At 72.8% G+C, this 56,395-nt stretch carries 52 protein-coding genes (2 of these 52 cut by a window edge); 14 read left to right on the forward strand and 38 right to left on the reverse strand.

Annotation, left to right across the window (positions count from 1 at the left end; genetic code table 11):
- From ACFY7C_RS32260 to infC, 10 genes are all read right to left on the reverse strand, one after another.
- Positions 1–368: the 5' end (the start) of a transcriptional regulator gene (locus ACFY7C_RS32260; RefSeq protein WP_389658134.1), read on the reverse strand. Its footprint begins 1,009 nt before the window's first position; the window shows 368 of its 1,377 coding nt (coding positions 1–368); its start codon is at positions 366–368; the stop codon falls past the left edge of the window.
- A 360-nt stretch (positions 369–728) separates the two neighbouring features.
- Positions 729–1,748 carry a PP2C family protein-serine/threonine phosphatase gene (locus tag ACFY7C_RS32265; protein WP_389657534.1) on the reverse strand — a complete coding sequence of 340 codons (1,020 nt, stop codon included), beginning with the start codon at positions 1,746–1,748 and terminating at the stop codon, positions 729–731.
- Between the two features lie 275 nt (positions 1,749–2,023).
- Positions 2,024–3,058, reverse strand: coding sequence for a hypothetical protein (locus ACFY7C_RS32270; RefSeq protein WP_389657537.1), 1,035 nt, complete (start codon positions 3,056–3,058; stop codon positions 2,024–2,026).
- A 135-nt stretch (positions 3,059–3,193) separates the two neighbouring features.
- Positions 3,194–5,722: a phenylalanine--tRNA ligase subunit beta gene (gene pheT / locus ACFY7C_RS32275; RefSeq protein ID WP_389657540.1), complete on the reverse strand. Its 2,529-nt coding sequence runs from the start codon at positions 5,720–5,722 to the stop codon at positions 3,194–3,196.
- Positions 5,722–6,849: a phenylalanine--tRNA ligase subunit alpha gene (pheS, locus tag ACFY7C_RS32280; protein WP_389657543.1), complete on the reverse strand. Its 1,128-nt coding sequence runs from the start codon at positions 6,847–6,849 to the stop codon at positions 5,722–5,724. Before pheS ends, pheT begins: the two co-directional genes overlap by 1 nt.
- Before the next feature lie 180 nt (positions 6,850–7,029).
- Positions 7,030–8,265, reverse strand: coding sequence for an ATP-binding protein (locus ACFY7C_RS32285; protein ID WP_389658137.1), 1,236 nt, complete (start codon positions 8,263–8,265; stop codon positions 7,030–7,032).
- Positions 8,266–8,344: 79 nt separating this feature from the next.
- The gene (locus tag ACFY7C_RS32290; protein WP_389657546.1) at positions 8,345–9,184 is read right to left on the reverse strand and encodes a TrmH family RNA methyltransferase; all 840 of its coding nucleotides are present in this window, start codon (positions 9,182–9,184) and stop codon (positions 8,345–8,347) included.
- A 161-nt stretch (positions 9,185–9,345) separates the two neighbouring features.
- The gene (gene rplT, locus ACFY7C_RS32295) at positions 9,346–9,732 is read right to left on the reverse strand and encodes a 50S ribosomal protein L20 (RefSeq protein WP_019884941.1); all 387 of its coding nucleotides are present in this window, start codon (positions 9,730–9,732) and stop codon (positions 9,346–9,348) included.
- 106 nt (positions 9,733–9,838) lie between these two features.
- Positions 9,839–10,033, reverse strand: a complete 195-nt coding sequence (rpmI, locus tag ACFY7C_RS32300; protein WP_041128339.1) for a 50S ribosomal protein L35 — start codon at positions 10,031–10,033, stop codon at positions 9,839–9,841.
- A gap of 126 nt (positions 10,034–10,159) precedes the next feature.
- A complete protein-coding gene (infC, locus tag ACFY7C_RS32305) occupies positions 10,160–10,876 on the reverse strand; it encodes a translation initiation factor IF-3 (protein ID WP_389658140.1) in 717 nt (238 codons plus the stop codon).
- A gap of 310 nt (positions 10,877–11,186) precedes the next feature.
- Between infC and ACFY7C_RS32310 the strand changes: the two genes are divergently transcribed.
- Positions 11,187–11,573: a DUF1844 domain-containing protein gene (locus ACFY7C_RS32310; RefSeq protein WP_389657549.1), complete on the forward strand. Its 387-nt coding sequence runs from the start codon at positions 11,187–11,189 to the stop codon at positions 11,571–11,573.
- A gap of 147 nt (positions 11,574–11,720) precedes the next feature.
- Here ACFY7C_RS32310 and ACFY7C_RS32315 read toward each other — a convergent pair whose 3' ends face one another.
- Genes ACFY7C_RS32315 through ACFY7C_RS32325 form a run of 3 tightly spaced genes read right to left on the reverse strand, consistent with a single transcriptional unit; the run spans position 11,721 to position 14,914 of the window.
- Positions 11,721–12,455, reverse strand: coding sequence for an SseB family protein (locus ACFY7C_RS32315; RefSeq protein ID WP_389657552.1), 735 nt, complete (start codon positions 12,453–12,455; stop codon positions 11,721–11,723).
- 24 nt (positions 12,456–12,479) lie between these two features.
- Positions 12,480–13,655: a type VII secretion-associated serine protease mycosin gene (gene mycP / locus ACFY7C_RS32320; protein ID WP_389658143.1), complete on the reverse strand. Its 1,176-nt coding sequence runs from the start codon at positions 13,653–13,655 to the stop codon at positions 12,480–12,482.
- Positions 13,655–14,914, reverse strand: a complete 1,260-nt coding sequence (locus ACFY7C_RS32325; RefSeq protein WP_389657555.1) for a hypothetical protein — start codon at positions 14,912–14,914, stop codon at positions 13,655–13,657. Before ACFY7C_RS32325 ends, mycP begins: the two co-directional genes overlap by 1 nt.
- 132 nt (positions 14,915–15,046) lie before the next feature.
- On the opposite strand from ACFY7C_RS32325, the gene ACFY7C_RS32330 reads away from it, so the two are divergent.
- A complete protein-coding gene (locus tag ACFY7C_RS32330; protein WP_389657558.1) occupies positions 15,047–16,249 on the forward strand; it encodes an amino acid deaminase/aldolase in 1,203 nt (400 codons plus the stop codon).
- 103 nt (positions 16,250–16,352) lie between these two features.
- Here ACFY7C_RS32330 and ACFY7C_RS32335 read toward each other — a convergent pair whose 3' ends face one another.
- Genes ACFY7C_RS32335 through ACFY7C_RS32345 form a run of 3 tightly spaced genes read right to left on the reverse strand, consistent with a single transcriptional unit; the run spans position 16,353 to position 19,911 of the window.
- Complete coding sequence (locus ACFY7C_RS32335; protein WP_389657561.1) at positions 16,353–17,150, reverse strand: 3-oxoacyl-ACP reductase; 798 nt, start codon at positions 17,148–17,150, stop codon at positions 16,353–16,355.
- A 5-nt stretch (positions 17,151–17,155) separates the two neighbouring features.
- Positions 17,156–18,538 carry an aldehyde dehydrogenase family protein gene (locus ACFY7C_RS32340; protein ID WP_389657564.1) on the reverse strand — a complete coding sequence of 461 codons (1,383 nt, stop codon included), beginning with the start codon at positions 18,536–18,538 and terminating at the stop codon, positions 17,156–17,158.
- An 8-nt stretch (positions 18,539–18,546) separates the two neighbouring features.
- Positions 18,547–19,911 carry a glutamine synthetase family protein gene (locus ACFY7C_RS32345; protein WP_389657567.1) on the reverse strand — a complete coding sequence of 455 codons (1,365 nt, stop codon included), beginning with the start codon at positions 19,909–19,911 and terminating at the stop codon, positions 18,547–18,549.
- A 78-nt stretch (positions 19,912–19,989) separates the two neighbouring features.
- Here ACFY7C_RS32345 and ACFY7C_RS32350 point away from each other — a divergent pair, with 78 nt between their 5' ends.
- The 3 genes from ACFY7C_RS32350 to ACFY7C_RS32360 all read left to right on the forward strand — a co-directional run bounded on the left by ACFY7C_RS32350 (position 19,990) and on the right by ACFY7C_RS32360 (position 22,990).
- Positions 19,990–20,718, forward strand: a complete 729-nt coding sequence (locus ACFY7C_RS32350; RefSeq protein WP_389657570.1) for a FadR/GntR family transcriptional regulator — start codon at positions 19,990–19,992, stop codon at positions 20,716–20,718.
- A gap of 115 nt (positions 20,719–20,833) precedes the next feature.
- Complete coding sequence (eat, locus tag ACFY7C_RS32355) at positions 20,834–22,282, forward strand: ethanolamine permease (protein WP_389657573.1); 1,449 nt, start codon at positions 20,834–20,836, stop codon at positions 22,280–22,282.
- Between the two features lie 27 nt (positions 22,283–22,309).
- On the forward strand, positions 22,310–22,990 hold the full coding sequence (locus ACFY7C_RS32360) for a gamma-glutamyl-gamma-aminobutyrate hydrolase family protein (protein ID WP_389657576.1): 681 nt from the start codon (positions 22,310–22,312) through the stop codon (positions 22,988–22,990).
- Here ACFY7C_RS32360 and ACFY7C_RS32365 read toward each other — a convergent pair.
- Entirely contained in the window at positions 22,980–24,401 is a 1,422-nt protein-coding gene (locus ACFY7C_RS32365; RefSeq protein WP_389657579.1) for a purine-cytosine permease family protein, read from the reverse strand. The two genes, ACFY7C_RS32360 and ACFY7C_RS32365, sit on opposite strands and share 11 nt — an antisense overlap.
- Before the next feature lie 70 nt (positions 24,402–24,471).
- Here ACFY7C_RS32365 and ACFY7C_RS32370 point away from each other — a divergent pair, with 70 nt between their 5' ends.
- On the forward strand, positions 24,472–25,131 hold the full coding sequence (locus ACFY7C_RS32370) for a TetR/AcrR family transcriptional regulator (RefSeq protein ID WP_389657582.1): 660 nt from the start codon (positions 24,472–24,474) through the stop codon (positions 25,129–25,131).
- Between the two features lie 48 nt (positions 25,132–25,179).
- The gene (locus tag ACFY7C_RS32375) at positions 25,180–26,811 is read left to right on the forward strand and encodes an amidohydrolase (RefSeq protein WP_389657585.1); all 1,632 of its coding nucleotides are present in this window, start codon (positions 25,180–25,182) and stop codon (positions 26,809–26,811) included.
- A 62-nt stretch (positions 26,812–26,873) separates the two neighbouring features.
- Here the strand turns inward: ACFY7C_RS32375 and ACFY7C_RS32380 are convergent, their stop codons facing one another.
- Entirely contained in the window at positions 26,874–27,800 is a 927-nt protein-coding gene (locus ACFY7C_RS32380) for a LysR family transcriptional regulator (RefSeq protein WP_389657588.1), read from the reverse strand.
- Between the two features lie 70 nt (positions 27,801–27,870).
- Between ACFY7C_RS32380 and ACFY7C_RS32385 the strand changes: the two genes are divergently transcribed.
- Complete coding sequence (locus ACFY7C_RS32385; RefSeq protein WP_389657591.1) at positions 27,871–29,025, forward strand: TDT family transporter; 1,155 nt, start codon at positions 27,871–27,873, stop codon at positions 29,023–29,025.
- Here the strand turns inward: ACFY7C_RS32385 and ACFY7C_RS32390 are convergent.
- The 4 genes from ACFY7C_RS32390 to ACFY7C_RS32405 form a co-directional block, all read right to left on the reverse strand.
- Positions 28,976–29,689: a helical backbone metal receptor gene (locus tag ACFY7C_RS32390; protein ID WP_389657595.1), complete on the reverse strand. Its 714-nt coding sequence runs from the start codon at positions 29,687–29,689 to the stop codon at positions 28,976–28,978. The two genes, ACFY7C_RS32385 and ACFY7C_RS32390, sit on opposite strands and share 50 nt — an antisense overlap.
- 23 nt (positions 29,690–29,712) lie before the next feature.
- On the reverse strand, positions 29,713–30,264 hold the full coding sequence (locus ACFY7C_RS32395) for a helix-turn-helix domain-containing protein (protein WP_389657598.1): 552 nt from the start codon (positions 30,262–30,264) through the stop codon (positions 29,713–29,715).
- Positions 30,265–30,421: 157 nt separating this feature from the next.
- Positions 30,422–32,230 (reverse strand): ABC transporter permease/substrate binding protein, encoded by a 1,809-nt coding sequence (locus ACFY7C_RS32400; protein ID WP_389657601.1) that lies wholly within the window; start codon positions 32,228–32,230, stop codon positions 30,422–30,424.
- Complete coding sequence (locus tag ACFY7C_RS32405; protein WP_389657604.1) at positions 32,223–33,458, reverse strand: glycine betaine/L-proline ABC transporter ATP-binding protein; 1,236 nt, start codon at positions 33,456–33,458, stop codon at positions 32,223–32,225. Before ACFY7C_RS32405 ends, ACFY7C_RS32400 begins: the two co-directional genes overlap by 8 nt.
- Before the next feature lie 445 nt (positions 33,459–33,903).
- On the opposite strand from ACFY7C_RS32405, the gene ACFY7C_RS32410 reads away from it, so the two are divergent.
- Together ACFY7C_RS32410 and ACFY7C_RS32415 are read left to right on the forward strand one after the other, a co-directional pair.
- The gene (locus tag ACFY7C_RS32410; protein ID WP_389658146.1) at positions 33,904–34,809 is read left to right on the forward strand and encodes a 5'-3' exonuclease H3TH domain-containing protein; all 906 of its coding nucleotides are present in this window, start codon (positions 33,904–33,906) and stop codon (positions 34,807–34,809) included.
- A 91-nt stretch (positions 34,810–34,900) separates the two neighbouring features.
- The gene (locus ACFY7C_RS32415; protein WP_389657607.1) at positions 34,901–35,737 is read left to right on the forward strand and encodes a siderophore-interacting protein; all 837 of its coding nucleotides are present in this window, start codon (positions 34,901–34,903) and stop codon (positions 35,735–35,737) included.
- 755 nt (positions 35,738–36,492) lie between these two features.
- Here the strand turns inward: ACFY7C_RS32415 and ACFY7C_RS32420 are convergent.
- On the reverse strand, positions 36,493–37,134 hold the full coding sequence (locus tag ACFY7C_RS32420; RefSeq protein WP_389657609.1) for a MerR family transcriptional regulator: 642 nt from the start codon (positions 37,132–37,134) through the stop codon (positions 36,493–36,495).
- Positions 37,135–37,266: 132 nt separating this feature from the next.
- On the opposite strand from ACFY7C_RS32420, the gene ACFY7C_RS32425 reads away from it, so the two are divergent.
- The 3 genes from ACFY7C_RS32425 to ACFY7C_RS32435 are packed head-to-tail and all read left to right on the forward strand — an operon-like array spanning position 37,267 to position 39,636.
- Positions 37,267–38,259 carry a hypothetical protein gene (locus tag ACFY7C_RS32425; RefSeq protein WP_389657612.1) on the forward strand — a complete coding sequence of 331 codons (993 nt, stop codon included), beginning with the start codon at positions 37,267–37,269 and terminating at the stop codon, positions 38,257–38,259.
- Positions 38,256–38,711 carry an ABA4-like family protein gene (locus tag ACFY7C_RS32430; RefSeq protein WP_389657615.1) on the forward strand — a complete coding sequence of 152 codons (456 nt, stop codon included), beginning with the start codon at positions 38,256–38,258 and terminating at the stop codon, positions 38,709–38,711. Before ACFY7C_RS32425 ends, ACFY7C_RS32430 begins: the two co-directional genes overlap by 4 nt.
- 4 nt (positions 38,712–38,715) lie before the next feature.
- Positions 38,716–39,636 carry an ADP-ribosylglycohydrolase family protein gene (locus ACFY7C_RS32435; RefSeq protein ID WP_389657618.1) on the forward strand — a complete coding sequence of 307 codons (921 nt, stop codon included), beginning with the start codon at positions 38,716–38,718 and terminating at the stop codon, positions 39,634–39,636.
- Between the two features lie 192 nt (positions 39,637–39,828).
- Here the strand turns inward: ACFY7C_RS32435 and ACFY7C_RS32440 are convergent, their stop codons facing one another.
- The 13 genes from ACFY7C_RS32440 to ACFY7C_RS32500 all read right to left on the reverse strand — a co-directional run bounded on the left by ACFY7C_RS32440 (position 39,829) and on the right by ACFY7C_RS32500 (position 53,617).
- Complete coding sequence (locus tag ACFY7C_RS32440; protein WP_389657621.1) at positions 39,829–41,199, reverse strand: cytochrome P450; 1,371 nt, start codon at positions 41,197–41,199, stop codon at positions 39,829–39,831.
- A gap of 136 nt (positions 41,200–41,335) precedes the next feature.
- Entirely contained in the window at positions 41,336–44,164 is a 2,829-nt protein-coding gene (locus tag ACFY7C_RS32445) for a DEAD/DEAH box helicase (protein ID WP_389657624.1), read from the reverse strand.
- A gap of 44 nt (positions 44,165–44,208) precedes the next feature.
- A complete protein-coding gene (locus ACFY7C_RS32450) occupies positions 44,209–45,138 on the reverse strand; it encodes a diacylglycerol kinase (RefSeq protein WP_389657627.1) in 930 nt (309 codons plus the stop codon).
- Between the two features lie 41 nt (positions 45,139–45,179).
- Entirely contained in the window at positions 45,180–46,085 is a 906-nt protein-coding gene (tatC, locus tag ACFY7C_RS32455) for a twin-arginine translocase subunit TatC (RefSeq protein WP_389658149.1), read from the reverse strand.
- 104 nt (positions 46,086–46,189) lie between these two features.
- Entirely contained in the window at positions 46,190–46,480 is a 291-nt protein-coding gene (tatA, locus tag ACFY7C_RS32460; protein ID WP_389657630.1) for a Sec-independent protein translocase subunit TatA, read from the reverse strand.
- Between the two features lie 187 nt (positions 46,481–46,667).
- Positions 46,668–46,865 carry a hypothetical protein gene (locus tag ACFY7C_RS32465; protein ID WP_389657633.1) on the reverse strand — a complete coding sequence of 66 codons (198 nt, stop codon included), beginning with the start codon at positions 46,863–46,865 and terminating at the stop codon, positions 46,668–46,670.
- A 34-nt stretch (positions 46,866–46,899) separates the two neighbouring features.
- Positions 46,900–47,145 carry a hypothetical protein gene (locus ACFY7C_RS32470; protein WP_382486476.1) on the reverse strand — a complete coding sequence of 82 codons (246 nt, stop codon included), beginning with the start codon at positions 47,143–47,145 and terminating at the stop codon, positions 46,900–46,902.
- 142 nt (positions 47,146–47,287) lie between these two features.
- Positions 47,288–48,238, reverse strand: coding sequence for a helix-turn-helix transcriptional regulator (locus ACFY7C_RS32475; RefSeq protein ID WP_389657636.1), 951 nt, complete (start codon positions 48,236–48,238; stop codon positions 47,288–47,290).
- 17 nt (positions 48,239–48,255) lie between these two features.
- Positions 48,256–49,215 (reverse strand): helix-turn-helix transcriptional regulator, encoded by a 960-nt coding sequence (locus ACFY7C_RS32480; RefSeq protein ID WP_389657639.1) that lies wholly within the window; start codon positions 49,213–49,215, stop codon positions 48,256–48,258.
- Positions 49,216–49,390: 175 nt separating this feature from the next.
- Positions 49,391–49,774, reverse strand: a complete 384-nt coding sequence (locus ACFY7C_RS32485; protein ID WP_389657641.1) for an FKBP-type peptidyl-prolyl cis-trans isomerase — start codon at positions 49,772–49,774, stop codon at positions 49,391–49,393.
- Positions 49,775–49,837: 63 nt separating this feature from the next.
- Positions 49,838–50,776: an FKBP-type peptidyl-prolyl cis-trans isomerase gene (locus ACFY7C_RS32490; RefSeq protein ID WP_389657644.1), complete on the reverse strand. Its 939-nt coding sequence runs from the start codon at positions 50,774–50,776 to the stop codon at positions 49,838–49,840.
- A 138-nt stretch (positions 50,777–50,914) separates the two neighbouring features.
- Positions 50,915–52,276, reverse strand: a complete 1,362-nt coding sequence (pafA, locus tag ACFY7C_RS32495; RefSeq protein ID WP_389657647.1) for a Pup--protein ligase — start codon at positions 52,274–52,276, stop codon at positions 50,915–50,917.
- A 9-nt stretch (positions 52,277–52,285) separates the two neighbouring features.
- The gene (locus tag ACFY7C_RS32500; RefSeq protein ID WP_389657650.1) at positions 52,286–53,617 is read right to left on the reverse strand and encodes an MFS transporter; all 1,332 of its coding nucleotides are present in this window, start codon (positions 53,615–53,617) and stop codon (positions 52,286–52,288) included.
- A gap of 134 nt (positions 53,618–53,751) precedes the next feature.
- Here ACFY7C_RS32500 and ACFY7C_RS32505 point away from each other — a divergent pair, with 134 nt between their 5' ends.
- Positions 53,752–54,771, forward strand: coding sequence for a LacI family DNA-binding transcriptional regulator (locus ACFY7C_RS32505; RefSeq protein ID WP_389657653.1), 1,020 nt, complete (start codon positions 53,752–53,754; stop codon positions 54,769–54,771).
- A gap of 84 nt (positions 54,772–54,855) precedes the next feature.
- Here the strand turns inward: ACFY7C_RS32505 and prcA are convergent, their stop codons facing one another.
- Positions 54,856–55,611: a proteasome subunit alpha gene (prcA, locus tag ACFY7C_RS32510; protein WP_389657656.1), complete on the reverse strand. Its 756-nt coding sequence runs from the start codon at positions 55,609–55,611 to the stop codon at positions 54,856–54,858.
- 53 nt (positions 55,612–55,664) lie between these two features.
- A protein-coding gene (gene prcB, locus ACFY7C_RS32515; protein WP_389657658.1) for a proteasome subunit beta crosses the window boundary here: on the reverse strand, positions 55,665–56,395 show its 3' portion. Its footprint extends 109 nt past the window's final position; 731 of the gene's 840 nt are visible here — the last part of the coding sequence; its start codon lies beyond the right edge, outside the window; the stop codon is at positions 55,665–55,667.

The raw sequence follows: 56,395 nt of genomic DNA on the forward strand, positions 1-56,395 counted from the left end.
CGATGCTGCTCGTCGGAGCGCCACAGGGCGGTGGCCCGGTCGACGAAGCCGGAAAGTGGTGTGCCGGGCGCGAGGAGGCCGGCGGCCGTGCCGTCGGGCACGCCGAGGCCGATGTCGTCGAGGGTGACGGCGCGGCGCAGCCGGTCGGCGAGGACCTCGCAGATCAGGTCGGGGACCTGGCCGCGCGGCCGCTGCCCCTTCAACCAGCGGGCGACTGCGGTGTGTTCGTAGCGCAGGGTGAGACCACGGGCCCGGCCCGCCTGGTTCACCCGGGAGGCGAGGCCGGCGTGCGAGATGCCCGCCTCGTCGAGGAGTGCGTCCAGCAGGGCGTTGGGCGAGGTCCTCGGTGAGGGCCTGGGCGGCGGCATGGGGTCGAGCGAGGGAGTGGGGCTCGGCGAGGGCGAGGGTCTGGGCGAGGTCGTACGGGGGCTCTGGGCCGGCAAGTCGGGGTGCATGGGACCGCTCCGGTGCTTCGGTGCGCTCAGCGTAGTGAAGGACGGTTTCGCACGGGGTGTGAACGAAGTGCTCGTTCTTCCCTTCCGCGCGCGGTGCCGAAGTCGTGCCGGTACGGGTTGACTTGGCATCCTCGCCGAAGGGCGAGGACCGGGCCGCCGGCTCCCCCTCTGACAGTGCGGCCGCCCGGTCCCGCGCCGCCCGCGCTGTTGATCTGCCCGACACTCCGTGGCAGCGCGGGCGGCGTCGGTCCCCTGCCCTCCCCGTCACGGAGCCTAGTGCGGGGAGGGCGCGGGACGGGTACGGCGCAGCCCGGGTTCGGCGGGCTGCGCCGGCACCCGCACCCGGTCGTTGCGGACGACGACCAGGGCCACGTCGTCGGCGAGCCGGCCGCCGGTGTGGCGCAGCAGCGCGGTGTGGACGCGACGGACCAGCGCGGCCGGCGCCTCGCGGGGCGAGGCGGCGAGGACCGCGTCCAGCGGGAAGAAGCGGCCGCGGTGGTCCCGGGCCTCCTCGGCGCCGTCGGTGTAGAGCACCAGCGTCTCGCCGGGCAGCAGCCGGGTCGCGCGGTGCGGTACGAGGTCGGCCGGCAGCGGGAAGGCGCCGAGCGGCGGCAGCGGGTCGCCGACGGACACGGGCTCGACACGGCGTCGGTCGAGGCGGTACGGGCCGGGGTGGCCGCAGGCGAGGACGTCGACCTGGCCGTCGGCGCGGATCTCCAGGAGCAGCAGGGTCACGAACTCCTCGGCCGCGGGGTGCTCGGGCGCACGCCCGCCCCTGGCCGGGTGCTCCTCGCGGGCCCGCTCGCACAGATGCCGCCCGAGCGCACGGTCCAGGCGCCGCAGCACGCCCGCGAGTTCGGGCTCGTCATGGGCCGCCTCGCGGAAACTGCCGAGGACGGCGACCACGGCGCCGAGCGCGGCGAGCCCGTGCCCCCGTACGTCCCCGATGACGATCCGTACCCCGTAGGGGGTGGCCGCCGCCTCGTACAGGTCGCCGCCGATCGCGGCCCCCCGGGACGCCGACAGCTGCCCCGCGGCGACGGCGAGCCCGTCGAGCCGCGCGGGCGGCGGTCGCAGCACCACCTGCTGCGCGGCCTCGGCCACGGCCCGCACCCGCGCCAACTCCCGTGCGAGCCCGTGCCGGACCCCGAGAACGAGCCCCGCCCCGACGGTCAGGAACACGACGCTGGTGGCGATCCGCATCGGCAGCCCGGGCTCCCTGGCCAGCGGACACCACAACCGCCACGCGACGGCCACGAGCCCCCACACCGCGGGAGCCACCAACGGAGCCATCCGCCGCATCCGGGAGCCTTCGGCAACCACTGACCTGTCACGGAACATCCACGGCCCTTCCCGAGGCCCGCCAGCGCCCGAAGACCCTGCGGCACACAGGCCCGCCCCTGTGACCGCGTCGATTCTCGCGGGACGGGAGGACACGGGGGAACATCCACCGGGGATCTCACCCGAAGGAGTGAGCAACCTCGTGGTCCTGTTTCGAAGCCCTCGTCCCCAAGTCCGATGCGTTCGCCCGCTCACCTCGCGATGGGCCGCAGCGACGTCGGCTCAGGTCACAGGCCGCAAGACACGTCGCTCCAGGCCTTCCGCATGTGCGCCCGAGCCGCTGTCGGAGCCTCCACACGTTCGAACACATGCGGAGCCGAGCGATAGAGACAGTCGATGCCGTAGCGATGCAGCAGCGCGATGTCCGAGTCCTGCGGACGGACCGGGAAGAGAGCACTGAGCCGATCCGCGGGATGCGGACTGTGCGGCGCGTAGTCGAGGAGCTGGCCGAGCGCGGCCCGCACATGGCCGTGGTCACCGCTGCTCTTCGCCTCGACGATCTCCGTTCCGTCCGGGCCTGTGACGTGGAGATCGGTCGGCCCGGACGGTGTACGCATGCGCTGGACGTCCACCCCGGTCAGGGTGGCGCGGTATTCGGCCACGAGGAGCGCCTCGGCTCGCGACACCCGTATCTCGCGCTCGTCACGCTGGTAGGCGGTGCCGGACGTGTGCACGTTCTCGACAGGGATGATGCGCGTGCTCGCGGCGATGGCCGTGGCGACCTCCTCATCGCGGGCGAGTTCGCGCCGGGACTCGGTCACCGTCGCGATGCCGAGGCCCTGCAGGATCTCCTCGGCCTTCTCGCCGTCAAGGATCCGCAGCCCCATGAAGTTGTCACCGGCGTTGAAGCTCGGCAGGTCCCAGATCTCCTCGTACGGAATGTCCGTCGGGCGGAACGAGAGGAGACTGTAGACGTTGTGCCAGCTTCCCTTCTGTGAGTCCGGCTTCCACATGGTGTCGGCGAAAGCGGCGTTCCTGAAGGTGACGCCGACCTCTCCTATGCCCCGCACGAGTTTCTTTCCGGTGAAGAGCACTACGTCGCCGGTGCCCAGGCGCTCCATGTTCGCGTCCTGTGCCGCGGTCGCTCCCCAGAACCGGGCCGAGCCGGTCGGATGAAGTTTCGACAGGGCTGCCCGCTGGCCGGGAGTGAGCGCGGCGGCGTGATGCCCTGAGGCGAAGGGAACCTCCTGCTCCAGGGTTTCCCGCCAGTGAAGTCTCGCCACCGGGTTTCCGAATGAAGGTTGGATCGCTACGAGCGGCACGTTGTTCCTCCCCCTTGCTTCCGACTCCGGGTGAGTTCCTTACGGATCGTCACACGGTCTGCCCTCTCACAGAGTAGAGGGGCCCCGCCCCGGGTTGTTGACCCGGGGCGGGGCCCCTCGTGTGTGCTGCGGCCGTCAGGCGCCGCGGAGGACGGCGCCCGTGTGTTCCGCGGCCAGGGCGACCGCGGCGTCGCGGGCCGCGGTGGCCTCGTCGACGGTCAGGGTGCGGTCGGGGGCGCGGAAGCGGAGGGCGTAGGCGAGGGACTTCTTGCCCTCGCCGATCTGGTCGCCGGTGTAGACGTCGAACAGACGGATGGACTCCAGGAGTTCACCCGCGCCGCCGGCCAGGTAATGCTCCACCGCGGCCGAGGGCACGTCCTGGTCGACGACCAGGGCGACGTCCTGGGTGGCGACCGGGAAGGCGGAGATGCGCGGGGCCTTGAGCGGGCCCTCGCCCGCGCGCTCCAGGACGTCCAGGTCCAGCTCCATGGCGCAGGTGCGGGCCGGCAGGCCGAGGGCCTTCACGACGCGCGGGTGGAGCTCGCCGCCGTGACCGGCGAGGACCTTCTCCCCGTCGATCACGACGTGGAAGGAGGCGCAGCGGCCCGGGTGCCACGGGGCGTGCTGGTCGGCGTCGATCAGCAGTTCCACACCGGCCTCGGCGGCCACGACGCGCGCCGCCTGGATCGCGTCGGCCCAGTCGGACGGACGGCCCTTGCCCCACCAGCCGGCCTGCTCGCGGGCCCCGGCGAGGACGACGGCGGCGCGGCGCGGCTGCGCGGGCAGCGCGGCGTTGACGCCGGCGATCTCCTCGTCGGTGGGGCGGCGGTCGACGGGCAGGCGGACGGCGACGCCCGGCTGCTCGCCCGGCCGGAAGACCAGGCCGGTCTCGAAGAGGGCCAGGTCGTGGCTGCCGCGCCCGTCGTTGCGGCGCAGCGCGCCGAGCAGGCCCGGCAGCAGCGTCGTACGGAGGGCGGGCTCCTCGTCGGAGAGCGGGTTGACCAGCTTCACGACCCGGCGGCGGGCGTCGTCCGCGTCCAGGCCGAGCTGGTCGAAGACCTGCTCGCCGATGAAGGGGTAGTTCAGCGCCTCGACGTAGCCGGCGCCGGCCAGGGCGCGGCCCACCCGGCGGTGGGTGCGCTGGCGCTCGGTGAGGCCGCGGCCCGCCGGGGGCTTGGGCAGCGTGGAGGGCAGGTTCTCGTAGCCCTCGAGCCGGATGACCTCCTCGGCCAGGTCGTTCGGCACGTAGAGGTCGGGGCGCCACGACGGAACGGTGACGACGAGCTCGTCCTGCCCGTAGACGTCGCAGCCGATCTCCTGGAGGCGGCGGACGACGGTCTCGCGGCCGTAGTCGACACCCGCGACCTTGTCGGGGTGGTTCGCCGGCATGGTGATCGTGTGCGGCGCGGACGGGGCCACGACCTCCGTGACACCGGCCTCGGCGGTGCCGCCGGCGAGCAGCACGAGCAGGTCGACCGTCCGCTGCGCGGCAGCGGCGGCGGCCTGCGGGTCGACGCCGCGCTCGAAGCGCTTGGACGCCTCCGAGGACAGCTTGTGGCGGCGGGCCGTGCGCGCGATCGAGATCGCGTCGAAGTGCGCGGCCTCGATGACGACCTCGGTGGTGCCGACGAGGGCGCCGGTCTCCGGGTCGGTCGCCGGGTCGGCGATCTCCGTGTCGGCGCCGCCCATGACACCCGCGATGCCGATGGGGCCGCGGTTGTCGGTGATGACCAGGTCCCCGGAGTCGAGGACGCGCTTGGTGCCGTCGAGCGTGGTGATCTTCTCGCCCTCGGCGGCTCGGCGGACGCCGATGGGGCCGTCGACCCGGCTGCGGTCGTAGGCGTGCAGCGGCTGGCCGAGCTCGATCATCACGTAGTTCGTGACGTCCACGGCGAGCGAGATCGGACGCATGCCGGCCTTCTGGAGGCGGCGGCGCAGCCAGATCGGCGAGCGGGCCTCGGGGTCGAGGCCGACGACCGTGCGCGCGACGAAGCGGTCGCAGCCGATCGGGTCGGCGATCTGGACCGGGTAGCCGTACGCGTTGGGCGCGGGCACGTCGAGGAGCGCCGGGTCGCGCAGCGGCAGGCCGTAGGCGATGGCGGTCTCGCGGGCGACGCCGCGCATCGACAGGCAGTAGCCGCGGTCCGGGGTGACGGCGATGTCGAGGACCTCGTCGTACAGCTCCAGCAGCACGGTGGCGTCGGTGCCGACCTCGTGCTCCGGCGGCAGCACGATGATGCCGTTCGAGCCGTCGTCGCCCATGCCGAGCTCGTCGCCCGAGCAGATCATGCCGCGGGAGACCCGGCCGTACGTCTTGCGCTCGGCGATCCGGAAGTCGCCGGGCAGCACGGCGCCGGGCAGGGCCACGACGACCTTGTCGCCCTCGGCGAAGTTCCGGGCGCCGCAGATGATCTCCTGGGGCTCGCCGGTGCCGTTGGCCTGGCCGACGTCGACGGTGCAGAAGCGGATCGGCTTCTTGAACTCCGTCAGCTCCTCGATGGTGAGGACCTTGCCGACCACCAGCGGGCCGGTGAGGCCCGCGCCGAGCAGCTCGACGGTCTCGACCTCGAGCCCTGCCGAAATGAGCTTGGCCTGCACGTCACGGCCGGTCTCCGTCGCCGGCAGGTCGACGTACTCCCGCAGCCAGGAAAGCGGGACCCGCATCAGATCTCCATCCCGAACGGCCGGGTAAACCGGACGTCACCCTCGACCATGTCTCGCATGTCTTCGACGTTGTGGCGGAACATCAGCATCCGCTCGATGCCGAACCCGAAGGCGAATCCGCTGTACTTCTCGGGGTCCACACCGCAGGCGACGAGCACCTTCGGGTTGACCATGCCGCAGCCGCCGAGCTCGATCCAGCCCTCGCTGCCGCAGGTGCGGCAGGGACGCTCCGGGTTGCCGACGGACTCGCCGCGGCAGACGTAGCAGAGCATGTCCATCTCGGCGGACGGCTCGGTGAACGGGAAGAAGTTCGGACGGAGCCGGGTCTTCATGTCCGGGCCGAAGAGCGCCTGGACCATGTGGTCCAGGGTGCCCTTGAGGTCGGCCATGGTCAGGCCCTCGTCGACGGCCAGCAGCTCGATCTGGTGGAAGACCGGGGTGTGCGTGGCGTCGAGCTCGTCGGTGCGGTAGACGCGGCCGGGGCACACCACGTAGACCGGGGGCTCCCGGTCGATGAGGGTGCGGGCCTGGACCGGCGAGGTGTGGGTGCGGAGCACGACGCCGGACTCGTCGCCCGTGGTGCCCTCAGGGCCCTGGACGAAGAAGGTGTCCTGCATCTGGCGCGCCGGGTGGTCCGGTACGAAGTTCAGGGCGTCGAAGTTGAACCACTCGGCCTCGACCTCGGGGCCCTCGGCGACCTCGTAGCCCATCGAGACGAAGACGTCGGCGACGCGCTCCATCAGGGTGGTCAGCGGGTGGCGCGCACCGGCCGGGACACGGTCGTACGGCAGGGTGACGTCGACGGCCTCCTCGACGAGGACGCGCGCGTCGCGCTCGGCCTCCAGTTCGGCCTGGCGGGCGGCCAGCGCCTTGGAGACGACACCGCGGGCCTGGCCCACGAGCTTGCCGGCCGCGGCCTTGGCCTGCGGGGGCAGGGCGCCGATCTCGCGGTTGGCGAGCGCCAGCGGCGAGGTGCCGCCGGTGTGCGCGGTCTTCGCGTGGGTGAGCGCGTCGAGGTCGCCTGCGGCGGCGAAGGCGGCGAGCGCCTCGTCCCGCATGCGCTCGATCTCTTCCGGTTTCAAGGCCTCGACCTCGACCGGGTCGTACGACTTATTGGGTGCCGACATCTCTTCCCGTGTCTTCCTTTGGCTGGCTGGGCGGCCCCGCTCGACGTCAAGGGCGCAAACGTGCCAAAGGACGAGTCTAACGGGGTGAGGGGACGCGAATGAGCCCGTGGGCGGCCTCGGCGGCTCCTGATCTCGTACGGTCTCGCCTGGTGAGACCCGGGAGGGGGTCCGGAGGGGACCTCAGAGGAGGTGGGCCGGGGTGCCGACGGGCAGGATAAATCGGAACTCGGCTCCGCCACGGGGGCCGCGTCCGACGGTGATCGTGCCGCCGTGGGCCTCGACGACGCCCTTGACGATGTAGAGGCCGAGCCCGGTGCCGCCGCGCTTGCTGCCCCGCCAGAAGCGGGTGAAGACGCGGCCCATCGACTCCTCGGGGATACCGGGGCCTTCGTCGCTCACGGTGACCTCCGTCCCCTTCTCTCCGTCGGTGGTGGCCGTGGTGGGTGCCACCTCGATGGTGACGGTTCCCTCGCCGTGGCGCACCGCATTTTCCAGCAGGTTGCCGAGGATCTGGTCGATCTTGTCGGGATCGGCCCACAGCTCGGGCAGGTCGGGGTGGACCCGGACGAAGAAACGGTCCGGGGACTGGCCGCCGGTGGTGTGGGCGTGCACGTGGCGGCCGACGGCGGCGGCGATGTCGACGGGCTGGCGGCGCACCTCCAGTCGCCCGGAGTCGATCCGGGAGATGTCGAGGAGCTCGGCGATGAGCCTCTTGATGCGGCCCGCGTCGGCGTCGACGGTCTCCAGCATCAGCCGCTTCTGGTCGTCGGTGAACCGCTCCCACTTGTCGAGGAGGGTGGCCGTGAAGCCCTTGACCGAGGTGAGCGGCGAGCGCAGTTCGTGCGCGACGGTGGCGATCAGCTCGGCGTGGCTGCGCTCGGTGCGCCGGCGGGCCTCGGTGCCGCGCAGGGAGACGACGACCCGCCGGACGGGCCCGGCGGGGCGGGTGCGGACGTAGCGGGCGGAGACGAGCACCTCGCGCCCGCCGGGCAGCAGCAGGTTGCGCTCGGGCTGTCCGCGCCGGGTGGCGAGACCGCCGTACGGGTCGGTGAGCGCCCACCATCGGCGGCCCTTGAGGTCTTCGAGCGGCAGCGCCCGGTCGAGCGGCCGGCCGAGGGCGGCGTCGCAGGGTACGGCGGTGATGCGGCTGGCGGCGGCGTTGAAACAGATGATCCGGCCGTTCTCGTCGGCGACGACGAGCCCGTCGGGCAGGTCGTCGGGATCGACGCCGAGCCCGGAGGCCGGGTCGACGTCCGGGGCGGCGGCCGGATCGACAGCCGGGGTGATGTCCTGGCGCTCACCGGAGAGCGGGGCGGACTCGTCGCCGTGCGGCCGGTCCGGGGGCGCCGGTGGTGATGCGGGCGCGTCGGGCGGGATGCTCCGTGCCTGTGCGGAACTGCCCGTGCCGACCGTCATCCCCGTCATCCCACCCCTCCGTGTACCGCAGTGGGCCCCGAGTCCGTCACCCTACTAGGCGAGGGGGCCCGGTGGGGCCTCAGGAGGCGGTTGGGGGGCGCTGGGCGCGCGCGGAGGCGTACAGGCACACGGCGGCCGCGGTCGCCAGGTTGAGGCTCTCGGCCTTGCCGTGGATCGGGACGCGGACCACGGCGTCGGCGAGGGCCCGGGTCTCCTCGGGCAGCCCCCAGGCCTCGTTGCCGAAGACCCAGGCGGTGGGGCCGCCCATGGTGCCGGCGTCCAGCTCGTCGTCGAGGTCGTCCTCGCCCGCGCCGTCGGCGGCCAGGATCCGTACGCCGACGCCCTTGAGGCCGGCCACGGCCTGCTCGACCGGGACGCCGACGGCGACCGGGAGGTGGAAGAGGGAACCGACGGAGGCGCGCACCGACTTCGGGTTGTACAGGTCCACGGAGGCGTCGGTGAGGATCACGGCGTCGGCTCCGGCCGCGTCGGCGCAGCGGAGCACGGTGCCGGCGTTGCCGGGGTCGCGGACGTGCGCGAGGACGGCGACCAGCTTGGGCCGGGCGGCGAGGATCTCCTCGAAGGGCGAGTCCAGGAAGCGGCAGACGCCGACGAGGCCCTGCGGGGTGACCGTCTGGGAGACCTCGGCGAGGACGGCGTCGGAGGCGAGGTGGACGCGGGCGCCGGCGGCGCGGGCGGCGTCGACGATCGTGGCGTACCGCTCGGCGGCCTCGACGGTGGTGAAGAGCTCGACCAGGGTCGGTTCACCGCTGCTGCCGCGGTGCTCGACGGCCTCGCGGACGGCCTGCGGGCCCTCGGCGATGAAGAGGCGGTCCTTGCCCCGGAAATTGCGCTTGGCGAGCCGCCGGGCGGCGACGACGCGCGGCGAACGCGGGGAGATCAGCTCGGGGGTGGACATGTGCCTGCGGCTCTCTGACTCGGCTCGGGTCGGCTCGGGAACGGCGGCGGACGGCGCGGAGGGAACAGCGCGGAATCGGCGCGGAGGAAACGGCGGTCAACGCGCCGGACCCGCAGGCGCGGGGCCTGCGGGTCCGGGCAGAAGTACTGCGGCCTGGAAGATCAGGCGGCGGCCTTCGGGGCGTTGACGTCGGCCGGGAGGGCCTTCTGCGCGACCTCGACCAGCGCGGCGAACGCGTTGGCGTCGTTGACGGCCAGCTCGGCGAGGATCTTGCGGTCCACCTCGATGTTGGCGGCCTTCAGACCCTGGATGAGGCGGTTGTACGTCATGCCGTTCAGGCGGGCAGCGGCGTTGATGCGCTGGATCCACAGCTGACGGAAGTCGCCCTTGCGCTTCTTGCGGTCGTTGTAGTTGTAGACCAGCGAGTGGGTGACCTGCTCCTTGGCCTTGCGGTACAGGCGCGAACGCTGACCGCGGTAGCCGGAGGCCTGCTCGAGGATCGCCCGGCGCTTCTTGTGGGCGTTGACTGCCCGCTTGACGCGTGCCACTTCTTAACTCCTTGTAGCGGGGCCGTGGTGGTGCTCACACGACCCGGAAATCGGATGGGTCCCGGTCTGTGCCGGATGCCCTCGTCGCCGAGGGCGGGAGATCAGATCAGATGCCCAGCATCTTCTTGATCTTGGCGGAGTCACCCGGGGCCATCTCGGCGTTGCCGGTGAGGCGACGCGTCAGCTTGGACGACTTGTGCTCGAGCAGGTGGCGCTTGCCGGCGCGCTCGCGCAGGATCTTGCCGGAGCCGGTGACCTTGAAGCGCTTCTTGGCACCGGAGTGCGTCTTGTTCTTCGGCATAGCGCCGTTATCTCCTCGTCAGTGGCGCTCCCCCGGTGCGGACACCGGACGACTGGGAGCGTCAATTCTTCGTTTGGTGGTCCCGGGCGGGAACCCTGGGGCTGCCGGGAGGACAGCCCCGCGGGATCACGCCTCGGTGTTCTCGGCCGACGCGTCGGCCGGAGCCTGCTCGGCCGGAGCCTGCTCGACCGGGGCCTCCTCGGCGGCGGGCGCCTCGGACGAACCGCCCTGACGCTCGGCCTTGCGTGCGGCCTGGGCCTCACGCGCCTCGGCCATGGCCTCGGTCTTCTTCTTGTGCGGACCCAGAACCATGATCATGTTCCGGCCGTCCTGCTTCGGGTTGGACTCGATGAAGCCAAGCTCCTGAACGTCCTCCGCGAGGCGCTGCAGCAGTCGGTAACCGAGCTCAGGCCGGGACTGCTCACGACCACGGAACATGATCGTGATCTTGACCTTGTCACCCTGCTTGAGGAACCGGACGACGTGACCCTTCTTGGTGTCATAGTCGTGCGGGTCGATCTTCGGCCGGAGCTTCATCTCCTTGATGACCGTGTGCGCCTGGTTCTTGCGCGCCTCACGGGCCTTCATGGCCGACTCGTACTTGAACTTCCCGTAGTCCATGAGCTTGCACACGGGCGGACGGGCGTTCGCCGCGACCTCAACCAGATCGAGGTCGTACTCCTGCGCGAGCTCCAGGGCCTTGGCAAGCGGGACAATGCCCACCTGCTCGCCGCTGGGGCCGACAAGACGCACCTCAGGAACGCGAATCCGCTCGTTGATGCGGGGCTCGGCGCTGATGGATCCTCCTCGGTAGCACCACGCGACCGCCTGGCGGACGGACACGTACACGGTAGAACTGTCGAGACCAACCGAGCGGGCGCACGAAAAATGCCCCGACGGGACACAGGCGGGGCTCCACGGAAAACCGGAGCACCGCCGCGGTCAACCGCGGGGCGCACATCGGGCGGCCCCATCGTCCGTACGGAACGATGGTCACCACCTGACCGGTGACCCGCCGCCCGCGAGGGCGGCAAGGTGGGAAGTCGGAGCCTCCACTTGTGGGCCGGGCACGCACGTGTCCGGCCGGTCGTTACACAAGGTTAGCAGGACCCGCCGGTCGGCGCGAACCGTACGTCCGCTTATCGTGTGGGACATGAGCGAGACGCCCCAGCACGAGTCCACGGACTCCTCCGCTTCTTCGGAAGCTCCCGACTTCGCGGCCATGACCCGCGACATCGCCGAGGTCCCGGCGGTCGAGGTGATCGTCACGGTCGCCGTCAACCTGATGAGCGCCGCCGCGGTGAAGCTCGGTCTCACCGAGGAGGGCGACGAGCACAAGGACCTCGACGAGGCCCGCAAGCTGATCCACGCCTTGGCGGGCCTGCTCGACGGCGGCGCGACGGAGATCTCCTCCTTCCACGCGGCGCCGCTGCGGGACGGCCTGAAGTCCCTCCAGCTCGCCTTCCGCGAGGCCTCCCTCGTCCCGGACGAGCCGGGCCAGGGCCCTGGCGAGAAGTACACGGGTCCGGTGTACGGCTAGCCAAGCGGGGGTACGGGGGTCGTCCCCCGGAAGACCGCAGTCACGGGTCCGGTGTACGGCTAGCCAAGCGGGGGTACGGGGGTCGTCCCCCGGAAGACCGCAGTCACGGGTCCGGTGTACGGCCAGCAGCAGAGGTCGCCCGTACGACTAGTTCTTTACGTAGAAGGGCTCGCCGGGAGGCGTGGCCGAGGCCGGCAGCAGTGCCAGGTCGAGGCCGCGCACCAGGCGGGCCCTCAGTGTTTCGTCGGCGGCGAGCCGCTGGGCCACGCGCTGGGCGGCCTCGGCGGGAGCGGCGTCCTCGGCGAGGACCAGGGCGAGGACGCCGTCGGCGGCGCCCGGCCCCAGGTGGGCGCGCAGGACGGCGGGCTCGGCGGCGATCGCGGCCCGCACCGCGTCCCGGACGGCCGGGTCGTCCAGCGGGTCCGTACTGCTGCGGCCCTCGGCGAGCGCGAGCAGCGCGGAACCGGTGACCTGGTACGGCACGGGCCCTGCCAGGTCGAGTACGAGCGTGTCGGCCTTCTCGTGGACGAGGGCGGCGAGCGCCTGGTGCAGGGGAACGGCGACGGGCCGGGCGGCCGGGTCCCACAGGGCAAGCGACGCGATCGAGGTGAAGGCCGGCAGCGCCCGCCGGTCCCCGGCCGTCAGGGTCGGCACGGCCATGTCGCTGGTCTTCTCCTGGCGCAGACCCGTGGCCGGGTCGACCTCGACCTCGCCGAGCATCGCGACGACGGGCACGAGCAGGCGGGCGTCCCGCAGGGCTTCGAGGACGGGCCCGTGTGCGGTTCTGTCCTCCGCCCACGCCGCCAGCGCCGCGGCGAGCCGCGGGTCGGCGGTGCCGTCGTCGTCGGAGAAACCGGGATCGGGGATGTTCTTGAGCGCCACCCGAGGAGCCTAACCGGCGGACGGTCAGCGGCTGCGGCTGCCCCGCCACAGGGCGACGGCGGCGGCGAGGAAGAGGACGCCGACGCCGCCCGCGAGAGGGGCGAGGAGGCCCACGGGGTGGGTCTCCTCGGGGGCCGGCTGGGGGCCGGGGCCGAAGTAGCGGGCGGTGTGGCCGGCCGCGACGGTCCTGAGGTCGGTGCCCTTCAGCCTGCGGCCCTTCTCGATCGCGGCGGCCGGGTCGACCGTGCCGTAGCCCTTCTCGTCGCTGCGGCCGCCCTCGGGACGGCTGCGCGCGGTGTCGACGAGGAGCCGTTTGATCTGGGCCGGGGTCAGGTCGGGGTGGGCGGCGCGGACCAGGGCGACGGCGCCGGAGACGAACGCGGCGGCGGCGCTGGTGCCCCAGCCCTCGTAGTAGCGGCGGTCGGGGTCGGCGATGACGATGTCGACGCCGGGGGCGCTGACCGTGGCGTACCAGCGGCGGGTGGAGAAGGACGCGCGGGTGCCCCAGCGGTCGACGGCGGTGACGGCGATGACGCCGGGGTAGGCGGCGGGGAAGGAGATGTGGTCGCCCTTCTCGCCGCCGTTGCCGGCGGAGGCGACGACGGGGACCCCCTTGGCGAGGGCGTACTGCACGGCGGCGTCCTCGCCGGCGTCGGGGTGGGCGGACTCGGAGTCGTCGCCGAGGGAGAGGTTGATGACGTCGGCGCCGTGGTCGGCGGCCCAGCGGATGCCTTCGGCGAGGGCGGTGCCCCGGGTCTTGCGGGCCTTGTCGCGCGCCTTGTCGCTGCCTTCGAGGATGACCCGCACGGGCAGGATCCTCACCTTCGGGGCCACGCCGAGGACGCCGTCCTGGCCGCCGGGCCCGTGGCCGTGTCCGGCGATGATGCCGGCCATCGCGGTGCCGTGGCGGGCCCAGGCGCGGTCGCCGCGGGCGGCGCCGAAGCCGACGAGGTCGGTGCCGGGCAGCACGGAGCCCGCGAGGTCGGGGTGGGTGGCGTCGACGCCGGTGTCGAGGACGGCGACGGTGATGCCCTCGCCGCGGGTGGTGCGCCAGGCCTGGGTGGTGTGCAGGGCGTCGAGGCCCCACTGGCGGGCGCGGATGGTGTCGGCGTACGCGGGGGTGGTGGTCGCCGGGAGGACGGTGAAGGCGGCGGCGAGCAGCGCGGCGGCCGCGCCGCGGGCCCGGTGGCGGCGGAGGATCACTCCTGGTCCTCCTTCACGGTGGCGGCGACGGTCTTGCGCAGGGCGCGTTCGACGGCGTCGCCGACGCCCTTGGCCTCGTGGCCGAGGCCGGCCTGGGCGACCGGGGTGGTCCGCTTGGGCGTCATGGCCCGGTCGGCGGATTCGGGTTCGGTGACGGCGCGGCCGTCGGCGAAGCCGGAGACGGCGGTGACGACGACGGGCAGGTCGGTCAGGATGTGCCGCCACCAGCTGGCCCGCTGCCGGTCGCCGAAGGCCGCGGCGACGGTGCCGGGGCCGGAGAGGGCGGGGGCGGGTTCGTCGGCGGCGCGGGAGCCGAGGGTGCGCATGGTGGCGGGGTCGGCCTGGGTGAAGACGAGGGCCACGGTGGTGACGTGGGAGGAGGTGGCGTCGGTGTAGGTGGCGCGCAGGACGCGCTCGCAGCCGACGGTCTTGAGGGCGGTGTGCAGGCCCTTGGGCAGGGTGGCGGCGGTGCAGGGGGCGTCGGGGGCGACGACGATCCGGGTCCATGTGCGGGCGGAGCCGCCGGGTCCGGCGGCGGGGCCGGGGAGGGTGCGCGGGAAGAGGGTGTCGACGGGGGCGTTGTGCCAGAGCGCGCGGGCCGGGGTGTAGCCGGGCGGTTCGGCGGCCTCGCCGGCACCGCTGCCGGCCAGGACCGCGCCGGTGACGGCGCCGCCGACGAGACCGAGGGCGAGGACGGCGCAGGCCGCGGCGGCGACGACCCGGCCGGTGCTGCGGTCCCGTACGGGGCGCAGCCGGGTGGTGGTCTCGGCGGCCGTCTCGGGGCCGAGCGCCCAGGGGTCGTAGGCGTACGCGGGCGCGGGCGGAGCGGCGGGCGCGGTGGTGGGTCGGGCGGGCGCGGGGCCCGGCACCGGGGCCGGTGCGGGCCCCGCGGCCGGGCGGCTGTCCCGTACGGGACGGAGCCGGGTGGTCGTCTCCGCCGGGGTCTCGGCGGGGGCCGCGGCGAGACGTGCCGGCTGCTCGGGCGGCAGCGGCTGCGCGGCCCGGCGGGGCCGAGCCTGCCCGGCGGGCGCAGTGGGCGCGGCGGGCGCGGCGGCGGGCGGAGGCGTGGGAGCCCCGGGCGGCGCCGACGGGCGGCGCTGCGAAGGCGCCAGGACCTCGGTGACACGGGAGCCGGGCGCGGCCGGTGCGGCCGGTGCGGAGGCGTCCGAAGTCGCCGGAGCGGGTGGCGTGGGGCGCTCCGGGGGGAGGAGGGCCTCGGTGATGCGGGACGTGGAGCGCTGCGGCTCGGTGCTCATCCCCGTCCCCCTGGTCGATCTGCGAAAGCAATGGCCGCCACTCTACGGGCTGTTCCCGGCGGGGCGGGAACGCAGGGGTGCCACCGGATCAAGGGGCTACCCACGCGTAAACGTCTCTGGCAAGCTCGGGCCATGACTCCCCGTGCCGCCGACCGCGCCCGGTACGACCGGGCCACCGCCCATCTCGACGCGCCCGTCGCCCTCGTCGATCTGGAAGCCTTCGACGCCAACGCCGACGACCTGGTCCGCAGGGCCGGCGGGAAGCCGGTCCGGGTGGCGAGCAAGTCGGTGCGGTGCCGGGCCCTGCTGGAGCGGGTGCTGGCGCGGGACGGGTTCGCGGGCGTGATGTCCTTCACGCTGGCCGAGTCGCTGTGGCTGGCCAGGGCAGGGTTCGAGGACGTGCTGCTGGCCTATCCGTCGGCCGACCGGGCGGGGTTCGCGGAGCTCGCGGGCGACGCGAAGCTGGCCGGGGCCGTGACGGTGATGGTCGACGATGTGGCGCAGCTCGATCTGATGGAGGCCTCGCGGGCGGGCGGCGCGGAGGAGATCCGGGTCTGTCTGGAGCTGGACACCTCGCTGCGGCTGCTGGGCGGCCGGGTGCGGATCGGGGCCCTGCGCTCGCCGCTGCGGGAGCCGGCCGAGCTGGCCGAGCTGGCCCGGTCGGTCGCGCGCCGGCCCGGTTTCCGGCTGGTGGGGCTGATGGCGTACGAGGGTCATGTGGCGGGTGTCGGGGACGCGGTCGCGGGCCGGCCGCTGCGCTCGCGGGCGATCCGGCTGATGCAGTCGGCGGCCCGCAAGGAGCTGGCGGCGCGCCGGGCGGCGGTGGTGCGGGCGGTCCGGGCGGTGGCGCCCGACCTGGAGTTCGTCAACGGCGGCGGGACCGGCAGCGTGCAGCACACGGCGGCCGAGGACGCGGTGACGGAGATCGCGGCGGGTTCGGGTCTTTTCGTGCCGCGTCTGTTCGACAACTACACGTCCTTCTCGGGCCGGCCGGCGGCCCTCTTCGCGCAGCCGGTGGTGCGCCGCCCGGGCGTGGGCGTGGTGACGGTCCTCGGCGGCGGCTACCCGGCCTCGGGCGCCGCCGGGCGGGACCGGCTCCCGGTCCCGTACCTGCCGGAGGGTCTGCGCTACGACCCGCAGGAGGGCCCGGGTGAGGTCCAGACCCCGCTGATCGGCTCCCCCGCCGACGATCTGCGCATCGGGGACAAGGTGTGGTTCCGGCACGCGAAGGCCGGCGAGCTGTGCGAGCGCTTCGACACCCTGCAGCTGGTGGAGGGCGACCGCGTCACGGCCGCCGTCCCGACGTACCGGGGCGAGGGCCGCACGTTCCTCTAGAGCGCGGCGCGGCCGCGCTCCGTGCGGCCGGGCGCCTTGCGACGCCCGGCCGCACGGGTGGGGGTGCGGGGGGTGTGGGGATGGGTGGCGGCGGTGGCGAGGTCTAGAGGGGGGTCACGTACGCGCCGGAGATGCCGCCGTCGACGAGGAAGTCGGTGGCGTTGATGAAGGAGGAGTCGTCGCTGGCGAGGAAGGCCACGGCGGCGGCGATCTCCTCGGCCTCGGCGAACCGGCCGACGGGGATGTGCACCAGGCGGCGCGCGGCCCGCTCGGGGTCCTTGGCGAACAGCTCCTGGAGGAGCGGGGTGTTGACGGGCCCCGGGCAGAGGGCGTTGACGCGGATGCCCTCGCGGGCGAACTGGACGCCGAGCTCGCGGGACATGGCGAGCACGCCGCCCTTGGAGGCGGTGTACGAGATCTGGCTGGTGGCGGCGCCCATGACGGCGACGAAGGAGGCCGTGTTGATGATGGAGCCCCTGCCCTGGCGGCGCATGTACGGCAGGGCGGCCTTGCAGCACAGGTAGACCGAGGTCAGGTTGACGTCCTGGACCCGCTTCCAGGCCTCGAGGCCGGTCTCCAGGATGGAGTCGTCGTCGGGGGGCGAGATGCCGGCGTTGTTGAAGGCGATGTCGACGGAGCCGTAGGTCTCGAAGGCGGTGCGGAAGAGCGCCTCGACCTCCTCCGGGTCGGTGACGTCGACCTTGACGAAGGTGCCGCCGACCTCTTCGGCGGCGGCCTTGCCGGCCTGCTCGTCGATGTCGCCGCAGACCACGTTCGCGCCTTCGGAGGCGAGTCGGCGGGCGGTGGCGAGGCCGATGCCGCTGCCGGCGCCGGTGATGACGGCGGTGCGGCCGACCAGCCGGCGGCAGATGATCTCTTCGGTGCTCTCGGTGTCGGTCATGGTGCTCAGGCCTCCGTGCTGATGAAGACGTTCTTGGTTTCGGTGAAGGCGGTCAGGGCGTCGGGACCCAGTTCCCGGCCGAGGCCGGACTGGCCGAAGCCGCCGAACGGGGTCCAGTAGCGGACGCTCGAGTGGGAGTTGACGGAGAGGTTTCCGGCCCGGACGGCGCGGGAGGCGCGCAGGGCGCGGCCGACGTCACGGGTCCAGATGGAGCCGGACAGGCCGTACGGGGTGGCGTTGGCGAGCCGGATCGCGTCGGCCTCGTCCTCGAAGGGCAGGACGACGGCGACGGGGCCGAAGACCTCCTCGACGGCGCAGGGCGCGTCCTCGGCGAGGCCGGTGAGGAGGGTGGGCGGGAACCAGAAGCCGGGGCCCTCGGGGGCCTTGCCGCGCACGGCCTCGACGGTCGGACTGTTCTCGGTGGCGCCGTCGACGTAGGAGCGGACCCGGTCGAGCTGGGCGCGGGAGATGAGGGGGCCCATCTGGGTGCGCTCGTCGCGGGGGTCGCCGACGACGATCTCCTCGATGGCCGGCGTGAGGAGCTCCAGGAAGCGGTCGTACGCCTGGCGCTGGACCAGGATGCGGGTGCGGGCGCAGCAGTCCTGGCCGCTGTTGTCGAGGAAGGCCATGGGGGCGGCGGCCGCGGCGGCCTCCAGGTCGGCGTCGGCGAAGACGATGTTGGGGCTCTTGCCGCCGAGTTCGAGGGTGACCCGCTTCACCTGGCCGGCGGCCTTGGCCATGATCTGCTTGCCGACCCTCGTCGAGCCGGTGAAGACGATCTTGGCGATGCCGGGGTGTTCGACGAGCGCGTTCCCCGCGACCGGGCCCTCGCCGGGGAGGACCTGGAAGAGGTGCTCGGGGAGGCCGGCCTCCAGGGCGAGTTCGGCGAGTCGGAGCGCGGTGAGCGGAGTGGTCTCGGCGGGCTTCAGGATCACGGCGTTGCCGGCGGCGAGGGCGGGGGCGGTGGCCCAGGCGGCGATCGGCATGGGGAAGTTCCAGGGGGCGATGACGCCGACGACCCCGAGCGGTTCGAGGATGGTGATGTCGAGGCCGCCGGGGACGGGGATCTGGCGGCCGTTGAGCCGCTCCGCTCCCCCGGCCGCGTAGTCGAGCAGGTCGCGGACGTTCCCGGCCTCCCAGCGGGCGTTGCCGAGGGTGTGGCCGGCCTCGCGGACCTCCAGGAGGGCGAGTTCCTCGAGGTGGGCGTCGACCGTGGCGGCGAAGCGGCGCAGCACGCGGGCCCGGTCGGCGGGTGCGGCGGCGGCCCAGGACCGCTGGGCTTCGGTGGCCAGGGCGACGGCGGTGTCGACGTCGGCCGGGCCGGCGGCGGGGACGGTGGCGACGAGCTCCTCGGTCGCCGGGTTCAGGACGTGCAGTTCGTGCGGCAAGTCGTTCCTCACATGCGTTCGAAGGAGCGGCGCAGTTCCCAGTCGGTGACGGCGGCGTCGAAGGCGTCGAGCTCGACGCGGGCCATGTTGCGGTAGTGGGCGACGACCTCGGGGCCGAAGGCGGCCTTGGCGATCTCGCTGTTCTCCCAGAGCTCGGCGGCCTCGCGCAGGGTGGTGGGCACGTGCTCGTACTCGCCGGTGTAGGCGTTGCCGGTGCAGGCGGGCGGGAGTTCGAGGCCCTGCTCGATGCCGTGGAGGCCGGCGGCGACGAGTGCGGCGACGGCGAGGTAGGGGTTGACGTCGCCGCCGGGGAGGCGGTTCTCGAAGCGGGTGGAGCGGCCGTGGCCGACGACCCGCAGCGCACAGGTGCGGTTGTCGTGGCCCCAGGCGACGGCGGTGGGGGCGAAGGAGCCGGGCTGGAAGCGCTTGTAGGAGTTGATGTTCGGGGCGTAGAGCAGGGAGAAGTCGCGCAGGGCGGCGAGCTGGCCGGCGAGGAAGCGCCGCATGACGTCGGACATGCCGTCCGCCCCCTCCCCCGCCATGACGTTACGGCCGTCGGCGTCCTGGAGGGAGAGGTGGATGTGGCAGGAGTTGCCCTCGCGCTCGTTGTACTTGGCCATGAAGGTGAGCGAGCAGCCCTCCTGGGCGGCGATCTCCTTGGCTCCGGTCTTGTAGACGGCGTGCTGGTCGCAGGTGACGAGGGCCTCGTCGTACTTGAAGGCGATCTCGTGCTGGCCGGGGTTGCACTCGCCCTTCGCGGACTCGACGGTGAGTCCGGCGGCGGTCATCTCGTTGCGGATGCGGCGCAGCAGGGGTTCGATCCGCCCGGTGCCGAGGATCGAGTAGTCGATGTTGTACTGGTTCGCCGGGGTCAGGCCGCGGTAGTGCGCGTCCCAGGCCTGTTCGTAGGTGTCCTTGAAGACGATGAACTCGAGCTCGGTGCCGACGTGGGCGGTGAAGCCGTGCTCGGCGAGCCGGTCGAGCTGGCGACGGAGGATCTGGCGGGGCGCGGCGACGACGGGGCTGTCGTCGCTCCAGGCGAGGTCGGCCATGACCAGGGCGGTGCCCTCGTTCCAGGGCACGCGGCGCAGGGTCGAGAGGTCGGGGCGCATGGCGAAGTCGCCGTAGCCGCGGTCCCATGAGGACATCTCGTAGCCGTCGACGGTGTTCATCTCGGTGTCGACGGCCAGAAGATAGTTGCAGCCCTCGGTGCCGTGGTCGAGGACGTCGCTCAGGAAGAACGGTGCGGCGAACCGCTTGCCCTGGAGCCGTCCCTGCATGTCGGGGAAGGCCAGGACGACGGTGTCGATCTCGCCGCTCGCGACGAGTGAGCGGAGCTCGTCGACGGCGAGCGGGGGTTTGCGGTCTGCCACGGGATTACTCCTCCTTCGGCCTGCCGGGAGCCATAAGGTATTGCTCAGAACCATTGCTTGGGAAGGGGAAACGGCGAGGTGGCCAGTACGAGTGAATCGGCGGACCGGCTGACGCCCGTGCTGCGACCGGTGCGCGCGGGCAACGGGTTCGAGGAGGCCCTGGAGCAGATCCTGCAGGTCGTGCGGCTCGGTCTGGTGCCGGGCGGGGAGCGCCTGCCGGCCGAGCGGGAGCTCGCGGACCGGATGGGGATCAGCCGGGTCACCCTGCGCGAGGTCCTCAAGGTCCTCCAGGAGCAGGGCCTGGTGGAGAGCCGGCGCGGGCGGTACGGCGGCACGTTCGTGCTGCGGCGGCAGCAGACCGCCGACGAGGCGGAGCTGCGCCGCCGGATCGCGGCCGTCGACATGGAGGACACGCTGCGCTTCCGCGAGGTCCTGGAGGTCGGCGCGGCCGGGCTGTGCGCGGCGCACGGCCTGGACGGGGCGGGCGCCGAGCGGCTGCGCGCGGCCCTGGCGGCGACCCATGACGCCCCGCTGGGCGACTACCGTCGCCAGGACACCCTGCTGCATCTGACGCTCGCCGAGCTGTCCGGTTCGCCGACGCTGACCGCGCAGTACGCGGCCGTCCGGGCGACGGTCAACGACCTGCTCGACTGCATCCCGCTCCTGGTGCGCAATCTGGAGCACTCCCAGCACCAGCACACGGCGCTGGTGGAGGCGGTGCTCGACGGGGACGCGGACGCGGCGCGCGAGGTGATGCGGGAGCACTGCGCGGGGACGGCCGCGCTGCTGCGCGGCTTCCTGACGTGAGGGCACCGGCCCCGCGTAACCGGAACGTAACGCACGGGTCTTGCGCTTCCCACCCGACGGCCGCAAAGGTATGGCACCAATCCATTGGGCCCGTTCCGGGGAGCTGACCGCCGCCATGACGCTGGAAGACACCTCAGGCACCACAGGAAACAAGGCCGCACCCGACGACTACCTTCAGCGCCGCACCCTGCGCCGCGGCAGCGCGGGCTGGCTGCTGCTGACCGGCCTCGGCGTGGCGTACGTCGTCTCCGGCGACTTCTCCGGCTGGAACATCGGCCTGTCCAAGGGCGGCTTCGGCGGCCTGGCCATCGCGACGGTGCTGATGGGCGCGATGTACGCCTGTCTGGTCTTCTCGCTCGCCGAACTGTCCGCCATCCTGCCCACCGCGGGCGGCGGCTACGGCTTCGCCCGGCGGGCGCTCGGCACCTGGGGCGGCTTCCTCACCGGCACGGCCATCCTCATCGAGTACGTCCTCGCGCCCGCCGCCATCTCCATCTTCATCGGCGACTACGTCGAGTCCCTCGGACTCTTCGGCCTGGAGTCGGGCTGGCCCGTCTATCTGGTCTGCTTCGCCCTCTTCATCGGCATCCACCTGTGGGGCGTGGGCGAGGCCCTGCGCTTCAGTCTGATCGTCACCGCCGTCGCGGTGGCCGCGCTGCTGGTCTTCGCCCTGGGCGCGCTGAGCGACTTCCACGTGGACGGCCTGAACGACATCCCGGCGGACCCGGACGCGGCCGGCTCCAGCTCCTGGCTGCCGTTCGGCCTCCTCGGCATCTGGGCCGCCTTCCCCTTCGGCATGTGGTTCTTCCTGGGCGTCGAGGGCGTGCCGCTGGCCGCCGAGGAGGCCAAGGACCCGGTGCGCTCGATGCCGAGGGCCCTCGCCCTGTCGATGGGCGTCCTCGTGGTCCTCGCCCTGATCACCTTCCTGGCGGCGACCGGGGCCCGCGGCTCGGCGGCCGTCCAGGAGGCCGGCAACCCGCTGGTGGTCGCCCTCCAGGGCGACGGCGCGCCCACCGCCCTCAGCCGCTTCGTCAACTACGCGGGCCTCGCCGGCCTGGTCGCGTCCTTCTTCTCCCTGATCTACGCGGGCTCCCGCCAGCTCTTCGCCCTGTCCCGGGCCGGCTATCTGCCCCGCTTCCTCTCCCTCACCAGCCGCCGCAAGTCGCCCTACCTCGGGCTGCTCATCCCCGGCGCGCTCGGCTTCGCGCTCGCCGCGGGGACCGGGGACGGGGCGCGGATGCTGAACATCGCGGTGTTCGGCGCCACCATCTCGTACGCCCTGATGGCGCTCTCCCACATCGTGCTGCGCCGCCGTGAGCCGGGCCTGCACCGCCCGTACCGCACCCCGGGCGGTGTCGTGACCTCCTCGGTCGCCTTCGTCCTGGCCCTGTCCGCCCTCGTGGCGACCTTCCTGGTCGACAAGGACGCGGCGTTCATCGCCTTGGCCGTGTACGTGATCGCCCTCGCCTACTTCGCGTTCTACAGTCGCCACCGTCTGGTGGCGAGCGCGCCCGAGGAGGAGTTCGCGGCGCTCGCCGCGGCCGAGGCCGAACTCGAACGCTGACCGACCCCTCTCTCTCAAGGAGACTCCGTGCCCCGACCGCTCATCGGCGTGACGACCTATCTGGACCAGGCCCGCTGGGGCGTCTGGGACCTGCCGGCGGCGCTGCTCCCGGCCGCGTATCCCGGCCTGATCCAGCGGAGCGGCGGGCTCGCGGCGATGCTGCCGCCGGACGATCCGTCCGCGGCCGCACAGACCGTCGCCCGCCTGGACGGTCTGGTGGTCGCGGGCGGCGCCGACGTGGAGCCGGTACGGTACGGGGCCGAGCCCGACCCCCGTACCGGCCCGCCGGCCCGGGCCCGGGACAGCTGGGAACTGGCCCTGATCGACGCGGCCCTGGCCTCCGGCACCCCGCTCCTCGGCATCTGCCGGGGCATGCAGCTGCTCAACGTGGCCCTGGGCGGCACCCTCGTCCAGCACCTTGACGGCCACACCGAGGCGGTCGGCGTGATGGGCCGGCATCCGGTCGCACCGGTCCCGGGCACCCGCTACGCCGCCCTGGTCCCGGAACGGACTTCCGTCCCCACCTACCACCACCAGTGCGTGGACGTCCTCGGCAAGAACCTGATCGCCTCGGCCCACGCGGAGGACGGCACGGTCGAGGCGATCGAACTGCCCTCCCCCGCCTGGGCCCTGGGCGTCCAGTGGCACCCGGAGATGGGCGAGGACTTCCGGGTGATGCGCGGCCTCGTGGCGGCGGCTAGCGGGTGACCCGGCCGCGCATGAGGAGCGCGTACAGCAGCCCGGCGACACCCATCCCCACCGGAAGGGCCAGGTCGATCCCGCCGAGGGCACGGGCGATCGGCCCGGTGTAGGCGGTGTCGACGCACAGCGCCGCCGCACCGGCACCACCGAGCACGCCTGCCGCCCCGGCCGGGTTGACGCCGCCCGCGTACCAGAAGGAGCTTCCCCGGCTCTCGTCCGTCAGGGCGAGCCCGTCGTAGCGGTTCCGGCGGAGCAGGATGTCGACCGCGTACACGGTCATGGCGGGACCCAGCAGGACGACGGTCAGCTGCAGCACGTTGCCGACCGTGTCCAGGAAGTCGGAGACGAACAGCGCGTACAGGGTGAGGGCGACCGCCACCGCGCCGTCGACGAGGACGCTGCGCGAGCGGCGGATGCGCAGACCCACGGCCTGGAGGGCGAGTCCCGCGCTGTACGCGGTCATGGCGTTGATGGCGATGGTGCCGAGCACCAGGGCGAGCAGGAAGACCGGCGCGAACCAGCCCGGCAGCAGCGACTCCAGGGCGGCCTGCGGGTCCGTCATGTCCACGATGGTGCCGGCGAGGGCACCGATCGCACACACCACGACGCTCGGCAGAAAACCTCCCAGCGCGGTCCACCCCATGACCGCCTTGGCCGAGGAGGTCCTCGGCAGATAGCGGGAGAAGTCCGCGCTGGTGGTGTACGAGAGCGGGCCGGCCGCGATCAGCGTGACCCCGGCGATCAGCGTGGCCCACAGTTCGACGCCGTGGGGCGGGGCATCGGGCGCGTGGCCGAAGTCCGCGCGCAGCAGCACCACATAGGCCACGACACCGAAGACGGCCGTCAGGGCGATGGTGACGGGCAGATAGAGCCGGACGATCAGCCCGTGCCCGTACACGCCGATGGTCAGCGTGATCCCGGCGATCACGAGGACGATCACCAGCTTGACGCCGGTGGAAGCACCGATCCCGGCCTTCTCGACCAGGGCGAACACCGCTCCGGCGGCCGCGGCCAGGTTGAGCGCGAAGTAGCAGACGGAGATGACCCAGCCGGTCACGGCGTTGTTCACACGGTTGCCGCGCACGCCGTACACGGCCCGGGTGATGACCTCGCTGGGCGCTCCCGCGGCGGGACCCGAGATCGCGAGCACTCCCGTGAGCAGCCAGAATAGGTTGCCCACGACGATCACCACGAGCGCCTGGCCCAGGCTGAGGCCCATCAGCACGAGGGCGCCGCCGACCACCAGGCTCAGGTAGGTGACGTTGGCGGCGGCCCAGACCGAGAAGAGTTCGCGCGGCCGCCCGTGCCGCTCCCCGTCCGGGATGTGGTCGATGCCGTGCGCCTCGATCCGGGTGGCGCGATCGGCGGCGGGACCCCCGGCGGACCGGGGGCTCGGATCGGGAGACGTGGCAGCCATACGGCCCTCCGGGGAGCGTGTCGTGCACACCTGGTTGCTTATTGGTCGCACACTCAATAGCATCGCCGGTATGTCGTCAAGCGTCCCGCGCAAACGCGTTCGCAAGTCCCCCGAGGCCCGCCGGGCGGAGATCGTCGAGGCGGCCGCGGCCGTCGCCCTCACCGAGGGCCTGGAGTGCGTGACCCTGCGCCGGATCGCCGATGAGCTCGCCGTGCGCCCCGGCCTGATCAGCCACTACTTCCCCTCCGCGGAGGACCTGGTGGCCGAGGCCTTCGCCGTCGCCGCCACCGGCGAACTGGACGCGCTGCTCCCCGCCGAGCGGCCCGACGGGACCCCCACGCAGTACCTCGCCCGCTACTTCGCCCTCTCCTCCGGAGAGGCCTACGACGACATCAGCCGCCTCTGGATCAACGCCCGCCACCTCAGCCGCTACCGGCCGGTCCTGCGCGAGCGGGTCGCCACGATGGAGCTGGCCTCGGACGACCGCCTCGAAGGCGTGATCCGCGACGGCGTCGCCCGCGGGGAGTTCCGCACGGAGGACCCCCGTACGGCGGCGATCATGATCCTGGTCGTCCTTGACGGCCTGGGCGCCCACGCCAACACCGACCGGAGCAACCGCCCCGAGGCGGTGCTGCGGATGGCCGTCACGACCGCGGAACGCGAACTGTCCCTGCCCCCGGGCACCCTGACCCGCGAGGCGAACGCCCTCCCCGCCGACCTCCCCCGCTGAGTCCCCTCTCCACGCCCAACCCTCCCCCGCCCCTGCCCTGGAGCCCCTGTGCGCACCCGTCTCGTCCTGTCCTCCGCCCGGCTGCTCGACCCGGGCACCGGCACCTTCCTCCCGGAGACCGCGCTCGCCGTGTCCGAGAGCGGACGGATCGCCGCGCTCGGCGACGACCGGGAGATGCGCGCCCTCGCGGACCGCACCACCGAGGTCATCGACCTCAGGGGAGCGGTGGTCACCGCGGGCCTGGTCGACGGCCACCTCCACCCCGTCACCGGCGCCGACCTCACCCACGGCCTCGACCTGTCGCGGTGCGCCGACCTCGCGGACGTACGGGACGCGCTGGCCGTCGCCGTCCGCGCCCTCGACCGCGGGGACTGGCTCTTCGCCTGGGGCCTCGACCCGAACGTCTTCGGCGACCAGCCGGTCTCCACGGCCCCCTTCGACACCGTCCTCGCCGGCGTCCCCGCCTTCCTCCTCCTCTTCGACGCCCACTCGGCGCTCGCCAGCCGCCGCGCCCTCGAACTCGCCGGCGTCGACGGGCCGCGCACGTTCGACCAGGCCTCCGCTGAGGTCGTCTGCGACGAGAGCGGCCGGCCGACCGGACTCCTCCAGGAGGACGCCGCCTGCGAGCTGGTGGAACGCGTCGCGCCCCGGCCCACCCACCAGGAGCGACGCGACCGCCTCGCCGCGGCCCTGCGCGCCATGGCCGCGGCCGGCCTGACCGGCGGCCACGTCATGGACGCCAACGGCGAGAGCCTCGCCCTCCTGGCCGCGCTCGACGAGGCCGGCGAACTCCCCCTGCGCCTTCGCGTGGCGCCCTGGTGCCAGCCCGGCACGGACGCCGGCGGAGTCCGGGCGCTGATCGCCCGGCAGGGCACGGGCGGCGCGCTGTGGCGCGTGGACGGCGTGAAGCTCTTCATGGACGGCACGATCGACAACGGCACGGCGTGGCTGGAGCGCCCGGACTGCCACGGCGAGTCGACGCACGCCTTCTGGCCCGACCCGACCGCCTACACCGACATCGTCGGCGAGCTGCACCGCGCCGGGGTGCCCACCGCCACCCACGCCATCGGCGACGCCGCCGTACGCCACGCCCTCGACGCCGTACAGAAGGCGCGGGCCCAGGAGGACAGCGGCGTTCGCCACCGGATCGAACACATCGAGACTGTCCCGGACGACACCCTGCACCGCTTCGCGGACCTGGGCGTGGTCGCCTCGATGCAGCCCACCCACTGCTGCGACTTCACCCGCGCCGACCACACCGACAACTGGTCGCGCCGGCTGGGCGAGGAGCGCGCCTCACGGGCGTGGCGCTGCCGGGACCTGTGGGACTCCGGGGCGACCGTCGTCCTGGGATCGGACTGGCCGATCGCCCCCTTCCCGCCCCTCGGCGTGATGGCCGGCGCCCGCCACCGCCGCCCGACCCGCGACCTGAGCCTGCCCCCGCACGCCCCCGAGCAGGCGCTGACGGCGCTGGAGGCCCTGCGCGGCATGACGGTGAACGCGGCCTTCGCGGCACACGAGGAGCACGAGGCGGGCCGCATCGCCCCGGGCCACCGTGCCGACCTCACGGTCCTGGCCGACAACCCCCTGACGGTCCCTGCGACCGAGCTGCCCAACCTCCCCGTCGTTCTCACCACGGTCGACGGCAAGGTGACATTCCGCAGCGCGACGACGGCCTGAGCGGACGGGGCGAGGGACGGGAGCGGGGGCCGTGCCTCCGCGCCCCCACCCACCCCGCCGCGTCAGCCCCGCGTCAGCGAGAGCAGATCCCGCGCCGGCCCCGTCGGCCGGTGCCCCGCCGGCCACACGGCCCGCAGGTCCCGCCGCAGCAGGACACCCGCCACCGGCACGGCCACCAGCCGCCGCGACGCCAGCTCCTCGGCGACGGCGAGCTCGCTCAGCACGGCGGGTCCCGCCCCGCTGACCGCAGCCGCCTTGACGGCGGTGGTGGAGGCGAGTTCCAGCAGCGGCTGGGCGAGTCCCCCGTGTGCGGCGAGGGCCGCGTCGAGCACCTGCCGCGTCCCGGAGCCGCGTTCCCGCAGCACCAGCGGCGTGGCGGCCAGCTCCGCCGGATCGAGCGCGGCACGACGCCGGGCCCAGGGATGCGACGGCGCGGCGACCACGGCCAGCCGGTCGTGCGCGACGACCGCGCCTTCGAGCCCCTCCGGCACGGCGAGCCCCTCGACGAAGCCGAGGTCGGCCTCACCGCCGAGGAGCCGCTCGGCGACGGCCGCGGAGTTGCCGGCCATGAGGGAGACGGCGGTGTCGGGCCGGTCCGCCCGCAGCGCGATGAGCCATCCCGGCAGCAGATACTCGGCGATGGTCATGGACGCGGCGACCCGCAGCCGCGAGTCCCGCCGCCCCCGCAGCGCCTGCACACCCGCGTCGAAGGCTTCGGCGGCCTCGACGATCCGACGCGCCCAGTCGGTCACGAGCGCGCCGGCGTCGGTGAGCCGGGAGCCGCGCGGCGAGCGGTCGACGAGGGCGACGCCGAGCTGCCGCTCCATGGAACGGATGCGGCTGCTGGCGGCGGGCTGGGTGATGCCGACCTCGCGGGCGGCCCGGCCGAGGCTGCCGTGCCGGGCGACGGCGAGGAGCAGTTCGAGCGCGCCGAGGTCGGGGACTCGGTGGGACAGAAGGCTGACGACGTCGCTCGACTCACTGCTCATAAGATCAGCTTATGTCCTCATAGCCGCAGAGTCCCTGGTCGGGGCCCTGCGAGGGCGAAAGGATCGAGCCATGGCAACCCTCGCTCCTTCCCGTCCGGCCCCCGTCGCCACCACCCCCGGCGCACGGTGGGCCTCGGTCCGTCACCTCGGTCCCAACTGGTACGCCTCGGTGATGGGCACCGCCATCGTCGCCAACGCCGGGGCGACCCTGCCAGTCGACGTGCCCGGCCTGCGCACCGCCTGCACGGCGGTGTGGGCGCTCTCCCTGGCGATGCTGCTGACGCTGCTCGCCGCCCGCGCCCTGCACTGGACCCACCACCGTGACCAGGCCCGTGCCCATCTGCTCGATCCGGCGATGGCCCCGTTCTACGGATGCCTGTCCATGGCGCTGCTCGCGGTGGGCGGCGGCACGATGATCGTCGGCAGGGACTGGATCGGGCTGCCCGCCGCGATCGCCGTCGACACGGTCCTCTTCACCGCGGGGACGGCGATCGGCCTGGCGGCCGCGGTGGCCGTGCCGTATCTGATGGTGGTGCACCACCGGATCGAGGGCGCCTCTCCGGTGTGGCTGCTTCCGGTGGTCGCCCCCATGGTGTCCGCCGCCCTCGGCCCGCTGCTGCTGCCGCATCTCCCCGCCGGCCAGGTGCAGCAGACCTTCCTCCTCGCCTGTTACGGGATGTTCGGCATCAGCCTGCTGGCGACCCTGGTGATGCTGCCCCTGGTCTTCGGTCGGCTGGTGACCGCCGGTCCTCTCCCGCTCACCCTCACCCCCACCCTGTTCCTGGTCCTCGGCCCGCTCGGCCAGTCGACGACCGCGGCGAACAAGTTCGCCGACGTCACACTCGGCGGGGCGCTCGGCGGGGCACTGCCCGGGCCCGGTTCGTACGCGCACGCCTTCTCGGCCTTCGCCGTCCTCTACGGCGTCCCGGTCATGGGCTTCGCGCTGCTGTGGCTGGTTCTCGCCGGGGCGCTGGTGCTGCGGGCCCGCCGCCGGGGCATGGGTTTCGCGATGACGTTCTGGGCGTTCACGTTCCCGGTGGGCACCTGTGTGACGGGCGCGGAGGGCCTGGCGCTGCACACCGGTCTTGCCGCCTTCCGGTGGCTGGCGATCGGGCTGTACGTGCTCCTCGTCGCGGCCTGGCTGGTGGCGGGCACCCGCACCGTGCGCGGGCTGCTCAGCGGTGCGCTGCTCGCAGGGCCGCGGCCAGTGATCGCGGGGCGCTGACGAGGGAGGGCCCGTACCAGGTGAGGTGGCGCCCGTCGACGAGCGCGGCGGTGGCCCCGGGAAAGGCCTCGGGGCCGTCGTCGGGAGTGAAGCGGTAGGGCTCGTCGGGCAGCACGACGAGGTCCGGCGAGGCGGCGTTCAGTTCTTCGAGCGGCACCCGCGGGTAGCGCTCGGGGTGGTCGCCGTAGAGGTTGCGCACGCCGAGCCGGGCGAGCAGGTCGCCGGCGAAGGTGTCGCGACCGAGGACCATCCAGGGCCGTCGCCAGATCGGCACGACGGCGGTGCGGGGCGGCTCGCACGGCTCCACCGCCGCCCAGGCCGCTTCTGCCTCGTCGAGCCAGCGCGGCCGGTCGCGGACCCCGCAGGCGCCGAGGACCCGCGCGAGCTCGGCGAGCGCCTGGTCGAGGGTGCGGATCTCGGTGACGAGGACGTCGAGCCCGGCGGCGCGCAGGGCGGCGAGGTCCGGCTCCCGGTTCTCCTCCTCGTTGGCGATGACGAGGTCGGGCCGGAGCGCGGCGACGGCAGCGACGTCCGGATTCTTGGTGCCTCCGACGCGTACCGCGCCGCCCAGGTCGGCGGGGTGGGTGCACCAGTCGGTGACGCCGACGAGGGCGCCGGGCGCGGAGACGGCGACGGCCTCGGTCAGCGACGGCACCAGGGACACGACCCTGGGGTGCGGGCGGCGGCTCACGCCTCCGCGGCCTCGATGTGGTCGCCGACGGAGACGAAGACGAGCCGGGTGCCCGGTGCGGTGGCGCGCCAGCGGTGGCGGACGCCGCCGGAGAGGTAGAGGGTGTCGCCGCGTTCCAGACGGTAGGCGCGGCCTTCGGCCTCGACCTCGGCGGCGCCGTCGGCGACGTACAGCAACTCGTCGTTGCGGTGGAGGAATTCGCGACCGGCGTCCTGTTCGCCGGTGAATTCCAGGGCCTGGAGCTGGTGCCGGCCGCGGACCAGGGGCCGTACGCCTGGCGGCATGTCCCACAGTTCCTCGTCGGAGCGTACGACGTCGACGGTGCGGGCGGCCTCGGCGGCGGCGAGCAGTTCGGCGGCGGTGGTCTCCAGGGCAGCGGCGACGAGCTGGAGGGAGCGGTCGCTGGGGCGGGCCCGCTCGTTCTCGACCTGACTGAGGAAGGGCACGGACAGGCCGCTGCGCTGGGCGACGACGGCCAGCGTCAGCTGGAGCGCCCGGCGGCGCCTCTTGACGGCCGCGCCCACGCGCAGCGACTCCTTGTCGTCCATGTCGGCCCCCTCCCTCGTGCCTGGGTGTACCGGTCGGTTACCTGCACCTTACGCAGCTTTGGGGCGGGGTTTCGCGTCGTGGCGAAAAGGGGTGGTCGCCGAATACGTTCGGCGACCACCCCTTTCCGTAGCGCATCTTTCCGTAGCGCATCCGGATCTACTGCGGGGCGAGCCGCTCCGCGACGCCCGGGTTCCGGTCGAGCCAGGTGCGGACGCCTTCCTGCTCCTTGCCCTTGCCGGTCTCCTGGATGACGGCTTCCAGGCCGGTGAGCTCCTTCTCGCTGAGCTTGAACTTCTTCAGCCAGGCGCCGACCTCGGGGTTGTCCTGGGTGAAGCCCTTACGGGCGAGCGTGTGGACGCCGTCCCCCTTGCCCCAGCTGCCCTTGGGGTCCTGGAGCTTCTTGAGGTCGTACGTGGAGTAGGCCCAGTGCGGCGACCAGAGGGTCGTGACGATCGGCTCCTTCTTGTCGTACGCGCGCTTGAGTTCGGCCAGCATGCCGGGCGTGGAGCCGTCGACGACCTTGTACTCGCCCTCGAGGCCGTAGTCCTTCAGGACCTTGTCCTTGAGGATGCCCATCATTCCGGCGCTCGGCTCGATGCCGACGATGCGGCCGTCGAACTTCCCGGCCTTGCCCTTGAGGTCGGCGAGGGTGTTCACGTCCTTCATGTACGAGGGGACGGTGAGCTCCAGGGAGGTGGGGCCGTACCAGGAGCCGAGGTCTTCGAGCTTGTTGCGGTACTTCTCCCAGTACTGGGCGTGGGTGACGGGCAGCCAGGCGTCGGTCTGGAAGTCGATCTGGCCGCCGGCGAGCCCGGTGTAGAGGGCGCCGGCCTCCAGCTGCTTGGTGTCGACCTCGTAGCCGCGGCGCTCCAGGAGTTCCTTCCAGAGGAAGGTGGAGGCGATGCCCTCGTCCCACGGGATGTAGCCGAGGCTGATCTTCTTGCCGTGGCCGGTGTCGGTGCCGGACGCGGTGGTGGAGGAGGCTCCGCCGCCGCCGAGGAATCCCATGCCGCCGGCGACGAGCGCGAGGACGACGACGCCGACGAGGGCGGTGACGGGCTGCGGGCGGTGGCTCCAGATCTTGGCGCCGGCGCGGGCGGCGGTCGCGGCGCGGGCCTTGGCGGCGGCGCGGCGGCCGAGCGGGGAGACCTGGCGGCCGAGGGCTCCGGTCATCCGGTCGAGGTACATGGCGAGGATGACGATGGAGATGCCGGCCTCGAAGCCGAGGCCGATGTCGACGTTGCCGATGGCGCGGTAGACGGCGCCGCCGAGTCCGCCGCCGCCGACCATGCCGGCGATGACGACCATGGACAGGCCGAGCATGATCACCTGGTTGACGCCGGCCATGATCGTGGGCAGCGCGAGCGGCAGCTGGACGCGCAGCAGGGTGTTGCGCGGGGTGGTGCCGAAGGCTTCGGCGGCCTCGACGAGTTCGCCGTCGACCTGGCGGATGCCGAGTTCGGTCATGCGCACGCCGGGCGGCAGGGCGAAGACGATGGTGGCGATGATGCCGGGGACCACGCCGACGCCGAAGAAGATGATGCCGGGGATGAGGTAGACCATCGCCGGCATGGTCTGCATGAAGTCGAGGACCGGGCGCAGGACGGCGCTGACGGTCTTGGAGCGGGCCGCCCAGATGCCGAGCGGTACGGCGATCACGAGGGTGACGAGGGTGGCGACGAGGACGAGCGAGAGGGTCGCCATCGCGTCGTCCCACAGCTCGATGGAGTCCACGAGGGCGAAGCCCGCGAAGGCGAGGACACCGGCGGTGAGGCCGCGCAGCCACCAGGCGACGACGGCGAGGATGCCGGCGAAGAGCAGCGGCTGGGGTGCGGACAGGACGGCGTCGATGCCGTCGTAGAGACCGGTGACGACGGTGGTGACGGCGTCGAAGAGCCAGGAGAGCTGGGCCTGGAGCCAGTCGACGGTGCTGTCGACCCACTGGCCGAGGGGGAGCCTAGGCATCGGTGGTCACCTCCTTCGTGTCGGGGCGGGCATCGCCGTCGGCGCGGGTATCGCCGTCGGGGCCGTTCTGGGCCTGGGCGGGGATGCGGGTGGCGTCGGCGCGGGTGGCGTCGGGGCGGGTGGCGTCGGGCCGGGTGCCGTCGGGGCGGGTGCTGCTGACGGTGCGGGTTCCGGGGTGGATGTCGACGTCGAGGCCGCCCATGACGCCGAGGAGGCGGTCCTGGGCGACGACGCCGAGGACCTCGCCGTCGGCGTTCTCGACGGGGATCGGGTGCAGGGAGCGCGCGGAGACGGTGCACAGCTCGGTGAGCGGGGTCTCCGGGGCGACGGGCCGGCAGCCGCAGCCGGGCGGGCAGTCCTCGGGCGCGACGGTGCCGTCGGTCATGACGGCGGCGGCGGTGAGCACCCGGGTGCGGTCGACGTCCTGGATGAAGGAGGCGACGTAGTCGTTGGCGGGGCGCACCAGGATGTCCTCGGCGGTGCCGAGCTGGACGATCCGGCCGTCGCGCATGACGGCGATGCGGTCGCCGAGCCGCATGGCCTCGTTGAGGTCGTGGGTGATGAAGACGATGGTCTTCTTCAGCTTCTGCTGCAGGACGAGCAGCTGGTCCTGCATGTCCCGGCGGATCAGCGGGTCGAGGGCGCTGAACGACTCGTCCATGAGGAGCAGGTCGGCGTCGGTGGCGAGGGCGCGGGCGAGTCCCACGCGCTGCTGCATGCCGCCGGACAGCTCGTCGGGCCAGGACTTCTCCCAGCCGGCGAGGCCGCACAGCTCCAGGGCCTCGGTGGCCCGCCGCTCGCGCTCGGCGCGCGGGACGCCCTGGACCTCGAGTCCGTAGGCGGCGTTCTCGAGGACGCTGCGGTGCGGGAAGAGCGCGAAGTGCTGGAAGACCATGCTGATCTTCTTGGACCGGACCTCGCGCAGCTCGCGGGGGGAGAGCGCGGTGAGGTCGCGGCCGTCGTGGAGGACGCGGCCCGCGGTGGGGGTGAGCAGGCCGTTGAGCATGCGCAGCAGGGTGGACTTGCCCGAGCCGGAGAGACCCATGACGACGAAGATCTGGCCGGGTTCGACGACGAAGGAGGCGTCGATCACGGCCGCCGTCGTCCCGTCCGCGCGCAGGGCGTCGCGGTCGGCTGCGGTCTCGTCGGTGGCAGCGAGTTTACGGACGGCCTCGTCGGGTCGCCTGCCGAACACCTTGTACAGGTGATCGGCCTGGAGCCTGGACACATACACCTCACGGATAGCAACGAAAACGGCCCACCCCCCTAGGACTTCGTCCTGGTGGGGCCCCCAACCCCGCAGCCGGGCCGTGGAGCGGGGCGGGATCGGTCCGCGTCGCCCGTCACGTACGGGGATTCTCGTTCGGCTCGAATCGTTGAATCCCGTACCGGGTCCACTCCGGGCTCGCGCCTGCCCGGGCTCGTACGGGGGAAACGCGAAGGTGACCGGTGTCACGCGGAGGGTGACCATGGTCGTGGGTGTGGAGGGTGTGGAGGGTGCGGGGGGTGTCGTGGGTGGGTCGGGCGGAATCGTAGGTGGGGCGAGGGTGACGAGGGTGGGGCGGGGGTGACGAGGGTGGGGTGGGGGTGACGAGGCGTGTCGGGGGGTCTCCGGTGATCGGGCCGGGGGTGTCGGTGGGGTGCGGCATGATCGGGGTGTGACGCGACGCCTGATGCTCCTCGACACCGCCAGCCTCTACTTCCGCGCGTACTTCGGCGTGCCGGACTCGGTCCGGGCGCCGGACGGCACGCCCGTGAACGCCGTGCGCGGTCTCCTCGACTTCATCGGCCGGCTGGTCCAGGACCACCGTCCCGACGACCTGGTGGCGTGCTGGGACGACGACTGGCGTCCGCAGTGGCGGGTGGACCTCATTCCCTCGTACAAGGCGCACCGGGTGGCCGTGGAGACGCCGACCGGCCCGGACGTGGAGGAGGTCCCGGACACGCTGTCACCGCAGGTCCCGGTGATCGTCGAGGTGCTCGAAGCACTGGGCATCGCCCGGGTCGGCGCGGCCGGATTCGAGGCGGACGACGTGATCGGCACGCTGACGGAGCGTGCGGAGGGCCCGGTGGACATCGTCACCGGCGACCGGGACCTGTTCCAGTTGGTGGACGACGAGCGCGGGGTGCGGGTGCTGTATCCGCGCAAGGGCGTCGGCGACTGCGATCTGGTGGACGCCGAGCTGATCCGTACGAAGTACGGGGTGCGACCGGACCAGTACGCGGACATGGCGGCGCTGCGCGGCGACACCAGCGACGGGCTGCCGGGCGTGAAGGGCATCGGCGAGAAGACGGCGGCGCAGTTGATCACGGAGTACGGGGACCTGGCGGGCGTCCGGGCGGCGGCGGTCGACCGGACGTCGAGGCTCACCCCGGCGAAGCGGCGGGGCATCGTGGAGGCGGCGGCGTATCTGGACGTGGCCCCGGCCGTGGTCCGGGTGGCGCGGGACGTGCCGCTGCCGGAGTTCTCCGCCGCGCTCCCCAAGGCGCCCCGCGACCCGGCCGCCCTGGCCGGTCTGGTGGAGCGATGGGGGCTCGGCGGGGCGGTGGGCCGGCTGCTGCCGGTTCTGGAGCGCTGAGCGGCCCCGGCGGCGGGGCCCTCTGGGCCGCCCCCGTTCCGGGATGCTAACTTAGGCAAACCTAAGTAATTACCCGGAACGGGAGACCGTCGTGGCAGAAGCGCCCGCACGCAAGGCACCCAGGGCTCACGAGGCCCAGGTGGTGCGCACGGAGCGGATCACCCCGCACATGGTGCGCCTCGTGCTCGGCGGCCCAGGACTGCAGGCCTTCGAGGTCGGCGAGCACACCGACCACTACGTGAAGCTGCTGTTCGCGCCGGAGGGCGTGAGCTACCCGGAGCCGTTCGACATGGAGCGGATCCGCGCGGAGTTCCCGCGCGAGCAGTGGCCGACCACCCGGACGTACACGGTACGGGCCTGGGACCCGCTCCACCGCGAACTGACCGTCGACTTCGTGGTCCACGGCGACGAGGGTCTGGCCGGCCCGTGGGCGGCGCGGGCGCGGCCGGGCGACACCGTGCGCCTCCTCGGCCCCGGCGGCGGCTATGCCCCGGACGAGGCCGCCGACTGGCACCTCCTGGTCGGCGACGAGAGCGCCCTGCCGGCCATCGCGGTCGCACTGGAGCGGCTGCCGGAGGGTGCCGTCGTGCACGCCTTCGTGGAGGTCGCGGACACGTCCGAGGAGCAGAAGTTCGCGACCGTGGCGGGCGTCGACGTCACCTGGCTGCACCGTGGCTCCCGCCCCGCGGGCGAGGCGCTGATCGAGGCCGTCCGCTCCCTGGACTTCCCCGCCGGCGACGTCCACGCCTTCGTCCACGGCGAGGCCGGCTTCGTGAAGGAGCTCCGCCGCCACCTGCGCCAGGACCGCCAGGTCCCGCGCGAGCGGCTCTCCATCTCCGGCTACTGGCGCCTCGGCAAGACCGACGAGGCCTGGCGCGCGATCAAGCGCGAGTGGAACGAGCAGGTCGAGCGCGAGCAGGAGAACTGACCCGCGCACAGACACGACGCGGAACAACGCCCGAGGGGGCGGGAGCCGACGACTCCCGCCCCCTCGGGCGTCGAGCATGCGGCCCCTGAGCGGCGGCCGAGAGTCTGGGCGGGAACGGCGATCCGACCGCGCGGGCGACGAAGGGCCGGACCAAGACCGGGCGAGGGGCCCGATCCCGCCCGGGGGCAAACCGGGCGGCGAAGGGCCGGGGGCGAGCCTGGGCGACGAGGCCAGTGCGGTAAGGACCAGGCCGGGCGAGGCGATCCGACCACCCGACGCGAACCGGGCGGCGAAGGGCCCGGGGCGGACCGACGGCCCGGCGAACCGGGCAGGCAGCGAAGGGCCGCGGCGAGGGGATCCGACCACGCGACGCGTACCGGGCGGCGAAGGGTCGGGGGCTTGGGCTACCAGGACCAGGCTGGGGCGAGCGAGCCCCAGGCGATGAGGGACGGCCACCCGGGACGGGGCGAGGGGCCCCCGGGGCGAACCTGGCAGCGCAGCGTCGGAGGCTTGGGGCGACCGCGACCAGGCCGGGCGAGGCGATCCGACCACCCGACGCGAACCACGCGGCGAACGGCCCGCACCGGGCCTGGGCCATGAGGCCGACCACCCAGGGGGGTGAAGACAGGGGCCGGTGCGGACCCGGGCCACGAGGCCGCCCGGGGCGGTGAAGGCCCGGGCGGGGGCGGCGGGGCAGCGCCCCGCTGCCGAGCGGCCGGCCCCCGGGACCGGCCCCCGGGACCGCGCCCCAAGGCTCAGCGTTCCGTGCCGAAGAGGCGGTCGGAGGCGTCGATGTGGGCGAGCCGGCGGAGGGCGGCGAACATCGCGTCGCCGAGGACGGTGCCCACGACCACGCTCTCGACGAGCTCCTCGCGGTCGACGTTGCGGGCCACGTAGTCGAGGTCCGTCCGGGCCACGCGCTCGGCCGCGTCGGCGTAGTCGTCGAGGACCTCGGCGAAGCCGCCGTGGCCGACGTCGTCGAGGGCGGCCAGGGCGACGGCGAGGGCCTCGGCGGCCGGGGCCTCGGGATAGGCGTGCCAGCCTCGACGGGCGAGCAGATCGGCGACCGCCGCACGCGCGGCGACGAGTGAGTCCTCCGGCTCGTCCCCCGGGTGCTCGTAGCGCGGCACCACGCGGTCGGCCGCCGTGCCCAGCATCTTGTGCACCGACCGCTCCGGGTCGTCGACCGCCGCGATGACCTCGCGGACGCCGGCGACGGACAGGCCGCCGACGTCGAGCAGGGCACGGATCAGGCGGAGCCGCCGTACATGGAGCTCCTCGTACGAGGCCTGGTTCGGGCTCGTCAACCGGCCGGCCGGCAGCAGCCCCTCCCGTACGTAGTACTTGATCGTCGGCACGGACACTCCGGCCCTGCGACTCAACTCTCCGATGCGCACCGTGGGTTCACCTTTCCGGTCGTGCTCCGGCCTTGCCGACCGGCACCCCCATCATAGATAGTGGCACTATCAGATAGCAGCAAGCGCCACTATCCATTCTGCGCTCCCGCGCATCCCACGGGGGGATCAGCCATGTCCTCGGCACCTCAGCTCCGCTCACTCCACCGGCCCCTGGTCTGGTTCGCCGCCTCCATGGCAGCCCTGGCGCTCGTCTCCGCCGCCGGGCTCGTCCTCGACGACCGCGTGCTGGTCGGCGCGCCCATCTGGGCCAAGCCCTTCAAGTTCTCGGTCTCGTTCGTCGCCTACGCACTCACCCTCGCCTGGATGCTCTCCCTCCTCCCCGGCGCCCGCGCCCGGCGTGTCGGCTGGTGGGCGGGCACGGTCGTCACCGCCGCGAGCCTCGGCGAGATGGTGCTGATCACCACCCAGGTCGTCCGGGGGAAGCAGAGCCACTTCAACCACGCGACGCCCTTCGACTCCGCCCTCTTCGACGCCATGGGCATCACCGTCGTCGTCCTCTGGCTGGCCGCCCTCGCCATCGCGGTCCTGCTGCTGCGCGCCCGCATCCTGGACCGCGCCACCGCCTGGGCCGTGCGGCTCTCCTCCCTGATCGCCCTCGCCGGTGCCGCCATCGGCTTCGCCATGGTCCGGCCGACGCCGGAGCAACTCGCGCAGGACGACCCGGCGATCGTCGGCGCGCACAGCGTCGGCGTCCCCGACGGCGGGCCCGGCATGCCCCTCACCGGCTGGTCCACCACCGGCGGCGACCTGCGCATCGCCCACTTCTTCGGCATGCACGCGCTCCAGCTGGTTCCGCTGGTCCTGCTCCTGCTGTCCGCCCTCGCCCCGCGGTTCGTCCGGCTCGCCGACGACCGGATCCGGCTGCGGGTGGTCCTGGTCGCGTCCGCCGCGTACGCCGCCGGATTCCTCCTGCTCACCTGGCAGGCACTGCGCGGCCAGCCGCTCCTCTCCCCCGACGGCCTGACCCTCACCGCGGCCGGCGCCGTCGCCCTCCTCACCGCCGCGGCCACCGCACTGGCCCTCCGCTCCCCCTCCCCCTCCCCCTCCACCCCCACCCCCACCCCCACCTCCGCCTCCGCCTCTCGTCAGGAGCTCGGAGCATGACCGGCCTTCTCTTCGAGCTCTCCTTCCTCCTCGCGGCACCGGTCTGGCTGCTGATGATCTTCGCGCCGGGCCGTCGGCTCACGGACCGGATCGCGGCCTCGCCGCTCACCGTCCTGCCGGTCCTGGCCGTCTACCTGGTCCTCGCCGCGCCCGTCCTTCCCGAACTCTGGGCAGCGGTCAGCAGCCCCGACATCGACACCTTCCGTGACCTCACCGCCCTGGCGAACGGCGCCGGGGCGATCTGGGCGCAGGTCATCGCCTGGGACCTCCTCCTCGGGCAGTGGATGTACCGCGAGGGCCGACGCCTCGGCATCTCCCCCTGTCTGATGGGCCCGCTGCTCGTCCTCACCGTCCTGCTCTCGCCTTTCGCGCTCCTCCTCTTCCTTCCGATCAGGGCCTTGCGCAGCGCCGGAAAACCCGTGTCCGCCCGGCCTGGCCGGCCCCTAGCCTGACGCCATGCGATACGAGGAGCGGGCCGTGGGGGCCGTGTTGGGGTCGGCCGTGGGGGACGCCCTGGGCGCTCCTTTCGAGTTCGGGCTTCCCGGGGTGTTCCGCGAGCGGTTCCCGGTCGGGGCGGGCGAGATGTGCGGGGGCGGCGGATGGGAGGCCGGTGAGGCCACCGACGACACGCAGATGGCCGTGCTCGTCGGGGAGTCGCTCCTCGAACGGGGCGGGCTCGATCCGGCGGACGTCTTCGCCCGGTTCCGCCGCTGGGCCGAGGCCGAGCCCAAGGACATCGGGCTCCAGACCGAGGCCGTGCTGCTCGGCGACGACCCCTGGGACACCGCCGCCGCCCTGCACTTCCGGCTGAACGGCCGTGGCGCGGGCAACGGTTCGCTGATGCGGGCCGCCACCCCCGCCGTGCACTTTGCCTCCGCCGGCCGCGCCGCCACGATGGACGCGGCCCGGCGGATCGCCGCCCTCACCCACGGGGACGCCGCCGCGTGGGAAGGAACCGCGGTGCTGCACGAACTGGTGCGAGTGGCACTGCTTGGCGGGGACCCGCTCGCCGTGGTGTCCGATGTGCTCGGTGACGTCGCGGAACGCCACCGGGAGCGGTGGGCGGTCGTCCTCGCTCCCGACTGGCGGCCGGAGGACGCCACGGAGTTCAACGGCGCCGTCTGGCCCTGCCTCGGCTCCGCGCTGTGGGCGCTGCGCACCACCACCTCGTACGAGGACGCCGTCGCCGCGGCGATCGACCTGGGGGGTGACACCGACACCGTCGCCGCCGTGACCGGCATGCTCGCCGGTGCCGTCCACGGCCCGGAGGGCATACCGGCCCGCTGGACGGCCGCCCTGCACGTCCCCCTGCCGGGGTTCGGCGAGCGGGTCCTGCGGGCCGAGGACCTCCGCGAGCTGGCGCTCGCCCTGGTCTGACCCGCCTCGGCCCCCGCTCAGCGCACGCCCACCGCAGCACACGCCTCGACCTGCCCTCAGCGCACGCTCACCGCGGCCCACGCCTCGGCCTGCCCTCAACGCGCGCCCACCGCGAGCCACGCTTCGACCGGCGTCAGCGCGCACCTCCCGCAGCCCACGGCCACGGCCACGGCCCCGCCGCAGCCGGCGCCCCTACCGCGCCCGCACCGTCGCCCGCACGTCCCGGTCCGGCTGCAGCGTCAGCGCCGGCACCGGGCGTATCTCCCCGGCGTCGACGTCGAGGCGGAAGCGGCGGGCCAGCACGGCCAGCACCAGGACCGCCTCGACCATGGCGAAGCGGGTGCCCAGGCAGACGCGGGGCCCGCCCCCGAACGGGTACCAGGCGTATTCGGGTATCTCCTCCGCCTCGCTCGTCCACCGCTCGGGCCGGAACTCCAGCGGGTCCCGGTACCACCGCCCGTCCCGGTGGGTGACCCACTGGCTGCTCCAGACCCGCGTGCCGGGCGGCACCGGGGCGCCGCCGAGGGTGGCGCCCTCCTTCGCGATGCCGGTGATCAGCCAGATGGTGGGGTAGAGCCGCAGGGTCTCCTTCACCACGGCCTGGGTGTAGGTCAGTTCGGCGTAGTCGTCGAAGCCGGGGTCGCGGTCGCCGAGCACCTGGTCGAGCTCGGCGCCGAGTGCCTCCTGGACGCGCGGGTTGCGGGAGAGGAGATACCAGGCCCAGACGAGGGTGGAGCTGGTGGTCTCGTGCCCGCCGATGTACAGGGTGACGGTCTCGTCGCGGATCTCCCGGTCGGAGAGGTGGGCGCCGGTCTCGTCCTGGGCGGCGAGGAGCCGGCTGAGCAGGTCGGGTCGCTCCCGGTCACCGTCGCGGTGGCGGGCGACGACCCGGGACACCTCGGCGTCGATGACGGCGGTGGCCCGCTTGATCCGGGCCCGTCCGGGGGTGGGGACCCAGTCGGGCAGGATCGCGCCGATCCCGCTGAACTCGGCGCCGATCTCCTGCTGGGCGACGTCCATGGCGCGGCCGATGGCTTCGGCGTCGGCCGCGGTGTCGACGCCGAAGATGGTACGGACGGCGATGAGCTGGGTGAGGGCGGCCATCTCCCGCTTGATGTCGACGCGCTGCCCGTCGGTCCACCGCTCGGCCAGATCGACGGCGCACTCGGCCATGGTGGCCGCGTAGGACTTGACCTGGCGGGGCCGGACGGAGGGTTGGACGAGGGAGCGCTTGCGCCGCCAGTCGGTGCCCTTGGAGACCACGACGCCGTCGCCGAGCAGGGTGCGGAAGGCGATGCCCAGGTCGGGCTGGTCGAAGGTCCGCTCCACCTCGGTGAGGAGTTCACCGACGGTCTCGGGGTGGGCGATGAAGAGGGCCGGGGTGCGGCCGAAGCGCCAGCGGACGAAGTCTCCGCGCTCACGCAGCCGTTCGAAGAAGGCGAGCGGGTCCTTGCCGAACTCCGGAAGGTTTCCCAGCACGGGGACGCCTCGGGGTCCCGGTGCGGTCGTCCGTCCGTCCGCCGTCGTGGTGACGACGGCGGACGGACCGGCTTGCGTGGTCACGTGCGTTTCCTTCCGCAGGAGGTGCGTGGTGCTGCCCCAAGTACTCGTTCTGCTGTACGAGTTCATGGAAGCGGAAGGAACCGCACCTTCGCCACCCCTGTGGATAACCCCCTGTGGACAGTCCTCTGCGGGGCCGTCAGCCCACGGAGCTGTAGGCGACGACACCCCTGAGCAGGCTGTCCACGGCCTTGCGGGCGTTCTTCGCCACCGTGCTGTTCTCCCGGGGCGCGGCGGCCGCGATCTGGCCGAGGACGTCGATGACCTGCTTGCACCAGCGGACGAAGTCGCCGGCCGGCATCTCGGCCTCGCGCAGCACCTCGTCGAGCCCCTTGTCGGAGGCCCACTGGTAGGCGGCCCAGGCGAAGCCGAGGTCCGGCTCGCGCTGTCCGACGCCTTCCGCCTGGTGGAGCTTGAACTCCTCCTCCAGGGCGTCGAGGCGTCCCCAGATCCGCACCATCTCGCCGAGCGCCGCCTTGGCCCTGCCGGTCGGCAGCTTCGGCGCGACGGCGTCATCGGACTGGCGGGCCTCGAAGACGAGCGCGGAGACGCAGGCGGCCAGCTCGGCCGGGTTGAGCCCCTCCCACACGCCTTCGCGCAGGCACTCGCTGGCGAGCAGGTCGAGCTCGCCGTAGAGCCGGGCGAGTCGCTTGCCGTCGTCGGTGACCTGGTCGTCGCGGAGGTAGTCGAGCTCGGTGAGGAGCGCGACGATCCGGTCGAAGGTGCGGGCGATGGTGTTGGTGCGGCCCTCGATCCGCCGCTCCAGCTGCCGGGTGTCGCGCTGCAGCCGGTGGTAGCGCTCGGCCCAGCGGGCGTGGTCCTCGCGCTCGTCGCAGCCGTGGCACGGGTGGGCGCGGATCTCGGTGCGCAGCCGGGCGATCTGGCGGTCGTCGGCGGCGGCGGAGCGCTGCTTGTGGTGGCGCTCGGGGTTGATGTGTCCGGCCTTGCTGCGCAGCGCGGAGGCGAGGTCGCGGCGGGACTGCGGCGACCTCGGGTTGAAGGACCGGGGGATGCGCATCCGCTCCAGCGGTTCGACCGGGACCGGGAAGTCGATCGAGGCGAGGCGCTTGACCTGCCGCTCGGCGGTCAGGACGAGCGGTCGGGGTCCGTCGTGGTGCTCGAAACCGCGGTGCCCGTTGGTGCGGCCGGCCGGGACGCCGGGGTCGAGGACCAGGGCGAGGCCGGCGAACTTGCCGGTGGGGACGTGGATGACGTCGCCGGGCTTGAGCCGCTCCAGGGAGGCGGCGGCCTGGGCTCGCCGCTGGGCGGCGCCCTGCTTGGCCAGCTCGGTCTCGCGGTCCTTCAGGTCGCGGCGGAGCCGCGCGTACTCCTCGAAGTCGCCGAGGTGGCAGGTCATGCCGTCCCGGTAGCCCTGGAGGCCTTCCTCGTTCTTCTGGACCTGCCGGGAGATGCCGACGACCGAGCGGTCGGCCTGGAACTGGGCGAAGGAGGTCTCGAGCAGCTCGCGCGAGCGGTGCCGGCCGAACTGGTCGACCAGGTTGACCGCCATGTTGTACGACGGCTTGAAGCTGGAGCGCAGCGGGTAGGTGCGGGTGCCGGCGAGGCCGGCGAGGTGGCCGGGGTCCATGCCGCGCTGCCACAGGACGACGGCGTGGCCCTCAACGTCGATGCCGCGGCGGCCGGCCCGGCCGGTGAGCTGGGTGTATTCGCCGGGAGTGATGTCGGCGTGCTGCTCCCCGTTCCACTTGACGAGCTTCTCGAGGATGACCGTGCGGGCCGGCATGTTGATGCCGAGCGCCAGGGTCTCGGTGGCGAAGACGGCCTTGACGAGGCCGCGGACGAAGAGCTCCTCGACGACTTCCTTGAAGGTCGGGAGCATGCCGGCGTGGTGGGCGGCGATGCCGCGCTCGAGCCCTTCGAGCCACTCGTAGTAGCCGAGGACGTGGAGGTCCTCGCGGGGGATGCTGGCGGTGCGCTCCTCGACGATCTCGCGGACGCGCCGGCGTGCCTCGTCGTCGTTGAGCCGAAGGCCGGCGTAGAGGCACTGCTGGACGGCGGACTCGCAGCCGGCCCGGCTGAAGATGAAGGTGATGGCGGGTAGCAGCCCCTCGGCGTCGAGCCGCTCGATGACCTCGGGCCGGCCGGGGGTCCAGATGCGGGAGCGGGCGCGCCGCTCGCGCTCGCGGTCGGCCTCTCGGACCATCTTGCCGCGGCGCCGCTCGCGCGGGTTGTACGTGCGGGAGTTCTCGGTGCGGGCCAGGCGCAGCAGGTCGGGGTTGACCTCGCGGCGGGTGGCGCCGCGGCCGCCGTGGTCGGTCTCCTCCTCGAAGAGGTCGTACATCCGCCGGCCGGCCAGGACGTGCTGCCACAGCGGCACGGGGCGGCTCTCGGAGACGATGACCTCGGTGTCGCCGCGGACGGTGTCGAGCCAGTCGCCGAACTCCTCGGCGTTCGACACGGTCGCGGAGAGCGACACGAGGGTCACGGACTCCGGGAGGTGGATGATCACTTCTTCCCAGACGGCGCCGCGGAAGCGGTCGGAGAGGTAGTGCACCTCGTCCATGACGACGTACCCGAGGCCGGAGAGCGCCTGGGACCCCGCGTAGAGCATGTTGCGGAGGACCTCGGTGGTCATCACGATGATCGGGGCGTCGCCGTTGACGCTGTTGTCGCCGGTGAGCAGGCCGACCTTGGCGTGGCCGTACCGCCGGACGAGGTCGGCGTACTTCTGGTTGGAGAGCGCCTTGATGGGCGTGGTGTAGAAGCACTTGCGGCCCTGGAGCAGGGCGAGGTGGACGGCGAACTCGCCGACGATGGTCTTGCCGGAGCCGGTGGGAGCGGCGACGAGCACGCCCTTGCCCGCTTCGAGGGCCTGGCATGCCTCGATCTGGAAGGGGTCCAGACCGAAGTCGTACATCTCGCGGAAGGGGGCCAGCGCGGTGGCCTGCTCCGCGTTGCGGGCGCGGGCAGCCGCGTACGCCTCGGCTGGTGTGAGGTCCTCTGTCATCTTGTTGTCGAGCCTACCCGCCCCCTCTGACAGTGACGCGATCTTTATCGACCGGCTTCGGTCCCGTGGGCCGGCGGGGCAAGGACGCGCAGCGCGGCGGGGACGCAACGGGCGGTGAGGGGGAGCGGACCGACCGGCTCGCCGTCGGCGTAGCCGGTGATGCCGGGGGCGTCGAGGGTGATCGAGCGGACCCGGTGGACGGTGACCTTGGGGTGGTCGAGGTGGGTGCCCTTGTAGACGCGCGGGAAGACCTTGATCAGCTCGGCGCGGCCGCAGTCGCCGACGACGGTGACGTCGAGGAGTCCGTCGTCCATGGCGGCGCCGGCGCAGATGCGCATGCCTCCTCCGTAGGAGGTGCCGTTGCCGACGGCGACGAGGGTGGCCTCGATCTCGAGCTCGGTGGTGTCGTCGAGGACGATCCGGTACGGGATCGGGCGGAAGGCGGCGAGCTCGGCGAGGATCGCGAGGTCGTACTTGAAGCGTCCGGCGGGCAGCCGCATCCGGTTGCCGCGGTCGTTGACGCGGGAGTCGAAGCCGGAGGCGAGGACGGTGCCGAACCAGCGGTCGTCGGCCTGCCCCGGGCCTGTCCGGCCGAGGTCGACGGTGCGGCCGCCGCCCTTGAGTGCGTCGGCGGTGGCGCGGCCGGCCGCGGCGGGGTCGCGCACGGGGAGCCCGAGGCAGCGGGCGAAGTCGTTTCCGGTGCCGACGGCGATCACTCCGAGGGGGGTGTCGGTGCCGGCGACGGCCTGGAGGGCGAGCGAGACCATGCCGTCGCCGCCGACCGCGACCAGGGCCCCGGTGCCGCCCTCGACGGCCTCGCGGGCGCGCCGCAGCGCGTCGTCGGCGTCGTGGCCGAGGACGGTGCGGACGGAGAATCCGGCGTCCCGGAGCGCGCGAGCGGCCGGCTGCGCGGCGTGCGCGCCCCGGCCGCGTCCCGCGGTGGGATTGACGAAGAGGGTGATCTCGCTGGTCATTGGGGGTCCCCCCGGATGGAGTCTGGGGGGACCCTACAAGATCAGGTGATGTCGTCGTAACCGTTCAGCCGGTGCTGCCTGCTGCCGTCCGGCTCGCCGGTGGCCTGCTCGGGCAGGGCCGCCCGGGCGGCGGGTACGGCCTCGATCTCGCCGACCGCCTCGGGGGTCAGGTCGAGCACGGAGGCCTCGTCGTCGTCGAGCTCGGCGTCGGGGTTGTTGCGGCGCCTGCGCCTGTCATTGAGCAGCGAGAAGCCGACGGCCGCCCCGTACAGGACGGTGATCGGTCCGGCCAGGGCGAGCATGCCGACGGGGTCGGTGGTGGGGGTGATGAGGGCGCCGAAGACGAAGACGCCCATGATCACGCCGCGCCACCAGCCTGCCATGCGGCGGCCGGTGAGGACTCCGGTGAGGTTGAGCATCACCAGGACGAGCGGCAGCTCGAAGGCGATGCCGAAGACCAGCACCATGCGCAGGGTGAAGTCGAGGACGTCACCGAGCGAGAGGATGTTGGCGGAGCCGCCGGGCGTGAGGCTGATGAGCACCTTCACGCTGATGGGGAGGATGAGGTACGCGAGGTAGGCGCCGGCCGTGAAGAGCGGGACGGCGGCGCCGACGAAGGCGTACGTGTACTTCTTCTCGTGCTTGTGCAGTCCGGGCGCGACGAAGGCCCAGAGCTGGTACAGCCAGACGGGGCTCGCGACGACGAGGCCCGTCGTCAGGGAGAGCTGGATCGTCGTGCTGAAGGGCGCCATCAGCGTGTTGAAGGAGACGATCGCGCAGTTGCCGCCGTCGCTGGTGATGCCGGGGCCGCACTTGGGCACCGACTTCGTCAGGAACTGCATCAGGTCCTCGCTGTACACGAGGGCCACGACGGTCACCGCGGCGATGGCCAGGAGGCCTTTCGCGAGGCGGTTGCGGAGTTCACGCAGGTGTTCCACGAGGGGCATGCGGCCCTCGGGATCCTTCTCCTGCTTGCGGGCAGACTTGAGCAACCCACGTCCTCATCTCGTGCGGCAGCCGCCGCCCTCTGCGGCGGCCGCGGCGGACCGGGTCAGCGCTTGGTGGTGTCGGTGGGCTCGCTCACGGGACGCGAGCTGGTCACGTCTCCGGGGGCGGCCTGGATGGTGCGCGGCGCGGGCTGGTCCTGAGGGCCGGCGTGGGGCGGGTCGGCGGGGGCGGGGGCGCTCTGCTGGTCGTCGGACTTCATCGCCTTGGCCTCGCTCTTGAGGATGCGGGCGGACTTGCCCAGCGAACGGGCCATGTCCGGCAGCTTCTTGGCACCGAACAGCAGGATGATCACGACGAGGATCAGAATGATCTCGGTGGGGCCGAGCCTACCCATAGCTGTTTACCTTCTTCACCGAGGCGACATTGGAGTGCGTGCCCGGCCGGTCGGACATGCGTCCGGCCACCCGCGCTGCAAGCGATCGTAACCCGCAGGAGTAAACGGGCGGCAATGCCTGTGCATACGTGCGATTGCGTCCCGCGTGTGCGGGTCGTGTGGGTCCCGCGCGGGGTTCGGCACGAATTCAGCGCAGTGTCTCGCCCGTTCGCGCCAGGTCGACGGAGGCTCGTTCGAGGTCTTCCGCGGCCTGGTTGATGCGCTCTGTGGTGCGGGCCACTTGACGGCCGAGGCGCTGGGCCTCCAGGAAGACCTTGATGCCGAGGACGCCGAGGACGGCGATGCCGAGGAAGCCGAGGGCGATGGCGAGCATGGGCCAGAACATGGGGCGAGCCTAGACGTTCCGGTCGGCGGCGGGCTCAGCCGGTGGTGTGCAGGCGCAGGGTGCGCACGCCGCCGCCGGTGAGCAGTTCCACGATCCGTTCCCCCGCGGGCTTGCGGACGGCGCTGCCGCACTCGGGGCAGGTGAAGGAGTAGAAGGTGGTGCGGCGGCTGGCGCCGATGGCGAGCCGCAGGGCGCCGGCGGAGAGTTCGAAGCGGGACCGGCAGTCGGGGCAGGCGGCCTTGAAGTGGACCGGGGCGACCGACGCCGACAGGCCGGGCATTGCGGACATTTCGCTCAATTCTCCCCACTGCGCTACGCGTACGCCTCTCACTGGGAACAGCGTCCGGTCCCCCCGGAACGTCACATTCCCCCTGCTGTCGCCGCCCGGTGCGCTCTGCCGCGACCGGGCGGGGCCGTGCCGCTCAGCCCTCGTAGGCGGCCAGCGCCGCCGCGGCGGCCTCACGCGCGCTGTCGGCGAGCTCCTGCGGGGCGACGATCCGCCCGTCGCTTCCGAGCCGCAGCGCGAGCCGGCGCAGCGAGGCCGGCGCCGGGGTCCGCAGGGTGATCCGCAGCCCTCCGTCGGCCAGCTCCTCGGCCCGGTCGTGCGGGTAGTACTCGGCGACCCAGCGGCCCCCGGGCCCCACCTCCACCACGACCTCCGGGTCCTCGGCGGACGGCTGCACCAGCCCCTCCGACAGGTCCCGCAGCTCGATCTCCGGCGGCGCGGCGGGCGCGTCCAGGATCCGGATCTCGGCGACCCGGTCGAGCCGGAAGGTCCGGCGCGCCTCGGAGAGCCGGCACCACGCCTCCATGTAGGTGTGGCCGACGGCGAAGAGCCGGATCGGGTCCACCTCGCGCTCGGTGAGCTCGTCGCGCGCCGGCGAGTAGTAGCGCAGCCACAGCCGCCGCCGCTCGGAGATCGCCCGGTCCACCTCGGCGAAGACCCCGCCCTCGGACTCGAAGGTCACCGAGAGGCGGGAGCTGGCGCCGGCCGCCTCGCCGGCCGCCGCCTCCAGCTTGGCGGTCGCGCGCAGCAGTGCCTCGCGGTCGCCCTCGCGCAGCCCGGGCAGGGTGGCCACCGCCCGCGCGGCCACCAGCAGGGCGGTCGCCTCGTCGGCGGCCAGCCGCAGCGGCTCGGCGACGTCGTCGGGGTTGTGCCACCAGATCCGGTCGCCGTCGGTGTCGATGTCGAGGAGGTCACCGCCACGGAAGCTGGTGCCGCACATGGGCAGGACGTCGAGGTCCGAGATCAGCTCGTCCTCGGTGATCCCGAAGGCGCGGGCGACGTCGGCGACGTGCGCGCCGGGACGCTCGCGCAGATACGTGACGAGGGACAGCATCCGCCTCGTCTGGTCGATGGCGTTCGTGGCCATGGTCGTTCCTCTCCCCCTCAGCCCTTGGCCACGGCGCGCAGCCGGTCCACGACGTCGGCCCGCAGGTCAGCGGGCTCCAGCACGACCACGTCCGGGCCGAACTCCACGAGCCAGGCGTCGAGGCCGTGCCCGTACGGGATCTCCAGCTCGTCCCAGCCGTCCGCGACGCCCTCGGTCACGGACTGGGCGCGGGCGCGCAGCGGATAGCCGCAGCCGGTCCGCAGCCGGATGCGGGCCGAGCGGGTGGCGGTCTCGCCCGCCCAGCTCTCCACGGTCTCGCGGACGGTGACGACGTCGGGCACGGGCGCGGTGAAGGCGCCGGCCCGGGAGCGGACCTTGCCGGTGATACGGGACAGGCGGAAGACCCGCTCGGCGCCGCGGTCCCGGTCCCAGCCCGCGAGGTACCAGTGGCCGCGCCAGCACTCCAGGGTCCACGGCTCGACGTGCCGGGGCTCGGGGCGGGCGGCGTTGGCCTTGCGGTAGTCGAAGACGACCGGCCGGCGGTCGCGGCAGGCCAGCATCAGCGGCTCGAAGGCGGCCTCGTGGACCGGGATGCGCGGCTCCAGGGCACTGGCCTGGGAGTCGAACGCGTCCTCCGCCTCCGGCATGCCGGCGGCCCGCAGCTTCTGCAGGGCGCCGCTCGCGGCGCCGGCCAGCCGGGCCTGCTGCCAGACCTTGGCGGCCAGGCCCAGGGCGGCGGCCTCCTCGGCGTCCAGGGTGATGGGCGGCAGGCGGTTGGAGTCGCGGCGGGCCAGGTAGCCGGTCTCGCCGTCCAGGTTCTCGACGGTCTCGATGACCAGGCCGAGCTCGCGCAGGTCGTCCTTGTCGCGCTCGAACATCCGGTTGAAGGCGTCCTCGCCGGTCGCCTCCATATAGGCCTCGATGGAGGCGCGGAGCTCCCGCTTGCTCAGCGGCCGGCGGGTCCCGAGCAGGCACAGCGCAAGATTCATCAGCCGCTCGGCCTTGGCAATCGCCATCGACGCCCCGCACCCTCTTCTGCCGGATTGACTTGGTGAGACGTCCGACGGTACCGCCCCGGGGTGTCCCGACAAAAGCCGGGACGGATGCGCGGTCGCCGCGGTGGAGGCGCGGGGACGAGCCGAGGGCCCCCGCCGTGAGGCGGGGGCCCTCGGAAGAGACCTGGTCGTCGGGTCAGCGACGCTTGGTGACGCCCACCAGGTCGCAGACGAAGATCAGCGTCTCGCCCGGCTTGATCTTGCCGCCGGCACCACGGTCGCCGTAGGCGAGGTGCGCGGGGATGACCAGCTGGCGGCGGCCGCCGACCTTCATGCCCTGCACGCCCTGGTCCCAGCCCGCGATGACCATGCCGGCACCGAGCGGGAACTCCAGCGGGGTGCCGCGGTTCCAGGAGGCGTCGAACTCCTCGCCGGAGTCGAACGACACACCGACGTAGTGGACGTTGACCAGGTCGCCGGCCTCGGCGACCTCGCCGTCGCCCTCCCAGATGTCCTTGATCTCCAGGTCGGCCGGCGGCTCGCCGCCCGGGAAGTCGACCTCGGGCTTCTCGATGCTCACTGCAGTGTGCTCCTCAAACAACTATGAACCGCACAGACGAGGGTCTGCGCGACCCGGACAGTCTTACATCTTCGCCAGGATGTCGACGGCGAACACCAGGGTGGAGTTCTTCGGGATTCCCTGCTTCTCCTGGTCGCCGAAGGCCTCGGACGGCGGGGCGACGATCAGGACCCGGCTGCCGACCTTCTTCCCTGCGATGCCGTCCTTCAGACCCTTCAGGGTCAGCTGGTCAAGCGGGAAGTTGGCCGGCTTGCCCGTGGTGTACGTCGAGTCGAAGACCTTGCCGTCCTTCCACAGGGCGGCGACGTAGTTCACGACGACCGTGTCGGTGGCCTTGACGACCTCGCCCTTGGACTCCAGGACGTAGTTGGAGACCAGCTTGGTCGGCGCGGCCGACTTCGGGACGGTCAGCGAGGGCGCCTTGCCGTCGGTGTTGGTACCGACCTTCGGCAGGTCCTTGTTCTCCTGGGCGACCTCGGTGCCCGTGGCGGACTTCGGGATCGTCACCGCCTTCAGGATGTCGACCACGAAGACGAGGGTCGCGTTGGGCTTGATGTCGCCCTGGCCGTTCGCGCCGTAACCGAGCTCCGGCGGGATGCCGATCTCGATGCGGCTGCCGACCTTCTGGCCCTCCAGGCCCTGGTCCCAGCCCTTGATGACCTGGCCGGCGCCCAGGGTCAGCTCGAAGGGCTGCTTCCGGTCGAAGCTGTTGTCGAAGGGGGTCGTCGAGTCCCACGCCTGACCCAGGTAGTTCACCTGGAGCGCGTCGCCCTTCTTGGTCACCGCGCCCTTGCCCTCGCTGATGACGTTGACCTTGAGGGATTTGACGGGGTCGCCCGCGCCCTTGGCGAGGGTCGGCTTCTCGCCGAACTTCTCGCCCGCGGTGATGGCGGGCAGCCCGTTCTTCATCGAAGCGGAATCGGAGCCCTTGTCGTCGCTGCCGCAGGCCGCTGTGGTGAGCAGCAGCAGCGGGACGACGAGCAGGCCGGCAAGTCGGCGCACTAGTTCCTCAGATCTCAGACGGCACAGTAGTTGTCCGGACACTCTAGGGGACCACCCTGTGATGCCGTCGGCCCCGCACGTGAAACGTGCGGGGCCGGGCCGTGCGTGCCGGGAATCCGTACCGGAACTGTGCGGGTCCTACATTCCGGCGATCAGTTTTTCCACCCGGTCGTCGACCGAGCGGAACGGGTCCTTGCACAACACCGTGCGCTGTGCTTGGTCGTTGAGCTTCAGGTGCACCCAGTCGACGGTGAAGTCCCGGCGCTGCTCCTGGGCGCGGCGGATGAAGTCGCCGCGCAGCCGGGCCCGGGTGGTCTGCGGGGGCACCGACTTGCCCTCGAAGATCTTCACGTCGTTGCACACCCGGGCCGCCTGGCCGTTCTTCTGGAGCAGGTAGTACAGCCCGCGGCGGCGGTGGATGTCGTGGTACGCGAGGTCTATCTGGGCGACCCGCGGATGGGACATCGTCATGTTGTGCTTGGCCCGGTACCGCTCGATGAGCTTGTACTTCATGACCCAGTCGATCTCGGTCTCGATGCGGTCGAGCTGCTCCTGCTCGATGGCGTCGAGCGTACGGCCCCACAGCTCCAGGACCTGGGCGACGGTGCCGCTGCGGATGCCGCGGCGGTCGACGAAGTCGGCCGCCTTCTCGTAGTACTCCCGCTGGACCTCCAGGGCGGAGGCCTCGCGGCCGCTGGCGAGGCGGACCTTGCGCTGGCCGGTGATGTCGTGGCTGACCTCCCGGATCGCCCGGATGGGGTTCTCCAGGGTGAGGTCACGCATCACGGTGCCCGCCTCGATCATGCGCAGCACGAGGTCGGTGGCGCCGACCTTGAGGAGCATGGTCGTCTCGGACATGTTGGAGTCGCCGACGATGACGTGGAGCCGGCGGTAGCGCTCGGCGTCCGCGTGCGGTTCGTCGCGGGTGTTGATGATGGGGCGCGAGCGGGTGGTGGCGGAGCTGACGCCCTCCCAGATGTGCTCGGCCCGCTGGGACACGCAGTAGACGGCGCCGCGGGGGGTCTGCAGCACCTTTCCCGCCCCGCAGATCAGCTGGCGGGTGACGAGGAACGGAATCAGGATGTCCGCGAGCCGGGAGAACTCTCCGTGGCGCGCGACCAGATAGTTCTCGTGGCAGCCGTAGGAGTTTCCGGCGGAGTCGGTGTTGTTCTTGAAGAGATAGACGTCGCCCGCGATTCCCTCCTCGTGCAGGCGGCGTTCCGCGTCGACGAGCAGTCCCTCGAGAATGCGCTCGCCCGCCTTGTCGTGGGTGACCAGTTCGACCACGTTGTCGCATTCGGGAGTTGCGTATTCCGGATGCGATCCCACGTCCAGGTACAGGCGGGCGCCGTTCCGCAGGAAGACATTGCTGCTGCGGCCCCATGACACGACACGGCGGAAGAGGTAGCGCGCCACTTCGTCAGGAGACAGTCGGCGCTGTCCCCTGAACGTGCACGTGACGCCGTACTCGTTCTCCAGCCCGAAAATGCGGCGGTCCATGTCTGAACATTACGCCTGAGAGCCTGCGCTGAAACCGGGTTCGACGGCCTCGTTTCGATCATTTTCCGATGAGTGCGTCTTCTTTTCGGTCGGCCCGGCGGCGGCGCCACCGCTTCCCGTGGCCCCGCTGACGGCGTGTCGCGTGGCGGCGGGCGGCCCGAGCACGCGGCCGGTGGCGAGGAGCACGAGGAAGGCCACGAAGCCTCCGGCACCGGCCACGGCGAAACCGGCGGGGGTCCCGGCGAGTTCGACGGCGGGCCCGGAGACGGCCGAGCCGAGGGCCGCGCCCACCCCGAAGGTGGTGACGAGCCAGGAGAAGGCCTCGGTGACGGTGCCGCGGGGGGCGTGGCGGTCGACGACGATGAAGGCGCACGCGATGGCGGGGGCCAGGAAGACTCCGGAGAGGGCGGCGAGCGCGGTCATGGCGACCGGGCCGGGCACGAGCACCAGCGGCAGGTAGAAGACCGCGAGCAGCAGCACGAGGACCCGCAGCCGGCGCTCGGGCGCCCCGGCCCAGCGGCGGGCCCCGTAGGCGACGCCGCCGACGAGGGCGCCGAGGCCCAGGGCGGCCATCAGCCAGCCGTAGACGGCCTCGTTGCCCCGGTCGTCGGCGTAGGCGACACCGGCGACGGTGATGGAGCCGAGGGCGAGCCCGACGAAGAAGAACGAGGCCAGCAGGGCGAGCAGTCCGGGCGAGCGCAGGGCGCCCAGCCAGTGGGCCTCGCGGGGCGCGGACCGCCAGGCGCGCGAGGGCTCGGAGAGCACCACGGACAGGGCGCCGAGGACGCCGAGCACGTTGATGACCACGAGCGCCGAGGCGGGCGACCAGAGCGCCACCAGGACGGTGAGCAGCAGGGGTCCGACGGTGAACATGATCTCCTGGGCGACGGCGTCCAGGGCGTAGGCCCGGTGGACCCTGTCCTCCCTCCCCAGCACGCTCGGCCACAGGGCCCGCAGGCCGCCCTCGAGCGGCGGGGTGAAGAGTCCGGCGACCAGGACGGCGGCGTAGGCGAGGAACAGGTTGCCGATGCCGGTGACGGCCAGGGCGGCCATGCCGAGGGCGGAGATCACGGCGGCGGGCAGCTGGACCCGCGGCTGCCCCTTGAGGTCGACGGCGCGGCCCAGGAGCGGCTGGCCGATGGCGGTGGCGAGGCCGTACGCGGCGATGAGGCCGCCGGCCAGGCTGTAGCTGCCGCCCTCGGCGCGGGTGAAGACGGTGATGGCGATGGGGCCGGTGCCGTTGGGGAGCCGGCCGACGAGGGTGCCGGTCAGCAGGCGCGCCGCGTGGGGCGCGCGCAGGATGTCGAGATAGCCGCCGTTCGCCGTGGCCTCGGTGGCCATGTCGTCTCCCCTCTCGGGGCATCCGCCCGAGGTTTTACGTATAACGTCCGGAGTCATACGTACCATGACCCCGAGGCGCCGGTCCACCCCCGAGCGCGAGGTCGGATCGGCGGACAGCCGCCGCGGAGGTACGAGTGCACAGCCCGGAGCCCACCGGCGGGAGCCGCCCCACCAGCCGCGACGTCGCCCGCGCCGCCGGGGTCTCCCAGGCCACCGTCTCCCTGGTCCTCGGTGACAAGTGGCGCGGGCGGGTCTCCGAGCGCACCGCCGCGTCCGTGCGCGCCGCCGCCCGTGAGCTCGGCTACCGGCCGAATCTCGCCGCCCGCAACCTGCGCCTGGGTCGCACCCGCACGGCCCTCCTCGTCGTCCCGGCGCTCACCAACGAGTTCTTCGCCCACGTCTACACGGGCGCCGCCGCCGTGGCCGCCCAGCACGGGTTCGGCGTCGTGCTCTACCCCTCACCCGACGGCGTCGGACCCGCGAAGGACCCCTTCGCCTCCGCCCAGGCCGCCCTCGACGGCGTCCTGGCGTCCTCCATGGCCACCGACGCCCTGGCGGCCTTCCACGGCACCGACCTGCCGCTCGTCATGCTCGACAGCGACCCCGCCGACCCCGGCGCCTCGGCGCACGTCAATCTCGACGTCGCCGAGGGCATGCGGCGCATCACCGGCCACCTGCTGGCCCTCGGGCACCGCCGCTTCCTCCACCTGGCCTCCGCGGTCCCCTCCTGGACCTTCGACGTCCGCGCCGCCGCGCTCGCCGACGCCGTGCGCGGGACGGAGCTGAGCACCGTACGGGCCCCGCTGAACGTGGCGGGCGCGTCGGAGGCCGCCGGCCGCGCGCTCAGCGAGTCCGGCCCTCTTCCCACGGCCGTCATCTGCGACGACGACATCCTCGCGGCCGGCGTCTGCAAGGCCGCCCGGCGTCTCGGACTCCGCGTCCCGGAAGACCTGTCCGTCACCGGCTTCGACGACATGGCCCTCGCCACCGCCGTCGAACCCGAGCTCACCACCGTGCGGCTGCCCGCCGAGGACTTCGGCCGGCGGGGCATGGAGGCCCTCCTCGCCGTCCTCGGCGGCGAGCGGCCCGCTCCGGCCGAGCTCCCCGTCGAGCTGGTCGTCCGGGGCTCCTCCGGCCCCGCTCCGGCCGCATAGGGGAGCCCCTGGGCACGGAGGAGGGCCCCGGAACCGCGCCTGAGCGGTTCCGGGGCCCTCCTCGTCGCGTGGGGCGCCGTAGGGCTACTCCTCGTCGGCGACCTCGTCCGACGGATCGTCCGTCTTCGCGACCGCCGCGTCGTCGGCCTCCAGCAGGCGCTTCAGCTGCCGGCCCACGATCCGCTTGAACTTCCGCTGCTGCGGACGGGTCCGGTCCAGGACCGCCACCTCGAGCCGCTCCGCGGGGATCTCCCGCTCGCTGCCGTTGGTGTCCCGCGACAGGGCCTGCACCGCCAGCTTCAGCGCCTCCGCCAGCGACATCCCGTCACGGTGCCGCTGGTCCAGGAAGGAGCTGATCTGCTCCGCGTTGCCGCCGACCGCGACCGAGCCGTGCTCGTCCACGATCGACCCGTCGTGGGGCAGCCGGTAGATCTGGTCGCCCTCCGGCTCCGTGCCGACCTCGGCGACGACCAGCTCCACCTCGTAGGGCTTCTCCCCCGCGCTGGAGAAGATCGTGCCGAGGGTCTGCGCGTACACGTTGGCCAGACCCCGGGCCGTCACGTCGTCACGGTCGTAGGTGTAGCCGCGCAGATCGGCGTAGCGCACACCGCCGATCCGCAGGTTCTCGTACTCGTTGTACTTGCCGGCGGCGGCGAAGCCGATCCGGTCGTAGATCTCGCTGAACTTGTGCAGCGCGCGGGACGGGTTCTCGCCGACGAAGACGATGCCGTCGGCGTACTGGAGGACCACCAGGCTGCGGCCACGGGCGATGCCCTTGCGGGCGTACTCCGCCCGGTCGGCCATGGCCTGCTGGGGTGAGACATAGAACGGCGTAGACACCGGCTATCCGTCCCTTTCTTCCGGTCTGAAGGGCTTCTACGGGCGACGAGCGGTCAGAGCAGCGCGGCGCGCGGGCCGTCGGGCTGCTCGAGCCGCCGCTCGGTGACGGACCTGGCCAGCTCGGAGGACTCCGGCTCGGAGAGCCGGCGGAAGCCCTCCTCCGTGATGACGGTGACGATCGGGAAGATCCTGCGGGCCATGTCGGGCCCGCCGGTCGCCGAGTCGTCGTCCGCCGCGTCGTACAGCGCCTGGACGACGAGCGTGGTGGCCTGCTGCTCGGTCAGGTCGTCCCGGTAGAGCTTCTTCATCGACCCGCGCGCGAAGATGGAACCCGAGCCCGTGGCGGCGAAGCCGTGCTCCTCGGAGCGGCCGCCGGTGACGTCGTAGGAGAAGATCCGGCCCTTCTCCTTGCCCTCGTCCCAGCCCGCGAAGAGCGGGACGACGGCCAGGCCCTGCATGGCCATGCCGAGGTTGCCGCGGATCATCGTGGACAGGCGGTTGGCCTTGCCCTCCAGGGAGAGCGTCGTGCCCTCCACCTTCTCGAAGTGCTCCAGCTCCAGCTGGAACAGCTTGACCATCTCCACGGCGAGGCCGGCCGTACCGGCGATGCCCACCGCGGAGAACTCGTCGGCCGGGAACACCTTCTCGATGTCCCGCTGCGCGATCATGTTCCCCATGGTCGCCCGGCGGTCACCGGCGAGCACGACCCCGCCGGGGAACGTCGCGGCGACGATGGTCGTTCCGTGCGGTGCCTCGACGATCCCCTCCGGGAGCTTCCGGTTCC

Origin of the sequence: Streptomyces sp. NPDC012769, assembly GCF_042901205.1 — a bacterium.
Lineage (GTDB): Bacteria > Actinomycetota > Actinomycetes > Streptomycetales > Streptomycetaceae > Streptomyces.

Coding starts and splice junctions, on each gene's coding strand:
- ACFY7C_RS32265 (WP_389657534.1), bottom strand. CDS start 1,748: ATGGCTCCGTTGGTGGCTCCCGCGGTGTGGGGGCTCGTGGCCGTCGCG.
- pheT (WP_389657540.1), bottom strand. CDS start 5,722: ATGCGGGTCCCGCTTTCCTGGCTGCGGGAGTACGTCGACCTGCCGGCG.
- pheS (WP_389657543.1), bottom strand. CDS start 6,849: ATGTCGGCACCCAATAAGTCGTACGACCCGGTCGAGGTCGAGGCCTTG.
- ACFY7C_RS32285 (WP_389658137.1), bottom strand. CDS start 8,265: ATGACGGTCGGCACGGGCAGTTCCGCACAGGCACGGAGCATCCCGCCC.
- ACFY7C_RS32290 (WP_389657546.1), bottom strand. CDS start 9,184: ATGTCCACCCCCGAGCTGATCTCCCCGCGTTCGCCGCGCGTCGTCGCC.
- rpmI (WP_041128339.1), bottom strand. CDS start 10,033: ATGCCGAAGAACAAGACGCACTCCGGTGCCAAGAAGCGCTTCAAGGTC.
- ACFY7C_RS32310 (WP_389657549.1), top strand. CDS start 11,187: ATGAGCGAGACGCCCCAGCACGAGTCCACGGACTCCTCCGCTTCTTCG.
- ACFY7C_RS32325 (WP_389657555.1), bottom strand. CDS start 14,914: ATGAGCACCGAGCCGCAGCGCTCCACGTCCCGCATCACCGAGGCCCTC.
- ACFY7C_RS32330 (WP_389657558.1), top strand. CDS start 15,047: ATGACTCCCCGTGCCGCCGACCGCGCCCGGTACGACCGGGCCACCGCC.
- ACFY7C_RS32335 (WP_389657561.1), bottom strand. CDS start 17,150: ATGACCGACACCGAGAGCACCGAAGAGATCATCTGCCGCCGGCTGGTC.
- eat (WP_389657573.1), top strand. CDS start 20,834: ATGACGCTGGAAGACACCTCAGGCACCACAGGAAACAAGGCCGCACCC.
- ACFY7C_RS32365 (WP_389657579.1), bottom strand. CDS start 24,401: ATGGCTGCCACGTCTCCCGATCCGAGCCCCCGGTCCGCCGGGGGTCCC.
- ACFY7C_RS32370 (WP_389657582.1), top strand. CDS start 24,472: ATGTCGTCAAGCGTCCCGCGCAAACGCGTTCGCAAGTCCCCCGAGGCC.
- ACFY7C_RS32380 (WP_389657588.1), bottom strand. CDS start 27,800: ATGAGCAGTGAGTCGAGCGACGTCGTCAGCCTTCTGTCCCACCGAGTC.
- ACFY7C_RS32385 (WP_389657591.1), top strand. CDS start 27,871: ATGGCAACCCTCGCTCCTTCCCGTCCGGCCCCCGTCGCCACCACCCCC.
- ACFY7C_RS32395 (WP_389657598.1), bottom strand. CDS start 30,264: ATGGACGACAAGGAGTCGCTGCGCGTGGGCGCGGCCGTCAAGAGGCGC.
- ACFY7C_RS32400 (WP_389657601.1), bottom strand. CDS start 32,230: ATGCCTAGGCTCCCCCTCGGCCAGTGGGTCGACAGCACCGTCGACTGG.
- ACFY7C_RS32410 (WP_389658146.1), top strand. CDS start 33,904: ATGCTCCTCGACACCGCCAGCCTCTACTTCCGCGCGTACTTCGGCGTG.
- ACFY7C_RS32425 (WP_389657612.1), top strand. CDS start 37,267: ATGTCCTCGGCACCTCAGCTCCGCTCACTCCACCGGCCCCTGGTCTGG.
- ACFY7C_RS32430 (WP_389657615.1), top strand. CDS start 38,256: ATGACCGGCCTTCTCTTCGAGCTCTCCTTCCTCCTCGCGGCACCGGTC.
- ACFY7C_RS32435 (WP_389657618.1), top strand. CDS start 38,716: ATGCGATACGAGGAGCGGGCCGTGGGGGCCGTGTTGGGGTCGGCCGTG.
- ACFY7C_RS32445 (WP_389657624.1), bottom strand. CDS start 44,164: ATGACAGAGGACCTCACACCAGCCGAGGCGTACGCGGCTGCCCGCGCC.
- ACFY7C_RS32450 (WP_389657627.1), bottom strand. CDS start 45,138: ATGACCAGCGAGATCACCCTCTTCGTCAATCCCACCGCGGGACGCGGC.
- tatC (WP_389658149.1), bottom strand. CDS start 46,085: ATGCCCCTCGTGGAACACCTGCGTGAACTCCGCAACCGCCTCGCGAAA.
- tatA (WP_389657630.1), bottom strand. CDS start 46,480: ATGGGTAGGCTCGGCCCCACCGAGATCATTCTGATCCTCGTCGTGATC.
- ACFY7C_RS32465 (WP_389657633.1), bottom strand. CDS start 46,865: ATGTTCTGGCCCATGCTCGCCATCGCCCTCGGCTTCCTCGGCATCGCC.
- ACFY7C_RS32470 (WP_382486476.1), bottom strand. CDS start 47,145: ATGCCCGGCCTGTCGGCGTCGGTCGCCCCGGTCCACTTCAAGGCCGCC.
- ACFY7C_RS32475 (WP_389657636.1), bottom strand. CDS start 48,238: ATGGCCACGAACGCCATCGACCAGACGAGGCGGATGCTGTCCCTCGTC.
- ACFY7C_RS32480 (WP_389657639.1), bottom strand. CDS start 49,215: ATGGCGATTGCCAAGGCCGAGCGGCTGATGAATCTTGCGCTGTGCCTG.
- pafA (WP_389657647.1), bottom strand. CDS start 52,276: ATGGACCGCCGCATTTTCGGGCTGGAGAACGAGTACGGCGTCACGTGC.
- ACFY7C_RS32500 (WP_389657650.1), bottom strand. CDS start 53,617: ATGGCCACCGAGGCCACGGCGAACGGCGGCTATCTCGACATCCTGCGC.